Source organism: Burkholderia sp. AU28863 (assembly GCF_002223195.1).
GTDB lineage: Bacteria > Pseudomonadota > Gammaproteobacteria > Burkholderiales > Burkholderiaceae > Burkholderia > Burkholderia sola.
The window spans coordinates 284303-340130 of the sequence record NZ_NKFE01000003.1 but is presented as its reverse complement, the minus strand read 5'-3'; the positions used below and the strand labels follow the sequence as shown (position 1 = coordinate 340130).

At 68.5% G+C, this 55828-nt stretch carries 53 protein-coding genes (2 of these 53 cut by a window edge); 21 read left to right on the top strand and 32 right to left on the bottom strand.

Going from position 1 to position 55828, the window contains the following annotated elements; translation table 11 throughout:
• Window positions 1-53: the 5' end (the start) of a rubredoxin gene (locus CFB81_RS03905; RefSeq protein ID WP_004186709.1), read on the bottom strand. 118 nt of this gene lie to the left of the window's left edge; only the first 53 of its 171 coding nucleotides appear in the window; its start codon is at window positions 51-53; its stop codon lies off the left edge, out of view.
• A gap of 255 nt (window positions 54-308) precedes the next feature.
• On the opposite strand from CFB81_RS03905, the gene CFB81_RS03900 reads away from it, so the two are divergent.
• Window positions 309-1175 (top strand): hydroxymethylpyrimidine/phosphomethylpyrimidine kinase, encoded by an 867-nt coding sequence (locus tag CFB81_RS03900; protein ID WP_050011689.1) that lies wholly within the window; start codon window positions 309-311, stop codon window positions 1173-1175.
• 184 nt (window positions 1176-1359) lie between these two features.
• On the opposite strand, the gene groL is transcribed toward CFB81_RS03900, so the two are convergent.
• From groL to CFB81_RS03850, 10 genes are all read right to left on the bottom strand, one after another.
• Window positions 1360-3000 carry a chaperonin GroEL gene (groL, locus tag CFB81_RS03895; RefSeq protein WP_069621205.1) on the bottom strand — a complete coding sequence of 547 codons (1641 nt, stop codon included), beginning with the start codon at window positions 2998-3000 and terminating at the stop codon, window positions 1360-1362.
• A 46-nt stretch (window positions 3001-3046) separates the two neighbouring features.
• Window positions 3047-3340: a co-chaperone GroES gene (gene groES, locus CFB81_RS03890; protein ID WP_004186661.1), complete on the bottom strand. Its 294-nt coding sequence runs from the start codon at window positions 3338-3340 to the stop codon at window positions 3047-3049.
• A 393-nt stretch (window positions 3341-3733) separates the two neighbouring features.
• On the bottom strand, window positions 3734-4246 hold the full coding sequence (locus tag CFB81_RS03885) for an SRPBCC family protein (RefSeq protein WP_089434618.1): 513 nt from the start codon (window positions 4244-4246) through the stop codon (window positions 3734-3736).
• 43 nt (window positions 4247-4289) lie between these two features.
• Window positions 4290-4922: a DUF1571 domain-containing protein gene (locus CFB81_RS03880; protein WP_089434617.1), complete on the bottom strand. Its 633-nt coding sequence runs from the start codon at window positions 4920-4922 to the stop codon at window positions 4290-4292.
• A complete protein-coding gene (locus CFB81_RS03875; RefSeq protein WP_089435319.1) occupies window positions 4919-5338 on the bottom strand; it encodes a quinol oxidase in 420 nt (139 codons plus the stop codon). Before CFB81_RS03875 ends, CFB81_RS03880 begins: the two co-directional genes overlap by 4 nt.
• Window positions 5339-5364: 26 nt before the next feature.
• Complete coding sequence (locus CFB81_RS03870; RefSeq protein ID WP_069621209.1) at window positions 5365-6147, bottom strand: anti-sigma factor; 783 nt, start codon at window positions 6145-6147, stop codon at window positions 5365-5367.
• Window positions 6144-6659 carry a sigma-70 family RNA polymerase sigma factor gene (locus CFB81_RS03865; protein ID WP_069621210.1) on the bottom strand — a complete coding sequence of 172 codons (516 nt, stop codon included), beginning with the start codon at window positions 6657-6659 and terminating at the stop codon, window positions 6144-6146. Before CFB81_RS03865 ends, CFB81_RS03870 begins: the two co-directional genes overlap by 4 nt.
• 56 nt (window positions 6660-6715) lie before the next feature.
• The gene (locus CFB81_RS03860) at window positions 6716-7075 is read right to left on the bottom strand and encodes a hypothetical protein (protein ID WP_089434616.1); all 360 of its coding nucleotides are present in this window, start codon (window positions 7073-7075) and stop codon (window positions 6716-6718) included.
• 307 nt (window positions 7076-7382) lie between these two features.
• Window positions 7383-8627, bottom strand: coding sequence for an FAD-binding oxidoreductase (locus tag CFB81_RS03855; protein ID WP_089434615.1), 1245 nt, complete (start codon window positions 8625-8627; stop codon window positions 7383-7385).
• A gap of 67 nt (window positions 8628-8694) precedes the next feature.
• Window positions 8695-9474: an ABC transporter substrate-binding protein gene (locus CFB81_RS03850; RefSeq protein WP_069621213.1), complete on the bottom strand. Its 780-nt coding sequence runs from the start codon at window positions 9472-9474 to the stop codon at window positions 8695-8697.
• Between the two features lie 359 nt (window positions 9475-9833).
• On the opposite strand from CFB81_RS03850, the gene CFB81_RS03845 reads away from it, so the two are divergent.
• The 5 genes from CFB81_RS03845 to CFB81_RS03825 all read left to right on the top strand — a co-directional run bounded on the left by CFB81_RS03845 (window position 9834) and on the right by CFB81_RS03825 (window position 15167).
• A complete protein-coding gene (locus CFB81_RS03845) occupies window positions 9834-10796 on the top strand; it encodes an ornithine cyclodeaminase family protein (RefSeq protein ID WP_089434614.1) in 963 nt (320 codons plus the stop codon).
• Entirely contained in the window at window positions 10793-11587 is a 795-nt protein-coding gene (locus tag CFB81_RS03840; RefSeq protein ID WP_069621215.1) for a transcriptional regulator, read from the top strand. Before CFB81_RS03845 ends, CFB81_RS03840 begins: the two co-directional genes overlap by 4 nt.
• 183 nt (window positions 11588-11770) lie before the next feature.
• Entirely contained in the window at window positions 11771-12502 is a 732-nt protein-coding gene (locus tag CFB81_RS03835; protein ID WP_089434613.1) for a DsbA family oxidoreductase, read from the top strand.
• A gap of 133 nt (window positions 12503-12635) precedes the next feature.
• Window positions 12636-14075, top strand: a complete 1440-nt coding sequence (locus CFB81_RS03830) for a DHA2 family efflux MFS transporter permease subunit (protein WP_069621217.1) — start codon at window positions 12636-12638, stop codon at window positions 14073-14075.
• Between the two features lie 303 nt (window positions 14076-14378).
• Window positions 14379-15167: a sulfite exporter TauE/SafE family protein gene (locus CFB81_RS03825; RefSeq protein WP_069621218.1), complete on the top strand. Its 789-nt coding sequence runs from the start codon at window positions 14379-14381 to the stop codon at window positions 15165-15167.
• Between the two features lie 278 nt (window positions 15168-15445).
• Here CFB81_RS03825 and CFB81_RS03820 read toward each other — a convergent pair whose 3' ends face one another.
• From CFB81_RS03820 to CFB81_RS03805, 3 genes are all read right to left on the bottom strand, one after another.
• Complete coding sequence (locus CFB81_RS03820; RefSeq protein WP_089434612.1) at window positions 15446-17281, bottom strand: S10 family peptidase; 1836 nt, start codon at window positions 17279-17281, stop codon at window positions 15446-15448.
• Between the two features lie 615 nt (window positions 17282-17896).
• The gene (locus CFB81_RS03810; RefSeq protein ID WP_089434611.1) at window positions 17897-19987 is read right to left on the bottom strand and encodes a D-(-)-3-hydroxybutyrate oligomer hydrolase; all 2091 of its coding nucleotides are present in this window, start codon (window positions 19985-19987) and stop codon (window positions 17897-17899) included.
• A 137-nt stretch (window positions 19988-20124) separates the two neighbouring features.
• Complete coding sequence (locus CFB81_RS03805) at window positions 20125-20490, bottom strand: BON domain-containing protein (protein ID WP_050011705.1); 366 nt, start codon at window positions 20488-20490, stop codon at window positions 20125-20127.
• A gap of 431 nt (window positions 20491-20921) precedes the next feature.
• Here CFB81_RS03805 and CFB81_RS03800 point away from each other — a divergent pair, with 431 nt between their 5' ends.
• From CFB81_RS03800 to CFB81_RS03790, 3 genes are all read left to right on the top strand, one after another.
• The gene (locus CFB81_RS03800; RefSeq protein ID WP_069616634.1) at window positions 20922-22364 is read left to right on the top strand and encodes a TAXI family TRAP transporter solute-binding subunit; all 1443 of its coding nucleotides are present in this window, start codon (window positions 20922-20924) and stop codon (window positions 22362-22364) included.
• 94 nt (window positions 22365-22458) lie between these two features.
• Window positions 22459-23097: a 2-hydroxychromene-2-carboxylate isomerase gene (locus tag CFB81_RS03795; protein ID WP_069616635.1), complete on the top strand. Its 639-nt coding sequence runs from the start codon at window positions 22459-22461 to the stop codon at window positions 23095-23097.
• 80 nt (window positions 23098-23177) lie between these two features.
• The gene (locus CFB81_RS03790; RefSeq protein WP_089434610.1) at window positions 23178-24122 is read left to right on the top strand and encodes a LysR family transcriptional regulator; all 945 of its coding nucleotides are present in this window, start codon (window positions 23178-23180) and stop codon (window positions 24120-24122) included.
• A 44-nt stretch (window positions 24123-24166) separates the two neighbouring features.
• Here the strand turns inward: CFB81_RS03790 and CFB81_RS03785 are convergent, their stop codons facing one another.
• The 4 genes from CFB81_RS03785 to xdhA all read right to left on the bottom strand — a co-directional run bounded on the left by CFB81_RS03785 (window position 24167) and on the right by xdhA (window position 29378).
• A complete protein-coding gene (locus CFB81_RS03785) occupies window positions 24167-24568 on the bottom strand; it encodes a nuclear transport factor 2 family protein (RefSeq protein ID WP_089434609.1) in 402 nt (133 codons plus the stop codon).
• Window positions 24569-24659: 91 nt separating this feature from the next.
• The gene (gene xdhC, locus CFB81_RS03780) at window positions 24660-25328 is read right to left on the bottom strand and encodes a xanthine dehydrogenase accessory protein XdhC (RefSeq protein WP_089434608.1); all 669 of its coding nucleotides are present in this window, start codon (window positions 25326-25328) and stop codon (window positions 24660-24662) included.
• A 69-nt stretch (window positions 25329-25397) separates the two neighbouring features.
• Window positions 25398-27761 (bottom strand): xanthine dehydrogenase molybdopterin binding subunit, encoded by a 2364-nt coding sequence (xdhB, locus tag CFB81_RS03775; RefSeq protein WP_089434607.1) that lies wholly within the window; start codon window positions 27759-27761, stop codon window positions 25398-25400.
• Between the two features lie 18 nt (window positions 27762-27779).
• Entirely contained in the window at window positions 27780-29378 is a 1599-nt protein-coding gene (gene xdhA, locus CFB81_RS03770; RefSeq protein ID WP_089434606.1) for a xanthine dehydrogenase small subunit, read from the bottom strand.
• A gap of 332 nt (window positions 29379-29710) precedes the next feature.
• Here xdhA and CFB81_RS03765 point away from each other — a divergent pair, with 332 nt between their 5' ends.
• Window positions 29711-30925, top strand: coding sequence for an MFS transporter (locus tag CFB81_RS03765; RefSeq protein WP_089434605.1), 1215 nt, complete (start codon window positions 29711-29713; stop codon window positions 30923-30925).
• Window positions 30926-31171: 246 nt separating this feature from the next.
• On the opposite strand, the gene CFB81_RS03760 is transcribed toward CFB81_RS03765, so the two are convergent.
• A complete protein-coding gene (locus CFB81_RS03760; RefSeq protein WP_089434604.1) occupies window positions 31172-32062 on the bottom strand; it encodes a DMT family transporter in 891 nt (296 codons plus the stop codon).
• Window positions 32063-32195: 133 nt separating this feature from the next.
• Here CFB81_RS03760 and CFB81_RS03755 point away from each other — a divergent pair, with 133 nt between their 5' ends.
• The gene (locus CFB81_RS03755) at window positions 32196-33131 is read left to right on the top strand and encodes an AraC family transcriptional regulator (protein ID WP_069616642.1); all 936 of its coding nucleotides are present in this window, start codon (window positions 32196-32198) and stop codon (window positions 33129-33131) included.
• A 28-nt stretch (window positions 33132-33159) separates the two neighbouring features.
• Here CFB81_RS03755 and CFB81_RS03750 read toward each other — a convergent pair whose 3' ends face one another.
• Complete coding sequence (locus CFB81_RS03750; RefSeq protein WP_069616643.1) at window positions 33160-34371, bottom strand: alanine--glyoxylate aminotransferase family protein; 1212 nt, start codon at window positions 34369-34371, stop codon at window positions 33160-33162.
• Window positions 34372-35133: 762 nt separating this feature from the next.
• On the opposite strand from CFB81_RS03750, the gene CFB81_RS03745 reads away from it, so the two are divergent.
• From CFB81_RS03745 to CFB81_RS03725, 5 genes are all read left to right on the top strand, one after another.
• A complete protein-coding gene (locus tag CFB81_RS03745; protein ID WP_089434603.1) occupies window positions 35134-36117 on the top strand; it encodes a LysR family transcriptional regulator in 984 nt (327 codons plus the stop codon).
• Window positions 36118-36147: 30 nt separating this feature from the next.
• Window positions 36148-37146, top strand: coding sequence for a 2-hydroxyacid dehydrogenase (locus CFB81_RS03740; RefSeq protein ID WP_069616645.1), 999 nt, complete (start codon window positions 36148-36150; stop codon window positions 37144-37146).
• Between the two features lie 172 nt (window positions 37147-37318).
• On the top strand, window positions 37319-38047 hold the full coding sequence (bluB, locus tag CFB81_RS03735) for a 5,6-dimethylbenzimidazole synthase (protein WP_069616646.1): 729 nt from the start codon (window positions 37319-37321) through the stop codon (window positions 38045-38047).
• A gap of 218 nt (window positions 38048-38265) precedes the next feature.
• Window positions 38266-39435: an MFS transporter gene (locus CFB81_RS03730; RefSeq protein ID WP_089434602.1), complete on the top strand. Its 1170-nt coding sequence runs from the start codon at window positions 38266-38268 to the stop codon at window positions 39433-39435.
• A 285-nt stretch (window positions 39436-39720) separates the two neighbouring features.
• Entirely contained in the window at window positions 39721-40881 is a 1161-nt protein-coding gene (locus tag CFB81_RS03725) for an MFS transporter (RefSeq protein ID WP_069616648.1), read from the top strand.
• A 196-nt stretch (window positions 40882-41077) separates the two neighbouring features.
• On the opposite strand, the gene fahA is transcribed toward CFB81_RS03725, so the two are convergent.
• From fahA to CFB81_RS03700, 5 genes are read right to left on the bottom strand one after another with little or no spacing between them, the layout of a single operon-like run.
• Window positions 41078-42382 carry a fumarylacetoacetase gene (fahA, locus tag CFB81_RS03720; RefSeq protein WP_089434601.1) on the bottom strand — a complete coding sequence of 435 codons (1305 nt, stop codon included), beginning with the start codon at window positions 42380-42382 and terminating at the stop codon, window positions 41078-41080.
• Window positions 42379-43713 (bottom strand): homogentisate 1,2-dioxygenase, encoded by a 1335-nt coding sequence (gene hmgA / locus CFB81_RS03715; RefSeq protein WP_089434600.1) that lies wholly within the window; start codon window positions 43711-43713, stop codon window positions 42379-42381. The genes fahA and hmgA overlap by 4 nt, the downstream gene beginning before the upstream one ends.
• Before the next feature lie 16 nt (window positions 43714-43729).
• Complete coding sequence (locus tag CFB81_RS03710) at window positions 43730-45088, bottom strand: aromatic acid/H+ symport family MFS transporter (protein ID WP_089434599.1); 1359 nt, start codon at window positions 45086-45088, stop codon at window positions 43730-43732.
• Complete coding sequence (locus tag CFB81_RS03705) at window positions 45085-45315, bottom strand: DUF2783 domain-containing protein (protein ID WP_069616652.1); 231 nt, start codon at window positions 45313-45315, stop codon at window positions 45085-45087. The genes CFB81_RS03710 and CFB81_RS03705 overlap by 4 nt, the downstream gene beginning before the upstream one ends.
• A gap of 28 nt (window positions 45316-45343) precedes the next feature.
• The gene (locus tag CFB81_RS03700) at window positions 45344-46996 is read right to left on the bottom strand and encodes an FAD-dependent oxidoreductase (protein ID WP_089435318.1); all 1653 of its coding nucleotides are present in this window, start codon (window positions 46994-46996) and stop codon (window positions 45344-45346) included.
• 363 nt (window positions 46997-47359) lie between these two features.
• Between CFB81_RS03700 and CFB81_RS03690 the strand changes: the two genes are divergently transcribed.
• Entirely contained in the window at window positions 47360-48163 is an 804-nt protein-coding gene (locus CFB81_RS03690; protein ID WP_069616654.1) for an EAL domain-containing protein, read from the top strand.
• A 190-nt stretch (window positions 48164-48353) separates the two neighbouring features.
• Here the strand turns inward: CFB81_RS03690 and CFB81_RS03685 are convergent, their stop codons facing one another.
• Entirely contained in the window at window positions 48354-48764 is a 411-nt protein-coding gene (locus tag CFB81_RS03685) for a GFA family protein (protein WP_069616655.1), read from the bottom strand.
• A 145-nt stretch (window positions 48765-48909) separates the two neighbouring features.
• The gene (locus CFB81_RS03680; RefSeq protein ID WP_089434597.1) at window positions 48910-49701 is read right to left on the bottom strand and encodes an IclR family transcriptional regulator; all 792 of its coding nucleotides are present in this window, start codon (window positions 49699-49701) and stop codon (window positions 48910-48912) included.
• A 315-nt stretch (window positions 49702-50016) separates the two neighbouring features.
• Between CFB81_RS03680 and CFB81_RS03675 the strand changes: the two genes are divergently transcribed.
• Window positions 50017-51204 carry an acyl-CoA dehydrogenase gene (locus tag CFB81_RS03675; protein WP_059779344.1) on the top strand — a complete coding sequence of 396 codons (1188 nt, stop codon included), beginning with the start codon at window positions 50017-50019 and terminating at the stop codon, window positions 51202-51204.
• A 119-nt stretch (window positions 51205-51323) separates the two neighbouring features.
• Here the strand turns inward: CFB81_RS03675 and CFB81_RS03670 are convergent, their stop codons facing one another.
• Window positions 51324-51962, bottom strand: a complete 639-nt coding sequence (locus CFB81_RS03670) for a peroxiredoxin (RefSeq protein WP_006476788.1) — start codon at window positions 51960-51962, stop codon at window positions 51324-51326.
• A 317-nt stretch (window positions 51963-52279) separates the two neighbouring features.
• Between CFB81_RS03670 and CFB81_RS03665 the strand changes: the two genes are divergently transcribed.
• From CFB81_RS03665 to CFB81_RS03655, 3 genes are all read left to right on the top strand, one after another.
• Complete coding sequence (locus CFB81_RS03665; RefSeq protein ID WP_006494044.1) at window positions 52280-52582, top strand: YqjD family protein; 303 nt, start codon at window positions 52280-52282, stop codon at window positions 52580-52582.
• Between the two features lie 120 nt (window positions 52583-52702).
• A complete protein-coding gene (locus tag CFB81_RS03660) occupies window positions 52703-53092 on the top strand; it encodes a phage holin family protein (RefSeq protein ID WP_069616657.1) in 390 nt (129 codons plus the stop codon).
• Between the two features lie 43 nt (window positions 53093-53135).
• Window positions 53136-53579 (top strand): DUF3318 domain-containing protein, encoded by a 444-nt coding sequence (locus tag CFB81_RS03655; RefSeq protein ID WP_089434596.1) that lies wholly within the window; start codon window positions 53136-53138, stop codon window positions 53577-53579.
• 54 nt (window positions 53580-53633) lie between these two features.
• Here the strand turns inward: CFB81_RS03655 and CFB81_RS03650 are convergent, their stop codons facing one another.
• From CFB81_RS03650 to CFB81_RS03635, 4 genes are all read right to left on the bottom strand, one after another.
• Window positions 53634-54080: a type IV pilin protein gene (locus CFB81_RS03650; protein WP_069616659.1), complete on the bottom strand. Its 447-nt coding sequence runs from the start codon at window positions 54078-54080 to the stop codon at window positions 53634-53636.
• Window positions 54077-54541 carry a pilus assembly protein gene (locus tag CFB81_RS03645; protein WP_089435317.1) on the bottom strand — a complete coding sequence of 155 codons (465 nt, stop codon included), beginning with the start codon at window positions 54539-54541 and terminating at the stop codon, window positions 54077-54079. Before CFB81_RS03645 ends, CFB81_RS03650 begins: the two co-directional genes overlap by 4 nt.
• A 206-nt stretch (window positions 54542-54747) precedes the next feature.
• Window positions 54748-55581 (bottom strand): PilW family protein, encoded by an 834-nt coding sequence (locus tag CFB81_RS03640; RefSeq protein WP_089434595.1) that lies wholly within the window; start codon window positions 55579-55581, stop codon window positions 54748-54750.
• A protein-coding gene (locus CFB81_RS03635; protein ID WP_089434594.1) for a hypothetical protein crosses the window boundary here: on the bottom strand, window positions 55571-55828 show its 3' portion. Its footprint extends 144 nt past the window's final position; the window shows 258 of its 402 coding nt (coding positions 145-402); its start codon lies off the right edge, out of view; it ends in the stop codon at window positions 55571-55573. Before CFB81_RS03635 ends, CFB81_RS03640 begins: the two co-directional genes overlap by 11 nt.

Genomic DNA, 55828 nt, shown 5'->3' with positions numbered 1-55828 from the left:
TCTTCGTCGTAAATCCAGCCACAAATCAGGCACATCCAGCTCTTGTATTCCATCTTAAGCCGCGTCGGGGAAAAGTCGGTAAATTCGGGAGCCATGATGGTACCGTGTCGGGGCCGGACTGCCTAGCAATCGCGCTGGAGGACGGCAACTACGTTGCGCTGCGCTAAAAAATCCGTCGTACCGGCCGGATTCCACCGCATAATGGTTGAAAAGTGCGGCCTGCCGGGCAACACAGGGCCGAACAAGCCCATTCGCCTCGCCGTCCGCATCTCCGTCGCTTGTCCGTTTTTCTCTTGCCCCATTTTTACATGTCCAGCAACGCCCCTCCGATCGTCCTCACCTTCGGCCTGTCCGATCCCACCGGCGGCTCCGGCCTCCAAGCCGATCTGATGACCCTGGCGAGCATGGGCTGTCACGGCGTGTCCGTCCTGACCGGCTATACCGTGCGCGACTCGGCCGCCTGCGATGAAGTGACCGGCCTCGACCCCGACGTCGTCGCCGCACAGGCGCGCATGCTGCTCGAGGACATGCCGGTTGCCGCGTTCAAGATCGGCGCGGCGACGCGTGCGGAAGTCGTGAGCGCTATCGCCGAAGTCGTTGCCGACTACGACGGCGTGCCGCTCGTGCTCGCGCCGGACTTCACGCTCGACGACGAACACGTGCTCGCCGCCGACGACCTGCGCGAATCGATCGCCGACCTGCTCGCCCCGCAAACCACGTTGCTGGTGGCCGACCACGCGACGCTGATCGCGCTCGCGCAGCCGGACGGCGATGCCGAGGCGCCGAATCTCGACGCGGCCGTGTCGCACCTGCTGTCGCAGGGCTGCGAATACATCCTGTCGTCGGAAACGGGCTCGCACCGGCTCGTCAATACGCTGTACGGCGAGGAAGGCCAGCTTCGCGAGGACATGTGGGATCGCTCGCCGCACCGGCTGATGGGCATCACCGATACGCTCGGCGCGGCCATCGCGGCGCTGCTCGCGAACGGCCAGGAACCGCCGGAAGCCGTGCGCGAGGCGCAGGAATACCTGTATCAGGCCGTGCGCGACGCGTTCCGGCCCGGCATGGGCGCGTACCTGCCCGACCGGTTCTTCTGGGCGCGCAGCAACGACGAGTCGGACACGCCGCCGGCCGTGAAGGCCGACCTGGTGCCGAGGACGTCGCATCGGCATTGAGTCGCGACGCGGCGGGCCGGTCTCGCCGCCGCACGCCGCGCCGCGTTGACGCGTGACGTATCCGGCCGCCCCGCGCCCGCATCAAACCTCGCACGCATAAAAAAAGACCCGCATCGCTGCGGGTCTTTTCTTTTGGCTGGAACGCGCATCGCTGCGCGCTCCGGACACCGTCGACCGAAGTCGATTACATGTCCATGCCCATGCCGCCCATGCCGCCCGGCATGCCGCCCGGCATCGGTGCGTCTTCCTTCGGCAGTTCCGCGACAGCTGCGTCCGTCGTCAGCAGCAGGCCTGCAACCGAAGCTGCGTTCTGCAGTGCGGTGCGCGTGACCTTGGTCGGGTCGACGACGCCGGCTTCAACCATGTCGACGTACTCGCCCGTTGCTGCGTTGTAGCCGTAGTTGCCCTTGCCTGCAGCAACCGCCGCCACCACGACGCTGGCTTCTTCGCCGCCGTTCGTGACGATCTGGCGCAGCGGCTCTTCCATTGCGCGCAGCACGATCTTGATGCCGGCGTTCTGGTCGGCGTTCGCGCCGGTCAGGCCTGCGATCGCGGTGCGTGCGCGGATCAGCGCAACGCCGCCACCTGCGACGATGCCTTCTTCCACAGCTGCGCGCGTCGCGTGCAGTGCGTCTTCGACACGTGCCTTCTTTTCCTTCATTTCGACTTCGGTCGCAGCACCGACCTTGATCACCGCAACGCCGCCAGCCAGCTTGGCCACGCGCTCTTGCAGCTTTTCACGGTCGTAATCCGACGTCGCTTCTTCGATTTGCGCGCGCACTTGCTTCACGCGTGCTTCGATGCTTGCAGCTTCGCCTGCGCCGTCGATGATCGTCGTGTTTTCCTTGCCCACTTCGATGCGCTTCGCCTGGCCCAGTTCTGCCAGCGTTGCCTTCTCGAGCGTCAGGCCGGTTTCTTCCGCGATGACTTGACCGCCGGTCAGGATCGCGATGTCTTCCAGCATCGCCTTGCGACGATCGCCGAAGCCCGGCGCCTTGACCGCAACGGTCTTCAGGATGCCGCGGATGTTGTTGACGACCAGCGTGGCCAGTGCCTCGCCTTCGACGTCTTCAGCGATGATCAGCAGCGGACGGCCGGCCTTCGCGACTTGCTCGAGCACCGGCAGCAGATCACGGATGTTCGACACCTTCTTGTCGTGCAGCAGCACGAACGGGTTGTCGAGGACGGCGACTTGCTTGTCCGGGTTGTTGATGAAGTACGGCGACAGGTAGCCGCGGTCGAATTGCATGCCTTCGACGACGTCGAGCTCGTCGGCCAGCGACTTGCCGTCTTCGACGGTGATCACGCCTTCCTTGCCGACCTTGTCCATCGCTTCAGCGATGCGATCGCCGATCGACGAGTCGCTGTTCGCCGAGATCGAGCCGACCTGTGCGATTTCCTTGTTGGTCGTGCACGGCTTGCTGATCTTCTTCAGCTCGTCGACAGCCGCTGCGACCGCCTTGTCGATGCCGCGCTTCAGGTCCATCGGGTTCATGCCCGATGCGACGTACTTCATGCCTTCGCGAACGATCGATTGCGCGAGGACGGTTGCCGTCGTCGTGCCGTCGCCTGCGTTGTCGCTGGTCTTGGAAGCGACTTCCTTGACCATTTGCGCGCCCATGTTCTGGAGCTTGTCCTTCAGCTCGATTTCCTTCGCGACCGACACACCGTCCTTGGTGACCGTCGGGCCGCCGAAGCTGCGCTCGAGCACGACGTTGCGGCCCTTCGGACCGAGCGTGACCTTGACTGCGTTGGCGAGAATGTTCACGCCTTCGACCATCTTCGAACGGGCGGAATCGCCGAATACGACGTCTTTAGCTGCCATCTTCTAACTCCTTGAATTCTTGGGAATATGTACCGTCGGAGGACGCTTACTTGGCGTTGACCACGGCCATGATGTCTTCTTCGCGCATGACCAGCAGTTCCTGGCCGTCGACCTTCACGGTCTGACCTGCGTACTTGCCGAACAGGACACGATCGCCGACCTTCACGTCGAGCGCGATCGGGGCGCCCTTGTCGTCGCGCTTGCCCGGGCCGATGGCCAGGACTTCGCCCTGATCCGGCTTTTCAGCAGCGGCGTCGGGGATCACGATGCCCGAGGCGGTCTTGGTTTCCTGATCCAGGCGCTTGACGATCACGCGATCGTGCAAAGGACGAAGGTTCATATTCACTCCTCTCTTGACTGAGATTGAAGAACGCTTAGGGAAGCTGCCCGGCTTGGCGCCCGGCAGAGAATTGTTAGCACTCTCGTGCAGCGAGTGCTAATTATATGGACGGGTTTTGACAAATTCAAGAAGGGAAACCGGAGGAATTTTCGGGGCGGCGACGCGGCGGGAAAAACGGACAAAAACAACAAAAACCCCTTTTAAAACAAAGCGATGAAGAATGTAGCCGCCCCGGCAGGCAGGCCCGTGCGGCCCGCTGACCCCATCCAGCCCCGTTTGGACACCGGGTAAGCCCGGAGTTCCTGGAACCGGCGACATCGCATCAAAAAAACCGTGCGGGCGTCGATTTCGTCTGCCGCGACGTGCTCGCTGGCCGGCATCGCCGGGCCGGTTTCACGCGTCGGCGCAGTCCGCGCCGGGCAGCGGCCGGAAGGTCCGGCCGTCGGTCTCGACGATCGCGCCCAGCCGGCGCGCGAGTCCCTTCGCGCCTTCGCGCATCACGACGTCGTGGTTCCATCGGAACAGCGGCCGCGCGAGCGGCTCCAGCCAGTTCATCCAGCCGTGCGTGCGGATGTGCCAGTCGTAGCGCACGACGGTGCGCGCGCCGTCGGCGGCGAACGACCAGCAGCCGTCGCCCTCGATCGCACCGCTCGCATGGCCTTCGAGCGCATGCGGCCGCTCGACGCGCCGCACGCGCATGTCGAAGGTCAACCGGTACGGCAGCGCGCCCTTCCAGGTATACCGGTGCAACGCGCCGACGCCGCGCGCGTCGCCAGGCTCGAGCTCGACGGTGCGCACGGCGCCCTTCCACCAATCGGGCCAGCGATCGACCTGGTAGATCGCGTCCCAGACCGCCGCGAGCGGCGCATCCACCCGCCAGGTCGTCGAAAACCGGTACTCCGCCATGCAGCCTCCGGCATGCGCGTCAGGAACGCGGCTCGGCGCGCCGTCAGGGCGCGAAGAAACGCTCGGGAAACGCGACGTCGATCTCCACGTCGTCGAGCGTCACGGTTTCGAGCGGCACGTCGTCGTCGCCGGCATAGCTGACGACCTTCAGCGGAAAACCGTCCGCGGCGTCGAGCCACAACCGGTAGCGGTGCACGCCGTCGACCGCGTGCGCGGGCGCGCCCGTGACCAGCACGCGCTGCGCGGTCCGGCCGCCGACGGCCTCCTCGCCTTCGGTCACCGTCGCACCGCCCTGCTGCAGCGCATGAACGTTGCGCAGCAATTCGCCGACGTCCGAGCGGTCGACCCGGTGGCCGGTGCGGTCGCGCACGAGCGGATTGGACGGCGACAGCGTCAGCGCGGGCGGCGCATGCGTGCCGAACGGGCGCAGCCTGACCTTGCCGTCGCCGGGATCGTACGCGAGCACCGCGCCGCGATGCGGCGACACGAAATCCATCCGGACGAAGCCCGGCTTCAGGTACGCGTAACGGATTTCGGTGCGCTCGCCGTCGCGCGCCGACGAGCGGATCGTCGCGCGGTACGAGCGGACGTGGTCGAAATGCGCCTGCGCGACGGTCACGGGATCGGCTGTCATGCTCGCTCCTATCAGGCTCGCGGCCAGCAACGCGGCGATCACGGCGCCGCCTCGACTTCGAGCACGCCTTCCATCCCGCGCTCGCGATGGCTGCTGAAAAACAGCAGCCGGTGCGTGCAATAGTAGGCGAATCGCCCCGGCTGCACCGGCGTGAAACGAAACGTCCTCGGCGTCGTGCCGAGCTCGGTGCGTACCGCGATGCCGGCCTGCGGCGCGTCGATTTCGAAACTGTGCGGCACCACGCCGGGCTCGGCCGACACGGTCAGTTCGACCGGCGCGTGCGCGCGGACGATCACGCGATTCGGCCGGAAGAAATAACTGCCGCCGACGATCGTCACGCGCTGCACACCGTCCGCGTCGACCGGCACGCGCACGGGCGTGTCGCCATCCGCCTGCGCAAGCACCGTGCCCGCGGCGAACACCGCGAGCACGAGCGCCTTCATCATCGTCATCTTCATCGCCTGCTCCCCGCGGGCGCCGTGCGTCATCCTTTCCACGCGTCGGTCGGCCCGCCCAGCGCACCGCATGCGTCGATCGCGAGTTCGCGCAGACGCCGTTCGTCGCCACGGCCGGACAGCGCATAACCCATGCCGCGATCCGACCAGAAATACGTGTAGCGGCCGTCGGCCGACAGCGCCTGCGGCGCGAGACGCCGCGCGTCGTATGCGGTCATGTACAGCGTCACGCGTGCGCCGTCCGCGCGCTGGTACATGAGCTGCGCGGCCGGCCCCGCGTCGCCTGGCAGCAGCCGGCCGCCGAGCAGCGCGTAACCGTATTCGTCCAGCGACGGTGCGCGCACCGGCCGGCCGACGCGCGCCGACAACCACGCGGCGAGACGCTCGGGATCGGTCGCACCGACTTCCACCGGATGCTCGCGGTCGGCCGCGTACACGGCGTAGGCGACATCGGCGCGCGCGACGAACGCCGGTTCGCGGCCGAACGCCGCCCAGCCCGCATGCAGCGCGACACCGATCAGCAGCCCGGCCGCCAGCCCCGCGAACGCGTGCGCGACGGCGCGCCAGCGCGGCGCGCGGCGCTGCACGAACAACGCGGGCGCCGCGCCCGGCAGCGGAAACAGCGCCTTCAGCGCATCGCGCTGTGCGCGGTAATGCGCGAATCGCTCGGCTTCCTGCGGATCGGCCTGCAGGCGCGCGAGCATCTCGCGCCGCTCGTGCCCGGACAGTTCGCCGTCCAGCAGCGCGGACAGCAGTTGCGCCGACGCATCGTCTTCCTGCTCGTTCGAAGGCTTGCGCGGATCGTCCATCATGGCTTCCCGATCACCCGTAACGTGGCCGCGCCGTGCGTCGACGGCGCGTCCGACAGCAACGCGCGCATCTGCGCGCGCGCCCGCGCGAGCCGCGACATCACCGTGCCCACCGGCACGCCGAGCACCTGCGCGGCATCGCGATAGCTCAACTCCTCCAGCGCGACCAGCAGCAGCACCTCGCGCTGTTCGACCGGCAGCCGGTACAGCGCGCGCTGCACGTCGCGCAACTCCAGCCCGCCGACCTCGCCGGCCGGCGCGGCCATCGTCTGCCACGGCGCCGTCGCGTCGTCGACCGCGATCTCGTGCCGCGCGCGCAACTGATCGATGAAGCGGTGCCGCAACAGCGTCAGCAACCATGCGCGCAGGTTGCCGCCGTCGCGCGGCGGCCGGTTCAGCGCACGCTCGAGCGTGTCCTGCACGAGATCGTCGGCCCACGCACGCTCGCCCGTCAGCGCACGCGCATAGCGCGTGAGATGCGGAAGCCATACCAGCAGGTCCGATTCATAGCTCATCGGGACGCCTCGCGCGTCGCCGCGCGGTCACGGTCACGGTCACGCCACGGCCACGGTCACGGCCGCGCGACGTGCCACATGCCGCCGATTCCGTCGCCGCCCGCGTCGCCGGCCTTGTGGTCCATCTTCCAGCGATACAGCGGGCGGCCGCGGTATGCCCATTGCTTTTTGCCGTCGTCGCGGGCGACGAGGCTCAGTTCGCCCGACGCCTTGCCGTACGCGTCGGCGAGCGCGGGCGGCCAATTGGCCGCGCAGGTGCCGTCGCACATGCTCTTGCCCGGCGCATCGCGATCGAACACGTACAGCGTCATGTGCGCTTCGTCGACCAGTTTCCCGTCGCCGACCCGGGGCGGTTCCGCAGCCGCCGGCCGCACGATCGCCGCCGTCAGCGCGGCAGCGAAGAGCATCCGTTTCATTCCCGTTCTCCTTGGCGTCGTGTCGCGACACGGCGCCGCCGAACGGGACGATCGGCTTCGTCGCGATCATTATCCCGCCGGCCGGCTGTGCCGGAACTCGGTATGTAAACGGACGGCGGCGGCCGGTTATTCCATGCGGCGGCGCGACGACGAGCGGTGGCGGCCATTCATGCGACGAAAGAACGCCGGACGCGTGAAGGTCTTTCTTGTCGACTACGCAGATCGTTTTCGACAACGCGCATTTCGAAACACGCGCGTTGCCACCGGCGCGTGCCGGCGGCCGACGCCGCATCGGCGTGCGGCCGGTTCAGCCGAAACGTGCGGGCCGATACGGACGGGGATCGATATAAGTCGGCGCACCGGTCATCATTTCGGCGAGCAGGCGGCCGGTCGCGGGCCCAAGCGTGAGCCCGTGATGGCAGTGGCCGAACGCGAACCACAAATGGCGATGGCGCGGCGCGGGCCCGATCACCGGACGCATGTCGGGCGTGCACGGCCGCATCCCGAGCCACGGTTCCGGATCGAGCCGCTCGCCGATGCCGAACGCGTCGCGCGCCAGCGGTTCGGCGCGCGCGAGTTGCACGCCGGTCGGCGGCGCGTCGCGCGGCGCGATCTCGACGCCCGTCGTGAGCCGCAAGCGACCGCCCTCCATCGGCGCGACGACGAAACCGGCCTCGGTATCGCACACGGGCACGTTCAGCGGCGTGCGCGTCGGCCGGTAATGCATGTGATAGCCGCGCTTCGCGCGCAGCGGAATCCGGTAGCCGAGCGGCGCGAATACCTGATCGGACCACGGCCCGAGCGCGACCACGGCCGAACGCGCCGAGATCGGCCCGTGTTCGGATCGAACCTGCCAGCCGCCATCCACTTGCACGAGCGTCGTTGCGTCGCCGTGCACGAACGTGCCGCCGTCGCGCTCGAACAGCCGCGCATAGGCCTTGGTCAGCCCGCCCGGGCTCGACACGGTCTTCGGGTCCTGCCAGTGGAAGGCGCCGCAGAACGCGTCGCCGATACCGGGCTCGCGCGCGCGCAGCGCATGCGCGTCGAGCACGGTCATCCGCAGCCCGTGCGCGGCGGCGACCTGCTGCTGCGCGCGCGCTTGCGCGTCGAACAGCGCGGGCGAACGGAACGCCTCGATCCATCCGCCGTCGTGCACGAGCGGCTGCGCGTCGGTGCGCGCGAGCAGCGCATCGTGCTCGACGACGCTCGCCGCGACGAGCGGCAGCAGGTCGCGCGCGGCGGCCGCGAGCCGCCGCGGCGACGATTCGCGCCAGAAGCGCGCGAGCCAGCCCGCATACGCCGGCAGCGCGCGGGCGTCCCAATAGAGGTCGACCGAACGGTTGCGCGCGTAGCGCAGCAGCGTGCCGAGCCGGCGCGGAAACGCATACGGCACGACCGACGAGCGCTCGATCAGCCCCGCATTGCCGTGGCTGGTTTCCTCGCCGGGCGCGCGCCGGTCGACGAGCGCGACGCGCAGCCCGCGATCCTGCAGATGCAGCGCCGACGACACGCCGACGATGCCGGCCCCCAGAACAATGACGTCGAAATCCATGGTTCCCCGCACTGCGTCGAGATGGGATGCGCCGTGCGCCGGCCCCGCGGCCGGCACGCGGCAGCGCTCACTTCGCGATGATGTCGCGCTTGAAGTACTTCTGCGACAGCGCGCTCAGCGTGCCGTCCTGCTTCAGCGCATCGAGCGCGCCGACGATCTTCGCCTGCAGCGCCTTGTCGTTCTTGCGCATCCCGAAGCCGGTGCCTTCGCCGAGCGTCGCCGGATCCTTCAGCGGCTCGCCGACGATCCGGTAGTCGCGGCCGGCGGGCTTGTCGAGAAACCCGTCCTGCGCGGTCTGCGCTTCCTGCACGGCCGCGTCGAGACGCCCCGCGACGAGATCGGCGTAGATCTGGTCCTGATCCTGATACGACACGACGGCCACGCCCGCATTGGCCCAGTGCGCCTTCAGGAAATCCTCCTGCGACGAGCCCTGCAGCACACCGACGTGCTTGCCGCGCAGGCTCGCGACGTCGGGCTTCAACGGCGAGCCGCGCTTCGCGACCATCACGATCGGCACCACGTAGATCGCCGGCGTGAAGTCGATGCTTTGCTTGCGCTTCGCGGTGATGTTCATCGCCGAGTTGATCGCGTCGAACTTGCGCGCCTGCAGCGCCGGGATCAGCCCGTCGAACGCATTCTCGACCCACACGCACTTCATGTTCAGCTTCGCGCATACCGCGTTGCCGACGTCGACGTCGAAACCCTGCAGCTGACCGGCCGGCGTCTTGCTCTCGAACGGCGGATAGGCGGCTTCGATCCCGAAGCGCAACGTGGTCTGTTCCGCATGAGCGGTGACGACCGCGCACGCGAGCGCCGCAGCGGCGCAGAGGGAAAGTTTCCAGTTCATGACGGTCCTTCCGTTCTGGAGTGAGGCGATGAAGATTGGTCGCGCGCCGGGTCGGCATTCGACGCAGGCGGCTGCATGCCAAGGTGTCGGGTCCTGCACGCGAAATATAGACTAAAAGTCTACTGTAGACTATAGGGGATACGAGAAGATCACCGTGTCGCTCGATATCCAAATTTCGTCGATCACGCAAAATACCGTTGAGTCCATGACGTTTTTCATGAGTCCGGCCCCACCACGACGTCTCGAAAAGAAAAATCATCCCGGTTTCGTTTGTCTATATTAGACTTTTAATCCACAACAAACCCCGCCGGACACCGTCTTTCGAGACTTTCTGTCCAGCCCGCACCGGAGATGTCCCGATGACGCAAACCGTCCCCACCCTGCCGCTGACCGTCGACGAAGCCGCAGTGCGCGCGGCGCTGCCGTCGCTCGACGTGCTCGGCACGCTGCGCCGCATGTTCGCGTCGCTCGCCGCGGCGCGCGCGGTGCAGCCGCCGCAGACGCTCACGCTGTTTCCCGACCAGGCCGGCGACTTCATCACGTATCTCGGCGCGCTCGCCGATGCGCAGGTATTCGGCGCGAAGCTGTCGCCGTACATCGTGACGGGCGGCAAACCCGTCGTCACCGCATGGACCGCATTGATGTCGATGCAAACCGGCCAGCCGCTGATGTGGTGCGACGCGGGGCTGCTGACCGTCGAACGCACGGCCGGCACGACGGCGCTCGCGGTCGACTGCCTCGCGCCGCGCGACGCGCGTCGTCTGGCGATCGTCGGCGCGGGCGCGGTCGGCCTCGCACACCTGCGGCACACGGCGGCGCTGCGCGACTGGGACTCGATCCGCGTGTACTCGCCCGCGCTGGCCGGCGATGCGGCGCTGCAGGCGAGCCTCGCCGCGCTCGACCCGCGCGCCCGCGCGGCGGCGAGCGTCGAGACGTGCGTGCGCGACGCGGACGTGGTGATGCTGTGCACGTCGTCGGGCACGCCCGTGCTCGGCGACGGGATGCTCACGCGCCCCGCGCTCGTCACGTCGATCAGCACGAACGTCGCGCGCGCACACGAAATCCCGCCCGCGTGGCTGCCGGACATGGACGTCTACTGCGACTACCGGCACACGACGCCCGCGAGCGCCGGCGAAATGCAGATCGCGACGGCCGAGTACGGCTGGGATGCCGGCCGGATCGTCGGCGACCTGCCCGCGCTCGTCGCCGGCACCTGCGCGGCGCCGTCGCGCACGCGTCACGCGTTGTTCCGCTCGATCGGCCTCGGACTCGAGGACATCGCGATCGCGCACGCGCTGTACACGCATCTGACGCGCGGATGAGCGCCCCGCGCGCGCGGGGCCGATACAATGGCGCAACCGCCGCGGCGGCCGCGCGCGGGCGCACGGGCATGCCGGCCGACGGTGCGCCGGCCCGCCGGCCCGACACGCTGCCCGGCTCCCGCCCACCCGAGATCGCGATACCGATGCGCAAGAAGAAATCTCCCGTCAAAGACCTGCTGCTCACCCGCTATGCGCCGATCGCCGACGGTATCGCCGCGCTGTTCTTTCCGTACGCGGAAGTCGTGATCCACGACCTGCACGACCAGACCGTGCTGTATCTGGCGAACAACCTGTCGAAGCGCGAAGTCGGCGACGATTCCGCGCTCGAGGAAATCGATCATTCGGCGCGCGAGCGCGTGATCGGCCCGTACGAGAAGCTGAACTGGGACGGCCGACGGATGCGCTGCGTGAGCAACGTGCTGTTCGACGACGAAGGCCGCCCGGCCGGGATGATGTGCATCAACTTCAACATCGCGGTGTTCGACGAGGTGCGCGCGACGCTCGACCTGTTCATCAAGGGCGCGGGCGTCGTCGCACAGCCCGACGAACTGTTCCGCGACGACTGGCAGGAGCGCATCAACACGTTCCTGCACGGCTGGCTACGCGAGCGGCAGGTCGGGCTGAACGGGCTCACGCGCGAGCATCGACGCGAACTCGTCGAGGCGCTGTACGCGGAAGGCGCGTTTCGGGGCAAGAGCGCGGCGAACTACGTCGCGAACGTGCTCGGGATGGGGCGCGCGACGGTCTACAAGCATCTGAAGCATCTGAAGGAAACGCAGGGCGACGCCTGAGCGCGCAGCGGCGGCCGCAAGGACGGTCGGGCCCGGCCATCGGCACCGGGCGACCGTTTCCGCGTCGACGCTTCGCGATACGCGGGCGCGGCTGCATGCCGCACGGGCTGCGGACGACGGAGCCCGGAAGCATAAAATGATATAGTCTCGGTTACACTTTTTTTTGCCGTCCCCGGACCGCCCATGACGACCGCTCCCGCCCCGACCGACCGCCCGACCCTGACCGTCGAAATCTGGTCCGACCTGATCTGCCCGTGGTGCTGGATCGGCAAGCGCCGCTTCGACGAGGCGCTGGCCGCGTTCGCGCACGCCGATCGCGTCGACGTCGTGCTGCGCGCGTACCGGCTGATGCCCGGCCAGCCCGTCGAGCCGGTCGAAGCGATGCTCGCGAGCAAGTACAGGATGGCGCCCGCGCAGGTCGACCAGATGCTGCGCCAGGTGACCGACGCGGCCGCGAGCGTCGGGCTGCGCTACGACCTGCCCGGCACGCTGGTCGGCGACACGCTCGACGGCCACCGGCTCGTGAAGCTCGCGCAAGCGACGGGCCGCGCGCATGCGCTGACCGAGCGCCTGTATCGCGCGTATTTCTGCGAGCACGGCTCGCTGTTCGATCATGCCGAACTGACCGAATTCGCGGTCGAAGCCGGGCTCGAGCGCTCGGCCGTCGAAGCCGTACTGCGCAGCGACGCGTACCGCGACGAAGTCGACGCCGACATCGCGCGCGCCGCGCGGATCGGCGGGCGCGGCGTGCCGCTGTTCGTGTTCGGCGGCCGCTACGCGGTATCGGGCGCGCAGCCGGCCGACGCGTTCGCGCAAGCACTCGATCAGGCGTGGCGCGACGGCATCGTCGAACTCGGCGACGGCGATGCAGCCGCCTGCGGCCCCGACGGCTGCGAACTGCCGGCGCGCGCGTAACGCGCATCCCGCTTCACGCGCGCCGGGCCACGCGCGCCACTACGCGACGCTCCTGCCACAAACCGGCAGGAGGCCCGTGCCGGTGGCGTCTACAATGCATCCTTCCCTATAACGACTAGAAGGCTGCGAGCCCATGACCCACGGGATACACGGCGAGAAGCGCTGGTATGCGCTGATCGTGCTCTGCCTCGGCGTGCTGATGATCGTGCTCGACAGCACGATCGTGAACGTGGCGCTGCCGTCGATCAGCACCGACCTCCACTTCACCGAAACGGCCCTCGTGTGGGTCGTCAATGCATACCTGCTGACGTTCGGCGGCTGCCTGCTGCTCGGCGGCCGGCTCGGCGACCTGTACGGACAGCGGCGCATGTTTCTCGCGGGCCTCGTCGTGTTCACGCTCGCGTCGCTCGCCTGCGGGCTCGCGCAATCGCAGGCGATGCTGATCGCCGCGCGCGCGGTGCAGGGGCTCGGCGGCGCGGTCGTGTCGGCCGTCTCGCTGTCGCTGATCATGAACCTGTTCACCGAGCCCGGCGAACGCGCTCGCGCGATGGGCGTCTACGGCTTCGTGTGCGCGGGCGGCGGCAGCATCGGCGTGCTGCTCGGCGGACTGCTGACGAGCTCGCTGTCGTGGCACTGGATCTTCCTCGTCAACCTGCCGATCGGCGTCGCGGTCTACGCGATGTGCGCCGCGCTGCTGCCGCGCATGCGCGCGCCGGCCGGCGCCGCGCGGCTCGACTTCGCGGGCGCGATCACGGTGACGGCATCGCTGATGCTGGCCGTCTACGGGATCGTCGGCGGCAACGAGGCCGGCTGGCTGTCGACGCAAACCGTCGCGTTGATCGGCGCGGCCGGCGTGCTGCTGGCGCTGTTCATCGCGATCGAGTCGCGTGCCGCGCACCCGCTGATGCCGCTCACGCTGTTCGCCGCGCGCAACGTCGCGCTCGCGAACGCGATCGCCGTGCTGTGGGCGGCCGCGATGTTCGCGTGGTTCTTCCTGTCCGCGCTGTACATGCAGCGCGTGCTCGGCTACGGGCCGCTGCAGGTCGGCCTCGCGTTCCTGCCGGCGAACCTGATCATGGCCGCGTTCTCGCTCGGGCTGTCGGCGCGGATCGTGATGCGCTTCGGGATCCGCGGCCCGATCGCCGCCGGCCTGCTGATCGCCGCGTGCGGCCTTGCGCTGTTCTCGCGCGCGCCGGTCGACGGCGGTTTCGTATGGCACGTGCTGCCCGGCATGACGCTGCTGGGCATCGGTGCCGGCGTCGCGTTCAATCCGGTGCTGCTCGCCGCGATGAGCGACGTCGACCCGGCCGATTCCGGGCTCGCGTCGGGCATCGTCAACACCGCGTTCATGATGGGTGGCGCGCTCGGGCTCGCGGTCCTCGCGAGTCTCGCCGGCGCCCGCACCGATGCGCTCGCGGCAGCGCAAGCGACGCCGCTCGACGCGCTGAACGGCGGCTACCACGCGGCCTTCGCGTTCGGCGCGGTGTTTGCGGCCGTGGCCGCGCTGACCGGTTTGGCGCTGCGCATCCGGCCGCCACGCGCGGTCGAAGGCGCCGGGCCCGCGATGCACTGACCGTCGACGGGGGGCCGGAACCGGCATCGCGTCGGGGCGCGCATTGTCGCGCCCTTTCTTATGCAGGCCGGATACACGGCGTCCGCCCCCGATTCGTCATCGCTTTCAGGCCGGTCGCCATTCTCGGCCCCGCTTCCATTCAAACGCCCGTTTTACGTCCCGCCGGTCGCCTACCGGGCCGACCTTCCCGGCCGATTTTTAACGCGGTCGTACATTGACGCGCCACTTTTGCGACAATGGCGGACTTTGATGCGCGCTACGGCCGCGCGCCGCCGCCGAACGCCACATAACCGCCTGCCTCCGATGTCGCTTCCCCATATCGATCTGCTGTACTCGCTGTCCGGCCTGTTCGTCGGCATTCTCGTCGGCCTGACGGGCGTCGGCGGCGGTTCGTTGATGACGCCGATCCTCGTGCTGCTGTTCGGCGTCCACCCGGCGACGGCCGTGGGCACGGACCTGCTGTACGCGGCCGCGACCAAGGCCACCGGCACGCTCGTCCACGGCCTGAAAGGCTCGGTCGACTGGCGCATCACGGGCCGGCTCGCGGTGGGCAGCGTACCGGCCGCGGCGCTCACGCTGTGGTGGCTGCACACGCACGGGATGAACACGCCGGGCACCGCGCGGATGATCCAGCTCGTGCTCGGTGTCGCGCTGCTGCTCACGTCGCTCGCGCTGATCTTCCGCCCTCAGCTCACGGCATTCGCCGCGCGCAACCCGCTCACGCCGAACCCCGCGCGCACGCTGTGGTCGACCGTGCTGACGGGCGCCGTGCTCGGCGTGCTCGTGTCGATGACGTCGGTCGGCGCCGGCGCGATCGGCGTGACCGTGCTCCTGCTGCTGTATCCGCTGCTGGCGACCACCCGCATCGTCGGTTCCGACATCGCGCATGCGGTGCCGCTCACGCTGGTCGCGGGCATGGGCCACTGGCTGCTCGGCTCGGTCGACTGGTCGATGCTGCTGTCGCTGCTGCTCGGTTCGCTGCCGGGCATCGTGATCGGCAGCCTGCTGTCGGCGCGCGCGCCCGAGCGGCTGCTGCGCAACCTGCTCGCGTCGACCCTGGTCGCGGTCGGCGTGCGGCTCGTGCTGGCGTAAGCGGGCGCCTCGCGTCCGGTGACAAACGCCGCCGTCGGCGCATGCATCCACTCATCCTCAATAGAGGGCCTTTCGTCCCTGTTTTGAGGATTAAGGAAGCCATCCCCTGCGACTTCCGGGCGACGCCCCCTCCGACACAAAAATGCCCCCGGAGTCCACGACTCTCGGGGGCATCCTGAGGAACGACAGCCACACCCTCCACGCACACGCCCCGCAACGTCGGGACGCATGCGCGAGTGCATGTCGTTGCGGCGGGCGGCGCCCGCCGCCCGCCCCGCTTACTGCCCCTGCTGTTGCAGTTTCTGCTGCTTCATCTGCTGCGTGCGCGCCTGCAGCTTCAGCACGCGTTGCAGCGCGGTGCGGTTCGCGAGGATGCCGTCGTAGAAGTTGGCGAGATCGCCCTTCAGCGCGGTCCGCGACGCGTCGTTCAGATAGATCATGTGACCCGACGGGTAATTCTTGATCGTCAGGTTCCGCGCCTTGAGCACCGGATCGAGCGGCATCTGCGCGAGCGTCAGCTCCGTCTGGTGGAACGGCGTGACGGCGTCGAAATAGCCGTTCGCCGACAGCACCTTCAGGTCCGGGTTCACGCTCATCGTCGACGCCAGGTCGCCGGCCGTGTACAGCGTGTTGCCGCCGCCCTTGTTCGCGCCGGTCGGGTCCGTGTGGCTGAAGTCCCAGTTGTTGAAGACCTGGTCGTTCAGGTCCACGAACGACGACGTCGACGTGTACTTGAGGTCGGTGTTGATGTAGCTGTTCCACAGCACCGTGTACGCGCCGCCGACGTTCGTGATCGACGGATCGTTGCTGCCCGAGTTCGGCAGGATGTACGGCGCGATGCCCTTGCCCGTGAAGTTCGCGCGACCGTCGTACTGGCCGATCTGCGTGCCCGGCACAAGCGTCAGGAAGAACGTGTACGGCGGATTGTCGTCCGACGACGGCACGTTGCCGAGCGCGGCCGGGTTGCCGAAGGTCTGGATCAGCGACGTCGGATCCGTGCCGATGTACGCGCCCATCTGCTGCGCGGTCTGCAGCTTCAGGTTCAGCCGCACGTTCACGAAGCCGCCGTCCTGCGGGTTCGGCTTCTGCGCGAGCGGCGCGAGCGTGTTGTCCGCGTAGTCGCGGGCCTGGACCATGTACGCGTCGAGATCGGTCGGCGTCGGATTGAGCGTCGTCTTCTTCCAGTAGAACGCGTCGGCCGCGAGCGTCGGGAACGTGCCCGGCGCGGACAGCGCGTTCGCATAGTCGAGAATCGACGACTGCAGCGTGATCCCGTTCAGGTCGATGCCGTCCTCGTGCAGCACCCACGACACGACCGCGCTGCGCGCGGTGCCGTACGACTCGCCGTACAGGAACTTCGGCGAATTCCAGCGCGAGTACTTGGTCAGGTAGCGCTGGATGAAGCGGTCGATCGAGCGCGCATCCTGGTCGGTGCCCCAGAAGTCCTTGTTCTTCGCCGGCGCGATCGCGGTCGAGTAACCGGTGCCGACCGGATTGATGAACACGAGGTCGGTGCGGTCGAGCAGGCTGTCCGGGTTGTCGAGCAGCTTGTACGGCGCGGGCGGCGTGAAGTTCGGGAACGACGACTGCAGGCGCTTCGGCCCGTACGAACCGAGCAGCAGGTAGACCGACGACGAGCCCGGGCCGCCGTTGTAGAAGAACGTGACCGGGCGCGGCTTCGACGGGTCGGGATTGTCCTGCGTGTATGCGACGTAGAACATCTTCGCGTTCGGCGCCGACGTGACCGGATCGATCGTCGTCAGGTGGCCCGTGGTGGCCGTGTACGCGATCGTCTTGCCGCCGATCGTGACCTGGCGGTGCACGACCGCCGCGCCTTCCGTCGAATCCGTGACGGCATCGTTCGGCCCGGTGCCGTACACGTCGGTGTCGACGTACGGCTGGTCGGCCGCGGCGGCGGCCGTTGCGTCGGTGGCGGCCGACGTGCCGTCGCTGGACGTCGCGGCCGCGGTGGCCGCCGACGCGCTCGGGCTCGGCCCGTCGTCGCCGCCACACCCCGTGACGAGCAGCGCCGCGGCCGCCGCGGCGGCGAGCGGTACGCTCAAGGTCGTTCCGAATAGCGCGAAACCGTCTTTCAAGGACTTCCGTGTCGTCATTATTGCCTCTCGAACAGAACGATAAATACCGCCGATCGCAACGGATCATTTGCGCCGGCGCTCCGCACCGGGAATGCATTCGTTATGCGACGCATTCCGAGTTTTTTACCGGATCGGCAAATACCGACCGGCACGATTTACCCCACCCATGTTTTTTTGCAACCGCACAATGGCGTCAATTCCATTGACAACGACAATTCAACGATCCGCGGCAATACGGATTGATTCCGTGGATTTACTGGCACAACAAAAGCGATGGACCAAAGAATGCCGCGCAAAGCCCGCCCGGCAACGCGTCTTCACTTCGAACAGACGAACGATCCCCGTCGGCGAGATACCGATTAATCGCGAAACGGCGATCAATCGCGACTCGATCCGATTGAATAAAATCGAAAGGATCTATTAACTAAATGGAAAGGAATATTCTCGCAACCGGATTTATTAAATTAAGTGAAAATACCGGCGCATAATAGGTTCCGGATTTATCGCCGTAAAGTAAGAATTTGTTACAGCGCTCGCCATTCGGATAAAAGACAGTCCGGGACCGATTCCAGAGACGCACATTAAAAAAGCCGGACGGCTGTCCGGCTTGTGGGTGGGACGTGACGGGCGCCGTCAGAGCGGCACGTCGATCGTGCCGACGCCGACGGAAATCGCGTTCGCGCCCGGCGCGGCCGAGATCGGCGGCAGGTTCGCGCTCGTCAGCGCGGGCGCGGCGCCCGGCGTGCCGCCGCGCGGCACCGTGCGGATCACCTGCGACGGCGGCAGCGGCGCGCCGTTCTTCAGGCGCTTCCACATCAGGTTCAACGCCTGCACGTTGTAGTAGTGAACCGGCACGAAGCGCGTGTCGAAGCCCGGAACCGACAGGAACGCGTCGAAGTGCTGGCCGTTCGTCACTTCGTAGAACACCAGCTGGCTGCGCCCGGCTTCGCTGATGCCGTTCTGCGCGACGTACGCGCGCGACGCGTGGTTCACAGGCACGAGCGCGTCGCTGCGGCCCTGCACGATGATCGCCGGCTTGCCGTGCAGGTTCGCGTTCACGCGCACCGCGTCGACGTTCGCGGGCATCCCGAGCATCCCGTTCGTCCACAGCTGGCGCAGGCACAGCGCGCCCGCGAAACTTGCATCGGGCGTCGCGAGCCGGTGGTCGACGCCCGCGCCGTTGTTGAACACGAGATTGATGCCGGCCGTCGGCGGCACGCCGTTGCCGGCGCCGAACACGGCCGGCATCGGCGATGCGGCGGGCGCCGCGACCGCGCCCGTCGCCGCGTTCGTCGTCGCGAAGCTGAAGTTGCACAGGTTGTCGGTGACGCGCGAGCGCGTGTACGCGTTCGCATAGGTGACCGCGATCGCGGGAATCGCCTGCGAATCCCACATCGACGCCTGCAGCAGGTCGGAATCGGCCAGATAGCCGGCCGCATGGAGCTGCGCGAGCGCGTCGGCCGCCTGGCTCTGCGTGTCGGCGCCCGCCACCAGCCCGGCCGCGGCGAGCGTCGCACAGCGCTGCGTGCGGATCGACTGCGTGGTCGCGGACGGCAGCGCGCTCAGGTACGGCGCGCCGGCGAGCGACGCCGACGCGGCCGCGCACGGTTCCAGCAGGTTCGCGAGCGTCGCGTAATCGGCCAGCGGCCGGCCGAACGACGGCGCCGGCTGGCCGCCCGTGCGGACGACCGCATTCGGCGCCATCCGCACGTTGATCTGCGGCTCGCCGACCACGACCGCGGTAATCCAGCCGCGGTTGTCCTGCTCGGCCGCCGCGAGCGACGCGCCGCCGCCGTTGCTGACCGACGCGGCGATCGTCGTGATGTCGCCCGCGCGATAGCGCACGCCGTGATGCGCGCCGTCGATCAGCGGGCCGAACTGCTCGTTGAGCGCCCAGTACGCGAACTCGACCGCCTGCAGCGTCGCGCGTCCCCAGTCCTGCTCGGGATTCTGTTGCGAATGCGCGTGCTTGAACGCATAGCGGTTCGGGAAGCGGCTGTTGAACGCGGCGAGATCGCCGCTCGTCACGTTCGCGGTGAACAGGCTCGCGGTGCCGGCCAGCACCGCGTCGGCGAGCGTGCCGTCGATCAGCGTGACGGTGTCGGAGCCGAGCTCGTGCGCGCCGTTGCCGCCGCCCTTGTCGTTGTAGGCCACCGCGCAGCCGCGCTTGAGCGCCCATTCGCCGGCCGCGGAAATCGCGCCGTACACGCCGCGCGAGCCGGACGACGTCGCGGTGACGATGCACGGCTGCGCGGGATTGAAGCTGGCGGGCACCTGCACGAGCAGCGTCACGTTCTTGGTGCCGCTGCCGTCGTCGGCATACGCGAGATATTCGGTGCCGGGGATCTTGCCTTCGCCGAGCGTGTCGTTGCCGTCGAGGTCGACGTTCGGCCCCCAGAAACGGCCGTAGCCGCCGTTCGCGCTCATGTCGACGAGCGCGCGGTAGTTCGACCAGATCGCGAGGCGGCGCAATTCGGCGCTCGTCGGCCGCGACGGGTTCGCGAAGCCCGGCGCGGCCGCCGCCGCGAGGCCCGTCTTGCCGAGGCCGGCCGTCAGCAGGTCGTCGCTCGCGCCGTCGTAGGCTGTCGTGCGCACGCTGCCGGACACGAAGCCGGGCAACCGGTTGCGCTCGGCCGACTCGTCGCCGTTGCAGGCGCCGAGCATCGCGATCGCGGCCAGCGCCGCCCCCCACACCACCCGCCTGCCCCACCCGAACTTCGTCATCGCCGCCCCCTCGATATCGTTATCGGTCCGCCGCCGCGCCGCGCGCGGCTGCCGGCCTCTGAAGCGCAAACGGGCCCCGGCATGCCGGGACCCGCCTGAAACGGGCGCGCGCGGCGCTCGCGCGCCGCCGCCCGGCGTTACTGCTGCTGGACCGTCAGCTTGTTCGTGACCGACGTCACGCCGCTCACGCCCTTCGCCGCCTCTTCCGCCTTGTCGATCTGAGCCTGGTCGGGCACCGTGCCCTCCAGCGTGATCGCGCCGCCCTTCGAGCGCACGACGAGGTTCGCCACGTCGATGCCGCCTGCCTTCGTAATGGCCTTGCGCACCGCGTAGCCGAGCTTGCGGTTCGCCTTCTTCGCGGTTTTCGCGGCGGCCTTCGGCGCGCTCGTCGCGGCCGCCGGCGCTTCCGTTGCCGCTGCGTCGCTCGACTGCGCATATACGCTGCCCGACAGACAGGCCGCCACGGCGGCGACGCCCAACGCTCTCAACACGATCGACTTCATGCTATCTCCTTATCACTCCGGAACGGCCGTGCACAGTACGGCCGGATACCCCCAAAAACAGCCGGCCCGCGCGCGAACGGGCGGGACAGCCGGTGTTTTCCACGGCGATACGAGAGAGGCGTCACGGGCCGGCGGCCGGCGCACGCGAAAGCGGGCCGGCCGGGCCGGGCAGCCGCCGGCCGGACGCGCCCGGTCTCATGACGTGCCGGGTCGCGCGCGAATCGGGCGCGGCTGCGTCGCACAATGTAATCCAGCGCCCGCCGAAGCGCAAAGCTTTTGACGCGACGGCGCCCGCAGCCGTCGCCGCGCAGCCGCGCGAGCCCAGCCGATTCGCGCATGCGCGGCGAAACCGGGTACCATCGCCGCGAGCATCCGCGTCGTCCCGCGACGACCGTCATCGATGCGTCACGCCAGCGTCATCCGCCGATCCCATGAAGCCTGCCCGCCCCCGCCCGCCGCGCCGCATCCTCGCCCGCTTCGTCGCCGTCTCGTGGCGCGACCTCGCGCTGTCGATCGGCCCGACCGTGCTGCTCGCCGGCGCGGCCGTCTGGCTCGCGGTCAAGCTGATCCAGCCGGCGCCGCCGTCCTCGCTCGTGATCTCGGCCGGGCCGCCCGGCAGCACGTACTGGAACGCCGCGCAGAAATACAAGACGATCCTCGCGAAAAACGGCGTCACGCTCGACGTTCAATCGTCCGAAGGTTCCGCGCAGAACCTCGCGCGGTTGTCGAACCCGAACGCGCCGGTCGACGTCGGCTTCGTGCAGAGCGGCATCGGCCCGAAGGAGCGCGACGAGCATCTGGTGTCGCTCGGCAGCATCGGCTACGTGCCGCTCGCGATCATGTACCGCGGCCCGGTCGTCGCGCGCCTGTCCGACTTCAAGGGCAAGCGGCTCGCGCTCGGCGCCGAAGGCAGCGGCGCGCGCGAACTGAGCCTCGCGCTGCTGAAGATGAACGGCATCGTGCCGGGCGGCCCGACCGAGCTCCTGCCGACCGCCGGCGAGGACGCCGCGACCGCGCTGCTCGACGGCAAGATCGACGCCGCGTTCCTGTCCGGCGACTCGACGCAGATCCCGGTGATGGCGAAGCTGTTCCGCGCGCCCGGCGTGCACGTGTATTCGTTCACGCAGGCCGAGGCGTACGCGCGGCGCTTTCCGTACCTCACCGCGATCACGCTGCCGATGGGCGTCTACGATCTCGGCCGCAACCTGCCGCCCGCCGACATCCACACGGTCGCGCCGACGATCGAACTCGTCGCGCGCGACTCGCTGCATCCGGCGCTGTCCGACCTGCTGATCGAGGCCGCGCGCGAAGTGCACGGCCACGCGACGATCCTCCAGCACGCGGGCGAATTCCCGTCGTCGGTCACGCGCGGCTTCCCGCTGTCCGACGACGCCGCCCGCTACTACAAGTCGGGCAAGAGCTTCCTGTACCGGCGGCTGCCGTTCTGGGTCGCGAGCCTCGTCGACCGGCTGCTGGTCGTGGTCGTGCCGCTGATCGTCGTGCTGATCCCCGGGCTGCGGCTCGTGCCGTCGCTGTACGGCTGGCGCGTGCGCTCGCGCATCTACCGCTGGTACGGCGCGCTGATCGCGCTCGAGCGCCGCGCGCTCGGCGAACATACGGCCGAGGAGCGCGTGCAGCTGCTCGACGAGCTCGACGACATCGAGGAAGCCGTGAACCGGATGAAGATGCCGCTCGCGTATGCCGGGCAGTTCTACGTGCTGCGCGAGCACATCGGCTTCGTGCGCGAACGGCTCACCGCGCACGACCAGGATGCGCCGGCGGGGCCGCCCGGCGCCGGCAACCCGCCGGCGCGCGCGGAAACCGGCCCGCCGCCGGCCGGCGATGGCCCCCGGGCGACTCCCGGTTCCGCGTGAGCGAACGATCCGCGATCATTGCTGCATGCGCGCGCTGCCGCGTAACATGGAGGCCGCCGCCAGGCGCCGCACGCCCCACCTTCTGGAGAACGACATGACAACCGGCCTCGATACCGCCCAACCCGCCTGGTTCTTCGACTTCGTGTCGCCGTTCTCGTATCTGCTGCTCGAGCAGCACGACAAATGGCCGGACGTGCCGTTCGACCCCGTCGCCGTGTCGTTGACCGACCTCCAGCGCCACTGGGGCCAGCGCCCGACCGCCGACGTGCCGGCCAAGCGCGTGTTCACGTACCGTCACGCGCTGTTTCGCGCGGAACAGCTCGGCATCCGCTTCAAGATGCCGCCCGCGCACCCGTTCGATTCGGACAAGGTGCTGCGCCTCGCGATCGCGCTGCGCGCCGATATCGCGACGGTGCTGGAAATGTTCCGCTTCATCTGGCGCGAAGGCAACGATCCGTCGACGCCGGAAGGCTTCGCGGCACTGTGCGAACGCGTCGGAGTGAGCCACGGCGACGAGCTGATCGAGTTCGAGGAAACCGCTGCGCAGCTGGCGCGCAACACGGCCGACGCGATCGCGCTCGGCGTGTTCGGCGTGCCCACCTTCTGGATGAACCAGCAGCTGTTCTGGGGCGAGGACGCGCTGCCGATGGTGCTGTACTGCGCGCGCACGCCGAACTGGCTCGAATCGCGCGAGGTCAAGCGGATCAGCACGTTGCCGAAGGGCCGCGCGTGATGACGTGCGTGATGGCCGGTATCACGCACGGCAACGCGCGGCTGCGGTAAGGTTACGCGTCCCCCGAATCACCCCCACCAATGGACGACGACCGTACCGCCTCGCTCGACATCTGGCTCGTGCGCGTGTTGCGCACGCTGCTGCTCGAGCGCAGCGTCACGCAGGCCGCGCTGCGGCTGAACCAGACCCAGCCCGCGATCAGCACCGCGCTGCGCAAGCTGCGCGAGACGCTGAACGACCCGATCCTCGTGCGCGGCAAATCCGGCATGGTGCCGACCGAATATGGCGCGTCGCTGCTCGAAGCCGCGTCGCGCGCGCTGCGCGAGGTCGACTTCATCGCGACGCCGCACGGCGACTTCGATCCGTCGTCCGCGCGGCGCACGTTCCGCGTCGCCGCGCCCGACTACCTGAACGATTTCTTCATGCCGACGCTGATCGAGCGCTTTCGCGACGCGGCGCCGCATGCGCATCTGGAAATCGATTCGCTGAATCCCGCGCTCGACCACGCGGGCGCGCTCGAATCGGGCGCGCTCGATCTCGTGATCGGCAACTGGCCCAAGCCCGACCCGCAGTTCGCGCGCCAGGACCTGTTCTCCGACACGATCGTGTGCCTGATGCGCGACGCGCATCCGCTCGCCCGCGAGCCGCTCACGCGCGACGCGTATGCGGCGGCCGCGCACGTCGCGCCGACGCCGTACACCGGCGACAAGCGCAACGCGATCGAGATCGGCCTGGCGCGCGCGCGCCTCACGCGCCGCATCGTGACGACGCTGCCGTACTTCGGGATCGTGCCGCAGGTGCTGCTGCAGTCGGACCTGATCTTCACGACGACGCGCCGCTTCGCGACGCACTATGCGCAACTGCTGCCGCTCGTCGTCGTCACGCCGCCCGTGCCGTTCCCGCGCATCAAGAGCTACCTGCTCACGCACCCGCAACCCGATCGGCCGACCGACATCGCGTGGCTGTGCGCGCTGATGCAGAGCGTGTCCGACGAGCTGACGGTCTCTCGCACGCGCAAGCGCTGACGCGCGGCCAAGGCGCGGCGCGGCTGGTCAGGCAACACGGCCGCTCAGGCCGTGCAGAAGGTTTCCTGCAGATGGGTCCAGCGCACGACGCCTGCCGCATCGCGCGCGAACACGGCGGTCGCGCGGCGCGCCGGCAGTTCGCCCGCCGCCGCGTGCTGCGCTTCGAGATAGGTGATCACCGCATGCGCTGCATCGGCCGCGAGCACGCGCATCTCCGACAGCGTGATGCGCAGCCCCGGCTTCGCGCCGGCCAGCTTCGCGAACAGCGCGCGCATGCCGTCACGGTCGACCATGCGGCCGTCGGTCAGGATCATCGTGAAGTCGGCGGAAAACGCGGCGAGCAGCGCATCGAGCGCCGCGGGCGCGGTATCGACGCCGGACAGCCAGCGCTCGATGGCGACGAGGCTCGCATCGAGCGCGTCGAGATAGACGGAGTGATCGGACATGGGTGCGTGCACGGTGACGTGAAGCGCGGCCCGCTGCCGCGCGTTGTCGTGCAGTGTATGCAAAAACGCGCGGCCGTGCGGCGTCGGCGTTTCAGCGCGCGCAGGACACGTCGTCGCGTGCGCGACCGGCCGCGGCCGCCTTCGCCTCGGCCACCGGCATGCCCGAGCGGGCCTGCAGCAGCTCCGCGCAGACGGCCACCGCGATCGCGCCCGGCGCCTTGTCGACGATGCCCGCGACGCCGATCGGACACACCATGTCGACGAGCCGCGCCGGGTCGACGCCGCGCGCGGCGAGCCGGCGCTCGAACTTCACGCGCTTGGTGCGCGAGCCGATCATCCCGAAGTACGCGTAGTCGCGCCGCCGCATGATCTGCGCGGCGAGCGCGAAGTCGAGCGCGTGGTTGTGCGTCATCACGAGGAAGTACGCGCCGGGCGGCGCCGCGTCGACGACGGCCTCCGGCGTGTCGGTCGGCTCGGGCTGCACGTTCGGCGGACATTCGTCCGGGAACAGCTCGTCGCGCGTGTCGACCCACTGCACGACGCACGGCAGCGCGCCGAGCAGCGCGACGAGCGCGTGGCCGACGTGCCCCGCGCCGAACAGCACGACGTGCATCGGCGGCGGCGCCGCGGTCGCGCGGTTGCGCTGGCCGGTGCCCGGCGCGAACGGCTGCGGTTGCGACGGCGCGTTGCCGCACGCGCCGTCGCATCCGGCGGCGGGCGCGGGCGACGCGGCACGCGGCGAACGAGCGAGGCCGTTCATGCGCGCCTCCGCCGGGCCGGGCCGCCGTGAGCGAGCAACGAACGAAGCAGGCACGAAGCGCGTTTCATCTCACCCTGCCTCGCTCGCGCTCGCCGCGCGTACCGCGCCGATCGCGCGCAGGATCGACTCGCCGGTGGCCGGCGCGTCGAGCGGCGGGTTCACCCGGTAGTCGCCGACCGCGGCCACGGCGTCGCGCACCGCGAAGAACACCGAGAACGGCAGCAGCAGCGGCGGCTCGCCGACGGCCTTCGAGCGGTGGATGCTGTCCTCGACGTTGCGGTTCCGGAACAGCCGCACGTTGAATTCGGGCGGCGTGTCGTTCACCGTCGGGATCTTGTACGTGGACGGCGCATGCGTCATCAGTTTGCCGCCTGCGTTCCACCAAAGCTCCTCGGTCGTGAGCCAGCCCATTCCCTGGATGAACGCGCCTTCGACCTGGCCGATGTCGAGCGCCGGGTTCAGCGACGCGCCCACGTCGTGCAGCGCATCGACGCGCAGCGTGCGCATCTCGCCCGTCAGCGTGTCGATCACGACTTCCGACACGGCCGCGCCGTACGAGTAGTAGTAGAACGGCCGACCCTGCAGCTTCGATTGATCCCAGTGCAGCTTCGGCGTCGCATAGAAGCCGTCGGACCACAGCTGCACGCGCGCGAGATACGCCTTCGCGACCACTTCGCCGAACGGCACGCGATGGCCGCCGACCCACACGACGTCGTTACCGAACTTCACGTCGGCCGCATCGACCTTGCCGTCGCCGAACTGCTTCGCCGCGAACGCCGCGAGCCGCTCGCGCAACTGGCGCGCCGCATCCTGCGCGGCCTTGCCGTTCAGGTCGGAGCCCGTCGACGCGGCGGTCGCGGACGTGTTCGCGACCTTGCTCGTGTCGGTCGCGGTCACGCGGATCCGGCCGAAACGGATGCCGAGTTCGTGCGCGACGACCTGCGCGACCTTCGTGTTGAGCCCCTGGCCCATCTCCGTGCCGCCGTGGTTCACGAGCACCGAGCCGTCGGTGTAGATGTGCACCAGCGCGCCGGCCTGGTTGAAGTGCGTGACGTTGAACGCGATGCCGAACTTCACCGGCGTGAGCGCGATGCCCTTCTTCAGCACCGTGTTGCGTGCGTTGAATGCGCGCACGCCCGCACGCCGCGCGCGGTAGTCGCTCGTCGTCTCGAGTTCGCCGAGCAGCTCCTGCAGCACGTTGTCCTCGACCGTCTGCCCGTACGGCGTCACGTTGCGTTCGGTCTTGCCGTACAGGTTCGCGTAGCGGACGTCGAGCGGATCGCGGCCGAGCGATCGCGCGATGTCGTCGAGGATGTATTCGATCGCGAACGCGCCCTGCGGGCCGCCGAAGCCGCGAAACGCGGTGTTCGACTGCGTGTTGGTCTTGCCGCAGTAGCCGGCGATGTCGACGTCGCCGAGCCAGTACGCGTTGTCGAAGTGGCACACCGCGCGCGTCATCACCGGGCCCGACAGGTCGGCCGAGAAGCCGCAGCGCGACGTCATGTCGAGCGCGACGCCGTCGATGCGGCCGTCGTCGTCGTAGCCGACGTCGAAGCGGTAATGGAAGTCGTGCCGCTTGCCGGTGATCATCATGTCGTCGTCGCGGTCCGGACGCAGCTTCACCGGGCACAGCAGCTTCCATGCGGCGAGCGCCGCGCAGCACGCGAACAGGCCCGACTGCGATTCCTTGCCGCCGAAGCCGCCGCCCATCCGGCGGCATTCGACCAGCACGTTGTGCGATGCGACGCCGAGCACGTGCGCGACGAGGTGCTGCATCTCGCTCGGGTGCTGCGTCGAGCAGTACACGTGCATCCCGTCGTCGTCCTTCGGCACCGCGTACGCGATCTGCCCTTCCAGGTAGAATTGCTCCTGCCCGCCGAGCAGCATCTCGCCCGACTCGCGGTGCGGCGCGACGGCGAGCCGCGCCGCCGCGTCGCCGCGCGCGAGCTTCAGCGGCGGGATCACGTAGGTTTCGGCCTTGCGCGCTTCCTGCGCGGTCAGGATCGCGGGCAACTCCTCGTAGTCGACCTGCGCGCGGCGCGCGGCGAGCCGCGCGGTTTCATGCGACGTCGCGACGACGATGAACATCGGCTGGCCGACGAACTGCACGACGCCTTTGGCGAGCACCGGATCGTCGTGGACGATCGGGCCGCAATCGTTGACGCCCGGGATGTCGTCGGCCGTGAACACGGCGACCACGCCCGGCGTCGCGCGCACCGCGTCGAAGTTCATCGACACGATCTTCGCGTGCGGCTTCGCGGACAACCCGAGCGCCGCGTGCAGCGTGCCGGCGACGAGCGGGATGTCGTCGGTGTAGGTTGCGCGCCCGCTCACGTGCAGGTGAGCGGATTCGTGCGCGCGCGACACGTGCACTTGCGCGGCGTCGGCCTGCGGATCGAGGGTGCTGAGGAACGGTTCTGCTTGCTGGTTCATGTTCGGTGTTCTCCGTCGTCAGACGCGTGCCGCGTCGTCGGCAACTTCAGCGCCTGCTTCGGCGGCCACTTCACGCACGTTCAGCGCCTGCGGCGGCAGCGGGTCGTGCGCACGCGTCTCCAGCCAGAAGCGATACATCAGGTTCTTCGCGGTCTCGAGGCGATACGCGCTCGTCGCGCGCATGTCGGACAGCGGCTGGTAATCGCGCTCGAGCGCCTGCATCGCGGCCTGCGCGGTGGCTTCGTGCCACTGCGCGCCGTCGAGCACGGCTTCCGTACTGGAAGCGCGCTTCGGCGTCGCGGCCATCCCGCCGAACGCGATGCGCGGCTCGCGGATCGTGTCGCCGTCCGCGATGAACGCGAATGCGGCGCACACCGCGGAAATGTCGGAGTCGAAGCGCTTCGACAGCTTGTAGGTGCGGAACCGCAGCTTTTCGCGCGCACCGCTGCGGGTCGGCACCTTCAGGCCAGCGACGAATTCGTGCGGCGCCATGTCCTTCTGCTGATAGCCGGTGTACAGCGCCTCGAGGGGCAGCTCGCGCACGGTGTCGCCGCCGCGCAGCACGACGCGCGCGCCGAGCGCGATGAGGCCCGGCATCGAATCGCCGATCGGCGAGCCGTTCGCGACGTTGCCGCCGAGCGTGCCCGCGTTGCGGATCGGCAGCGACGCGAAGCGCTTCCACATCTCGGTCAGCTCCGGATAGGTGCCGGCCAGCGCCGCATAGGCCTTCTCGACCGTCACGCCCGCGCCGATCCCGATCCAGTCGTCGCCGTGCACGATCTGCTGCAGTTCGGCGATCTGGCCGACGTAGATCAGGTCGTCGAGGCGGCGCATCTGCTTGGTGACCCACAGGCCGATGTCGGTGCTGCCCGCGAGAATGCGCGCGTCGGGACGCTTGGCCTTCAGCGCGGCCAGCGCGTCGAGCGTGCGCGGCGCCGCGAAACGCGCGCCGTTGACCGCCGTGTAGTCGAACGTATCGTCGCGCTTCAGCGATGCGAGCGTGCGGGCGAGCGCGGCCGTGTCGACCGGCGCCGACGGTGCCGACGCGGCTTCGCCTGTCGCGCCGTCGGTCGCACCTTCGCCGGTCGCGTCGAACATCCGCACCGCCGCATCGACGATCGGGCGATAGCCGGTACAGCGGCACAGGTTGCCCGTCAGCGCATCGGCGATCTCGGTGCGCGTCGGCACGTCCTTCGCCTTCGCGCACGCACTGCCGCAGCCTTCGTGGCCATGCTTCTCGTACAGCGCCCACATCGACATCACGAAGCCGGGCGTGCAGAACCCGCACTGCGAACCGTGGCAATCGACCATCGCCTGCTGCACCGGGTGCAGCGAACCGTCCGGCCGGCGCAGGTCCTCGACCGTGAGCAGCGCCTTGCCGTCGAGCGTCGGCAGGAACTGGATGCACGCGTTGACGGCCTTGAACTCGACCGCGCCGGCGTCGGTCAGCTCGCCGACGACGACCGTGCACGCGCCGCAGTCGCCTTCCGCGCAGCCTTCCTTGGTGCCGGTGCAATGCGCGTCCTCGCGCAGGTATTGCAGCACGGTGCGGGTCACGTCCGCGCCGCTGACTTCGCGGATCGCGTGACGGTGGTAGAAGCGGATCGGCTCACTCATGTCTCGGTGTTTCTTCAAATGGGGGCAAGGCGGCCTGCGCGGAGCGCTCGACCGACGTTTTTCTGACAGTTTGCACGCTATCACCGTCAAATTCCGCAACCCATAGCCCATCACGCATGCGGCTCATATAACTGCCGCGATATGCGCGCCCGACCGGCCGACGCCCTTGCCGCACGGGGCGCGCCGTCCGTTCCCGGCCCGCGCGATCGTCGGCCCCTTCACGAACGGCGCGCGGTTAACTAAGCGGTACCTGCGTGAAAACCGGTTCCATGGGAAAATCCCGATTCCCTTTTCCGCCGTTTTCCGTTCGTTTCGCCATTCGTTCCGACCCCATGTCATCCGATTCCGCCACACCGCCGCGCAGCGGGTTCGCGGTCACGCTGCAAATCGTGTCCGTCGTCTGCTTCACGTTCATCTGCTACCTGACCATCGGCCTGCCGCTCGCGGTGCTGCCGGGCTTCGTCCACGACGACCTCGGCTTTTCCGCGATCGTCGCGGGCGGCGCGATCAGCGTCCAGTATTTCGCGACGCTCGCGTCGCGCCCGCTCGCCGGCCGCCTCGCCGATACGCTCGGGCCGAAGCAGACGGTGCTGCGCGGGCTGGTCGGCTGCGGCGTGTCGGGCGTGCTGCTGCTCGTCGCGCTGCTGCTCGCGCACTGGCCGGTCGCGAGCCTCGCGCTGCTCGTCGCGAGCCGGCTCGTGCTCGGCGTCGGCGAAAGCCTGTGCGGCACCGGTGCGATCCTGTGGGGCATCGGCCGGGTCGGCGTCGCGCACAACGCGAAGGTGATCTCGTGGAACGGCATCGCGACCTACGGCGCGCTCGCGCTCGGCGCGCCGGTCGGCGTCGCGATCGCGCACACGCTGAATCCGGCGCTGATCGGCGTGATCGTGATCGCGCTCGCCGCGCTCGGCTTCTACCTTGCCCGCCTGATCGCACCGGTGCCGCTCGTGCACGGCGAACGGATGTCGTATGCGAGCGTGTTCACGCGCGTGCTGCCGCACGGCCTCGGCCTCGCGCTCGGTTCGGCCGGCTTCGGCTCGATCGCCACGTTCGTCACGCTGTACTACGCGGCGCGCCACTGGCCGAACGCCGCGCTGTTGCTGACCGTGTTCGGCACGCTGTTCATCGGCGCGCGCCTGCTGTTCGCGAACACGATCAAGACCTACGGCGGGTTCCGCGTCGCGATCGTGTCGTTCGCGTTCGAATCCGCGGGCCTGCTGCTGCTGTGGCTCGCGCCGGTGCCGCACGTCGCGCTGGTCGGCGCCGCGCTGACGGGCTTCGGCTTCGCGCTGATCTTCCCGGCGCTCGGCGTCGAGGCCGTCGCGCTCGTGCCGCCCGCGAGCCGCGGCGCCGCGCTGTCCGCGTATTCGGTGTTCCTCGACCTGTCGCTCGGCATCACGGGCCCGCTCGCCGGCTATGTCGCGGGCGCGTTCGGCTATCCGCAGGTGTTCCTGTTCGCGGCGGTGGCCGCGGCCGCGGGTGTCGCGCTGTCGATGGTGCTGTACCAGCGGCAGGCGCGCGTGGCGGGGAGCGGCGCGGCGGCGTGAGCGGGGTGACGCGCGTTGCGCACCGGTCACGCGAAACGTGCGTCAACGCAGCAGTACGTTGAAATCCCGCAATACGCGGGCCGCATCGGGATGACTCCAGCGTAGGCGCTCGCGCAATCATCATCCCCTCCCGTTACGACCGGAATGATCGAGCGCAGCGCCGAATCGAAACCAAGTCAACCGCATCAACTTAATCGACCGATCACCGGGTTCCTCGATCGCGGCTTCGCGCAACCGCGAACTTCATCAGGCCGTGCGCAGAAACAACCGTCGCGTGAGGTCGAACGCGACGAGATTGCCGGCCACCACCAGCAGCAGGCCGATCACCGCGAGCGGCGACCACTGGTAGCCCTCGAACACCGTCGACACGGCCAGCGCGACGATCGGGAACAGCACCGTGCAGTACGCGGCGCGCTCCGGCCCGATCCGGCCGACGAGCGTCAGGTACGCGGTGAAGCCGATCACCGAGCCCGGCACGGCGAGGTACGCGAGCGCGCCGAGATAGCGGGGGCTCATGTCGAGCGTGAACGGCATCCCGGCCACCGCGCCGCCGACGGTCAGGATCGCCGCGCCGATCAGCATCGCCCAGCCGTTGGTCGCGAGCGGGTGCAGCCCCATCGACTGCATCCGGCTCGACAGCAGGTTGCCCGCCGAGAAGCACATCGTGCCGGCGAACGCGATCGCGAGCCCCGTCCACGTCGCGTGGTCGTCGAGATGGCCGGCCATCTGCTGCCAGAACAGGCATGCGATGCCGGTCAGGCCGAGCAGCGCGCCGGCGATCGCCGACGGCCGCAGCGGGCGGCCCATGAACAGCCGGCCGTTGATCGAGTTCAGCAGCGGCGCGGTCGAGAAGACCACCGCGACGAGCCCGCTGGGCACGACCTGCTCCGCATAGTAAAAACACAGGAAATTCAGGCAGAACAGCGCGAAGCCCTGCGCGACGAGAAAGCGCCACGCTTCGCGCGGCGGGCGCACCGGGCGGCGCATCGCGCGCAGCAGCGCGAACAGCACGGCGGCCGCGAGCCAGAAGCGCCACGCGATCGACACGGGCGGCGGCACCGAGCCGAGCTGCCACTTGATCGCGATCCAGGTGGTGCCCCAGATCAGCACGGTGACGAAATAAAGCGACAGGTTCATGGCGGCGTTCCGGAAAATCGATGAATCGGGATCCCGACTATGCCGTCGCGCCGCGCGCGCCGATTGTCCGGAATTGCGGTCTTTTTCGGGACGCCGCACGCGGCGCCGCGCGCCCGCTTATACTCGGCGCATCATGAGTCTCTCCCTCTGCGCCCCGCCCGTCGACCGCGCCGCCGCCCTGGCCGGCGGCGATCTGCCGTTCGGCCTGCAGTCGGTCTGCCGCACGCTCGCCGACGCGAACGCGACGCTCGAGCGCTTCGCGTGGCTCGGCGACCACCTCGCGATCGCCGAATGGACACGGATCACCGACGAAAGCGAGACGGTCTACGAGCAGCCCGGCCACCACACGCTGTCGTGCTACCTCGACGGCGGCTACCGGACCGAGCGCCAGCGCGTGCCGCGCTACGGCGCGCCGAGCCTGCTGTGCGCGTTGCCGGGCGACCATGAATCGCGCTGGTGGGTGCGCGGCGAAATGCATTTCATCCACCTGTATTTCCTGCCCGAGCACTTCACGCAGCGCGCGATCCGCGAGCTCGACCGCGAGCCGCGCGAGCTGAAGCTCGCCGACCGCACCTATTTCGAGGATGCGCGCGTCGCCGCGCTGCTGCGCTCGCTCGCGCTCGACGGCTGGGACAATGCCGACGATCGGCTGCGCGTGAACGAAACCGCGCACGACGTGCTGAGCCTGCTGCTGCGCGGGCAGAGCGCGACGCGCACCGACACGTCGTTTCGCGGCGGGCTCGCGCCGGCCGTGCGCCGCCGCGTGCGCGACTACATCGACACGTATCTCACGCAGCCGCTGACGCTCGGCGAACTCGCCGAGGTGGCCGCGCTGTCCGAATACCATTTCTCGCGGATGTTCCGGCTGTCGTTCGGCCGCGCGCCGCACGCGTGGGTGGCCGAGCAACGGCTCGCCCGGGCCCGAGAGCTGCTGCGCACGACGGCGTTGCCGCTCGCGCAGATCGCGGCCGACTGCGGCTACGCGAACGCCGGCCACTTCAGCCATCGCTTTCGCGACGCGCACGGCACGACGCCGAATACATACCGGCGCGCGATGCAGGGCCGCTGAGCGCGGCCCGTTTCCTCGCTGCTCCCGCTTACGCGCCGCGCCGCGACAGTTCCTGTTCGAGCGCCGCGACGCCGGCCGGCAGGTCGACCGGCACTTTCAGGTCGACCATCGTGCGGCCGAACGCATGCAGTGTGCGGAACAGGTTGTGTTCGCGGCACTGCTCGCCCATCTGCCCGATCCGCACGATCGGCAAGCCGAACGAGCCCGAGATCTCGACCTGGTACTGCTTCGAGATATGGCCGCAGACCATCCCGGGCGTGAGCCCCTCCGGCGTCTCGATCCCGACCACCGAATTGAGCCGGCAGTCCTTCGGCGCATAGAGCTTGAGCCCCATCGATTCGACGCCAGCCTGCAGCGCCAGCGAGCAGCGCAGGTGGCGCGCGAAGCGGCTTTCGAGCGTCTCCGCGCAGACGAGCCGCAGCGCCTCGTGCAGTGCGAGCACGCCCGACACGGGCGCCGTGTAGTGATAGCCGGCGTTGTGCCAGAAGTTCTCCGCGAGCGCCATGTCGAGGCACCAGTGCGCGTTCGGCTCGGGGCGATGCTTCATGCGGTCCCACGCGGCATCGGAGAACGCGATCAGCGACACGCCCGGGATCGACGACAGCCCCTTCTGGCCGCCGGTGATCACCGCGTCGATGCCCCACGCATCCATCTCGAGCGGCATCGTCGACAGCGTGCACACCGCGTCGACGACCACCAGCGCGCCGGCCGCCTTCGCGAGCGCGGCGATGTCGCGCAGGTCGCGGTTCCACACGGTATTCGACGTCTCGCCCTGCACGATCGTGACGATCTCGGGCCGCTCGCGCGCGATCGCGTCGGCGATCTCGTCGAGGCTCGCGACCGCGCGGTCGGCCACTTCGAGCGTCGCGACGTCGGCGCCGACGCGCGTGGCCATCTCGGCCATCCGCGCGCTGAAGAAGCCGTTGCGGATCGACAGCACGCGCGTGCCGCGCCATGCGAGGTTCGAGATCGCCATTTCCATCGCGGCCGAGCCCGGACCCGCGACGCCGAGCACCCACTTCGTGCGGGTCTGGAACACGTAGCGCGCCATCTCCTTCACCTGCTCGATGATCTTCGCCATCGTCGCGCCGAGGTGGTTGATCACGATCGTGTTCGCCTTGGCCACCGCGGCCGGGATCGGAACCGGCCCGGCTCCCATCATCAGCAGCGGTTCTTCGGGCAGGATCGCGTCGAGCGGCACGACGACGGGACAGGGAATCGGCGAATAATCGATGGACATGGCTGGAAAAGGATCAGGAAAGGAAGGGCCCGGCCGCCCGCGGCACGGCGCCCGTGGCACGGCGCGGCCAACTGATCGATCATTCCGTGTTCCGCCGCCTCGCGCAAGAGGCACGCACGTCCGGACAGCACGACGGTGGCCCGGTCGCCGGACCGGGCCAGCCGGCCGCGCACTGCGCGCACGATGGCCGGCCGGATTGAAAAGGGATTGCCCGCCGGCCGCGAAACGGTTCCACTCGGGTTCCGAACGCCCGATTTTCTCCTCCAATATCGAGATGATTCGGTCGAAAACGGCGGTTCAGCCTCATTCGCGGGCCGAACGAAATGGACCGGCCACCTGATACAAATCGCGGAACGAATGCGATACACAAAATCCGAACGTGGAAAAAACATCCACTATTGCAGCATGTATTGGGGAACGACGCCGAAACCGCCCCGCCTCCATCTGCTCGAATTTTTCACAACACTTTGATTTAAATAGAAAATTTTCGCATCGTCGTTGTGCACTTCAATACCACGCCGGTTTTTCCGGCGCGCCCTTGCTGCATCGCATCATTAAACCGGTACTCGCGATTTCGATTTTACGCAAGCCGCCCGTTTTCTCAGGTTGACGGATATCTGCTCTGTATTGAACAATCGTCTGCGGAATCGAAAATTCTATTTTCGAGACGAGGGAGAGCTGGGGCCGCGCAATGCGCTTTCGACGTTGTGCGGCGATAAATCACAACCAAAATCAATCAACCGGGCCAGAAATACGCAAGCCATGAACCAGATTCAGACCATGCGTGTATTCGTCTGCGTCGCCGAGCAGCAAAGCTTCCGGCGCGCGGCGCACCATCTCGGCGTGTCCAATGCGCTCGTCACGCGTTCGATCGCGATGCTCGAGGGCCACCTGAACACACGGCTGATCCATCGCACCACGCGCAACCTGTCGCTTACCGAGGCCGGCGTGCGCTACCTCGACGGTTGCCGTGCGTTGCTCGAGGAATTCGACCACCTCGAATCGTCCGTCGCGCATGCCGTGCGCGAACCGGCCGGCACGCTGCGCGTCGTCGCGTCGGGGCTGCTGTCGCCGCTCGCGCTGACGCCGCTCGTCAGCAGCTTCCGGCACCGCTACCCGGAGCTGCGCGTGCAGCTGACCGTCGCCGAAGGGCCGCTCGACGTGCTCGATTCGGGCTACGACGTCGGCATCGTCACGGGCACCCGGCTCGACGGCAACCCGTCGCTGATCGGCCATGCGCTCGCGCCGAACCCGTTCGTCGCGTGCGCGGCGCCGGCCTATCTCGACCGCCGCGGCGAGCCGCGCGTGCCCGACGATCTGCCGGGCCACGACTGGGTCACGCTCGCACCGCACCAGCACGCGCCGACGTGGCAACTCGTCGGTCACGACGGCGTCGCCCATACGGTCACGGTGCGCCCGGCCTGCACGGTCAATCAGCTCGCGCTCGTGCAGGCGGCGGCCGTGGCCGGCGCCGGCATCGCGGTGCTGCCCGAGCCGTGCGTGGCCGACGCGCTCAACCACGGCACGCTCGTGCGGCTGATGGCCGGCTACCGGATCGACGATCCCGACGCGCAGTTGTCGCTCGTCTATCCGAACCGCCAGTACGTGCCGGCCCGTACGCGCAGCTTCGTCGAGCACGCGCTCGAGCACTTCGGCGCGCCGTCCGCCCGCGGGCAGACGGACTACGACTTCCTGCGGCCGGTGCGCGGCCCCGAACGCTCCGACATCGTCACGGGCCTGCAGTAAACTGCGCGCGTCAGCCATCGGAGGTGCAGCGTGCGCGTGATCCTGTTCAGCAGCCGGCAGTACGACGACGATTCGTTCACAGCCGCCAACCGGCAGTTCGGCTATCGGCTGCACTTCCAGCCGTCGCACCTCGACGCGGAAACGGCGATCCTCGCGCACGGCTATGACGTCGTCTGCCCGTTCGTCAACGACACCGTCGACGCAGCCGTGCTCGAACGGCTCGCCGACGGCGGCACGCGGCTGATCGCGCTGCGCTCGGCGGGCTTCAACCACGTCGACCTCGCCGCCGCCGAACGGCTCGGCATCACGGTCGTGCGCGTGCCCGCGTATTCGCCGCACGCGGTGGCCGAGCACGCGGTCGCGCTGATTCTCGCGCTCAACCGCCGCCTGCCGCGCGCGGTCGCCCGTACGCGAGAAGGCGATTTCTCGCTGAACGGCCTGCTCGGCTTCGACCTGCACGGCAAGACCGTCGGCGTGATCGGCACCGGCATCATCGGCAGCGTGTTCGCGAAGATCATGATGGGCTTCGGGATGCACGTGCTCGCGCACTCGGTACCGCCGTACGACGACGAGCTGATCGCGTTCGGCGCGCGCTACGTCGAGCTCGACGAATTGCTGCATCACGCCGACATCGTGAGCCTGCATTGCCCGCTGCTGCCGTCGACGCACCACCTGATCAACGAGCGGACGCTCGCGCGGATGAAGCACGGCGCGATGCTGATCAACACGGGGCGCGGCGGGCTCGTCGATGCGCAGGCGCTGGTCGACGCGCTCAAGAGCGGCCAGCTCGGCCATCTCGGGCTGGACGTGTACGAGGAGGAAAGCGGGCTGTTCTTCGAGGATCACTCCGACCTGCCGCTGCAGGACGACGTGCTCGCACGCCTGCTGACGTTCCCGAACGTGATCGTCACGTCGCACCAGGCGTTCTTCACGCGCGAGGCGCTGGCCGAGATCGCGCACACGACGCTGCTGAACATCGAGGCGTGGCATGCGCGGGCGCCGCAGAACGTCGTGGTGGCAAATCGCTGAAAAACCGCGCATTTGAGGGGTCGCGGCGCATCCGCAATCGTTTGCTCGCGCATCCCGCCGCGCACTGCACCCATCATCGTCAACAATTCAGCGCATTGTTTCGGTTGAGGTAACGTTTCGAGCGCGTCGTCTGCTATCGTTGCGCCGACGTCCTTCCCTGCCTTTGCCGCTCATGCGTTTCGACGACTCCGACATCGCTGCTGTCTACCGCGCCATCTTCGAACGGCGCGACATGCGTCACTTCACGCCGGCGCCCGTCGATCCGGCCGTGCTCGCGCGGCTGCTGCGCGCGGCGCACCACGCGCCGAGCGTGGGCTTCATGCAGCCGTGGCGCTTCATCCGCATCACCGATCCCGCATTGCGCACCGCCATTCACGCGCTGGTCGAGGCCGAGCGCCGCGCGACCGCCGACGCGCTCGGCGAGCGCCAGGACGAATTCATGCGGTTGAAGGTCGAGGGCGTACGCGAATGCGGCGAGTTGCTGGTCGTCGCGCTCGCCGACGGCCGCGAGCGCCACGTGTTCGGCCGCCGCACGCTGCCGGAGATGGATCTGGCATCCGCCGCGTGCGCGATCCAGAACATGTGGCTCGCGGCGCGCGCCGAAGGGCTCGGGATGGGCTGGGTGTCGTTGTTCGACGTCGATGCGCTGCGCACGCTGCTGCGGATGCCCGACGGTGCGAAGCCGATCGCCGTGCTCTGCATCGGGCACGTCGATGCGTTCTATGCGAAGCCGATGCTCGAAGCAGAACGCTGGGCCGCGCGGATGCCGATCGAAGCGTGCCTGTTCGAGAACGGCTGGGATGATCCGGCGGCGATCGACGGGGCCGGATCCGCGGCGTCGCGAGACGATACCGAAACGTCGGACGCGCTGCTCGACGGGGCTGCGGAGCCCACCGTCTGACCCGGTTCGGCCGGCTCCTCGCCTACAGTCGAGCCACCGCCAATCTCACAGTGTGAGCACACCGCCGGCCGCCCGTCGCACGCCGGCAACACGTATTTTGGCGCCCAGCATCAGGGTTTTCACTGAAGTAGAATCGCGGCTGACTCTCGCCTCACCGACCGCCCGTCCCGCGCATCCCGCGCCCGGCTCGAGCGGCCTTCTTTCCCGAGCCTACCGCGATGCCCCTGCCTCTTTTCGCCCTTGCCGTCGCCGCATTTGGAATCGGTACCACCGAATTCGTGATCATGGGGCTGCTGCCCAATGTCGCGCGCGACCTCGGCGTGTCGATCCCGGCCGCCGGGATGCTCGTGTCGGGCTACGCGCTCGGCGTGACGATCGGCGCGCCGATCCTCGCGGTCGTCACCGCGAAGATGCCGCGCAAGCGTGCGCTGATGGGGCTGATCGGGCTGTTCATCGCCGGCAACCTGTTCTGCGCGATTGCGCCCGGCTACGCGGTGCTGATGGCCGCGCGCGTCGTCACCGCGTTCTGCCACGGCGCGTTCTTCGGCATCGGTTCGGTGGTCGCGAGCAACCTCGTCGCGCCGAACCGCCGCGCACAGGCGATCGCGCTGATGTTCACCGGCCTCACGCTCGCGAACGTGCTCGGCGTGCCGCTCGGCACCGCGCTCGGCCAGGCGTTCGGCTGGCGCGCGACGTTCTGGGCCGTCACCGGCATCGGCATCGCCGCGGCCGCCGCGCTTGCGGTGTGTCTGCCGAAAAACCTCGCGATGCCGGACACCAGCATCACGCGCGAGTTCAGCGTGCTGAAGCACCCGCAGGTGCTGATGGTGCTCGGCATCAGCGTGCTCGCGTCCGCGAGCCTGTTCAGCGTGTTCACGTACATCACGCCGATCCTCGAGGACGTGACGGGCTTCTCGCCGCATCAGGTCACCTACGTGCTGCTGCTGTTCGGCCTCGGCCTGACGGTCGGCGGCACGCTCGGCGGCAGGCTCGCCGACTGGCGCCGGATGCCGTCGCTGATCGCGACGCTCGCGCTGATCGGCATCGTCCTCGCGCTGTTCGCCGGCACGATGCACCTGCCGTTCGCCGCGCTCGCGACGGTTTTCGTGTGGGGCATGCTCGCGTTCGCGATCGTGCCGCCGCTGCAGATCATGATCGTCGATCGCGCGAGCGACGCGCCGAACCTCGCGTCGACGCTGAACCAGGGCGCGTTCAACCTCGGCAACGCGACCGGCGCATGGCTCGGCGGGATGGCGATCGGCTCCGGCGTGTCGCTCGTGAGCCTGCCGTGGGTCGGCGTCGCGATGGCCGTCGCGGCGCTCGCGCTCACGCTGTGGTCGGCGTCGCTCGAACGCCGGCCGATGGCCGTACCGACCGAATACGTGTAACGCAACCCTGCGGCAATCGTTGCGTCCGCAACTCCTATAGGGCCTGTTCACGCCAATAACGGGCTTGCGAACGTGCGTTGCCGGCTGCAGTGCAAGAAGCAAGGAGCGCCGTTTGGCCGAGCCAAACAAGCGACGCGCGACGCCGCAATGCGGCCGGCAACGCACGTTCCCCTGATTGAAAAAATCCTTTGTCGGGCCAGCGCAAGCCCGTTATTAGCGTGAACAGGCCCCAGACGTGACGGCGTTCATGGACCTTTCAAGGGCCGCGGTGTAGCATCGCGGCCGATGAAAGCCATTCTCAATCGCGATTTCCTCGCGCTGATCCTGAGTGTCGCGGTCGTCGGCCTCGGCACCGGCGCCACGCTGCCCCTCACCGCACTTGCCCTGACCGAAGCCGGGCACGGCACCAACGTCGTCGGCATGCTGACCGCCGCGCAGGCCCTCGGCGGCCTCGCGATCGTCCCGTTCGTCACCGCGCTCGCGCGGCATATCGGCGCGCGCCGCGCGATCGTCGTGTCGGTCGTGCTGCTCGCGGCCGCCACCGCGCTGATGCAGTTCACGTCGAACCTGATCCTGTGGGGCGTGCTGCGCGTGCTGTGCGGCGCCGCGCTGATGCTGCTGTTCACGATCGGCGAGGCATGGGTCAACCAGCTCGCCGACGATTCGACGCGCGGCCGCGTCGTCGCGATCTACGCGACCAATTTCACGCTGTTCCAGATGGCCGGCCCCGTGCTCGTCAGCCAGATCGCCGGCGCGACAGGCATCCGCTTCGCGCTGTGCGGCGCGCTGTTCCTGCTCGCGCTGCCGACGCTCGCGACGATACGCCGTGCACCGCTCGCCGGCGACGACGCGCATCACGAAGCGCACGGCCGCTGGCTCGACGTGCTGCCGCGCATGCCCGCGTTGATCATCGGCACCGGCTTCTTCGCGCTGTTCGACACGCTCGCGCTGTCGCTGCTGCCGCTCTATGCGATGGATCACGGCGTCGCGAGCGCGACCGCCGTGCTGCTCGCGTCGATCATGCTGTTCGGCGACACCGCGATGCAGTTCCCGATCGGCTGGCTCGCGGACAAGCTCGGCCGCGAACGCGTGCACCTCGGCGCGGGCTGGATCGTGCTGGCCGGCCTGCCGCTGCTGCCGTTCGTGATCGCGAATCCGTGGCTGTGCTGGCCGCTGCTGTTCGTGCTCGGCGCGGCGGCCGGCAGCATTTATACGCTGTCGCTCGTCGCCTGCGGCGAGCGTTTCCGCGGTGCGGCGCTCGTCACCGCGAGCTCGCTCGTGTCGGCGTCGTGGAGCGCGGCGAGCTTCGGCGGCCCGCTGGTGGCCGGCGCGTTGATGGAGCAACTGGGCAGCAATGCGCTGGTCGGCGTGCTGGCGGCCTGCGTCGCCGCGTTCGTCGCGGCCGCGTTGTGGGAACGACGCGCGGCGGTGCAGCGCGCGGTCTGATGACGATTGGCGTTGGCGTTGGCGTTGGCGTTGGCGTTGGCGTTGGCGTTGGCGTTGGCGCGCAGCATCATGCACCGGTACGCATCGGCCCGCTCGTGCCCGTCCCGCGGTCAACGAAAACGGCCCGCGCAAGGCGGGCCGCCCTGTCCTTCCGGACGACGCTTGACCTACACGTAACGTCGGGCGCTGCGATCCGTCACGCGCCGCGCGCCGGCAAAACCTTGCCCGCACAGGTGCCGAAGCCGACGCGATAGCCGTCGCCCTGGCACCAGCCGGCGAGCGTGAGCTCGTCGCCGTCCTCGATGAACGTGCGGCTGCCGCCGCCGTTCAGCGCGACCGGCTCCTTGCCGTTCCACGTCAGTTCGAGCAGGCTGCCGAACGAATCCTTCGTCGGCCCGCTGATCGTGCCCGAACCCATCAGGTCGCCCACGCGCGTGTTGCAGCCGGCCACCGTGTGATGCGCGAGCTGCTGCGCCATCGTCCAGTACATGTGCCTGAAGTTCGTGCGGCAGATCGACGTCGCGTCGGCGGCGCCCTCCGCCCGCAGCGTCACTTCGAGCGCGATGTCGAACGCATGCTTGCCCGCATGCCGCAGATATGCGAGCGGCTGCGGCGACTGCTCGGGCTGCGCGACACGGAACGGTTCGAGCGCGTCGAGCGTGACGATCCATGGCGAAATCGTCGTCGCGAACCCCTTCGAGTTGAACGGGCCAAGCGGCACGTATTCCCACTGCTGGATGTCGCGCGCGCTCCAGTCGTTCAGCAGCACCATCCCGAAGATATGCGCTTCCGCGTCCTCGCACGCGATCGGCTCGCCGAGCGCGTTGCCCTTCCCGACGATGAAGCCCGTTTCCAGTTCGATGTCGAGCTTGCGGCACGCGCCGAACACCGGACGCTCCTGGTCGGGCAGCTTCAGTTGCCCGTTCGGGCGCCGCACCGGCGTGCCGCTCACGACCACCGACGACGCACGGCCGTTGTAGCCGATCGGCATCTCCGACCAGTTCGGCAGCAGCGCATGCTTCGGATCGCGGAACATCGAGCCGACGTTGGTCGCATGCTCCTTCGACGAATAGAAATCGGTGTAGCCGGGAATCTCGACCGGCAGATGCAGCGTCGCGTCGCGCTGCGCGACGAGCACCTGCGCGCGCAGCGCCGCGTCGTCACGCAGCGTCGCGTTGTCGCGCGAGAACAGCGCCGACAGCTGCACGCGCACGCTGCGCCACGTGTCGCGACCGAGCGCGATGAACGCGTTGAGCGTCGGCGCGGCGAACGCATCGGCATCGGCCGGCAACGTCACGAGGCCCGCACGCGCGAGCGCCGCGAGATCGACGATCTGGTCGCCGAGCGCGACGCCCGCACGGCGCGCGCCCTGCTTCGCATCGCTGAAGATTCCGAACGGCAGGTTCTGGATCGGGAAATCGCAGGCGGGATCGTTCGCCGTGTCGACCCAGCTCTTGCGAGCCGGGTCGAGCGTCGCGCGCCAGTCTTGGGTATCGCTCACTTTTGCTCCGGATTGAAGTGTTTCTTGATGCCTTGCCAGCATTCGAAGTAGTCGGCCTGCAGCTGCGCGGTGTCGAGCGCGTAGCGCGTCGGCCGGATCAGCGTGCGGGTTTCGAACATGAACGCCATCGTCGCGTCGACCTTGTGCGGCTTCGTCGTGTCGCTCGCCGACGCCTTCTCGAACGTGTCCGCATCGGGCCCGTGGCCCGACATGCAGTTGTGCAGGCTCGCGCCGCCCGGCACGAAGCCCTCGGCCTTCGCGTCGTACGCGCCGTGCACGAGCCCCATGAACTCGCTCGCGACGTTGCGGTGGAACCAGGGCGGGCGGAACGTATCTTCGGCCGCGAGCCAGCGCGGCGGGAAGATCACGAAGTCGATCGTGTCGACGCCCGGCGTGTCGCTCTGCGATTGCAGCACGAGGAAGATCGACGGATCGGGATGGTCGAAGCTGATCGAGCCGATCGTGTTGAACAGGCGCAGGTCGTATTTATACGGCGCGTAGTTGCCGTGCCACGCGACGACATCGAGCGGCGAATGACCGATGTCCGCGCGCCACAACCGGCCGTTCAGCTTCGCGATCAGCTCGAACGCGCCTTCGCGATCCTCGTACGCGGCCTGCGGCGTGAGGAAGTCGCGCGGGTTCGCGAGCCCGTTCGAGCCGATCGGGCCGAGATCCGGCAGGCGCAGCAGCGCGCCGAAGTTCTCGCAGATGTAGCCGCGCGCGTCGCCATCCGGCAGCGCGACGGCAAAACGCACGCCACGCGGAATCACCGCGATCTCGAACGGCTCGACGTCGAGCCGGCCGAATTCCGTCGCGATGAACAGGCGCCCCTGCTGCGGCACGATCAGCAGCTCGCCGTCCGCGCTGTAGAAGAAGCGGTCCTGCATCGACCGGTTCGCCGCGTACAGGTGGATCGCGCAGCCGTTCATCGCCGCGGCCGACCCGTTGCCGGCCATCGTCACGAGGCCATCGATGAAATCGGTCGGCTCGACCGGCATCGGCAGCGGATCCCAGCGCAACTGGTTCGGCGGCGTCGGCGGCACGTCGGTCGAATCGCCGAATTCCGACACGAGCCGCTGCGCGCCCGCATACGGCTCGAACGGCCGGTGCACGGCGGCCGGACGGATCCTATACAGCCACGAGCGGCGGTTGTGGCCGCGCGGCGCGGTGAACGCGGTGCCCGACAGTTGCTCCGCGTACAGCCCGTACGGCGCGCGCTGCGGCGAGTTGCGGCCGTGCGGCAGCGCGCCGGGCAACGCCTCGGTCGCGAATTCGTTCGCGAAACCGCTCAGGTAACCGGCTTCCGCCGGTTTCGACAGGTCAAGCGTCATCGTTTTCCTTTCTCCTTCAATTCAGGGCGGCGTGCGGCGCCTGCGCGCCGCTGCGCCGCGTGACGCCGGCCAGGCCCAGCACGAACAGCGCCGAGCACAGCACCGGCACCGCGGCCGCGTGGAACAGCGCGCCGTTCGACCAGTTGAGCGCAATCAGTTGCCCGCCGACGAGCGGCCCGAGCACCGAACCGATCCGGCCGATGCCGAGACTCCAGCCGATGCCCGTCGAGCGCAGCGACGTCGGGTAATACTGGCCCGCGAGCGCGTTCACGGCCGGCTGCCCGCCGACCACGCAGAAGCCGCCCGCGAACACCACCACCAGCAGCCACGGCAGCGCATGCGCGACCGAGCCGATCAATCCCACCGACACGGCCGCGCACGCGAAGCATGCGAACAGCACGCGCACGAAGCCGTAACGTTCGATGAACCAGCCGAGCGACAGCGTGCCGATCACGCCGCCCGTCTGCAGCACCGTGCCGACGATCACCGCCGTGCCCGGCGAATAGCCGGCTTCGCGCATCACGGTCGGCAGCCAGTTCGACAGGAAGTACAGGTCGATCAGGTTCATGAAGCTGATCGACCACAGCAGCAGCGTGACCGGCAGGCGGCCATGGCGGAACAGCTCGGCGACCGGCGCGCCGCTCGCCGCGCGCTCGCGCACGACGAGCCGCGTGTTCGCATCGATGCCGGCGTGCGGCGCGAAGCGCGCGAGCCAGTCGCGCGCCTGCGCGACACGCCCCTTCAGCACCAGGAACTGCAGCGATTCAGGCAGCCGCGCGAGCATCGCGATCGTCAGCACGAGCGGCACCGCGCCGCCGACGAAGAACACCGAGCGCCAGCCGAGCGCCGGAATCAGCGCCGCGCTGATGAAGCCGCCGATCGCCGCGCCGAGCGTGAAGCCGCACGACACGATCATCATCCGCTTCACGCGATGCGCGGCCGGGCTGAATTCGCCGACGAGCGCCATCGCGTTCGGCATGATGCAGCCGAGGCCGAGGCCCGTGACGAAGCGCAGCGCCATCAGCATGGGGATCGAGCTCGCGAACGGCGTCGCGAGCATCGTCACCGCGAAGAACAGCGTCGAGCCGATCAGCACCGGGCGCCGCCCGATCCGGTCGGCCAGCACCGACAGCCCGAGCGCGCCGAGCAGCATCCCGAACAGGCTCGCGCTGAACACGGGCCCCAGCGCCTGCTTCGGCACGCCCCATTCGGCGATCACGCTCGGCGCGACGTAGCCCATCGCCTGCGCATCGAAACCGTCGATCACGAGGCACAGCCCGCACAGCGCGAGCAGCATCGCGTGAAAACCCGGGCGATGGGTCTCGTCGATCACGCGCTCGACTTCGAGCACGCGCGTATCGGCCGCCGCGCTCATTGCGCGACCTCGGCGGACGGATGCACGGGCGGCGTCACGCCCTGGCGCGCGAGCGCCATCGCTTCGCGCAGCACGTCGGCGTCGCCGATCTGGTTCGCGAGCAACAGGATCAGCTTCGCGTTGACGAGCTGGCTGTCGGCGTCCGACAGGTCGCGATGCATGTCGATCAGCGCTTCGTAGAACGCATCGGGGTCGGCCAGACGCGGGCGGGTATCGAGTGGGGGCATGACGGTGTCTCCGGTGTCTTTATCGTATTCAGCGTGCGCAGGTCGCGCGCGCCAGTGCGTCGGCGATCGCCTGACGGTCGAGCGTGCGCGTGCGTGCGCACACGTGCTGGTCGGGACGCAGCAGGTAGAACGTGCCGGGCTGCGCGTCGTAGCGCCGCGCGGCGAGCCCGTCGACGTCCTCCACGACGTCGACGCCGGTCGCCGGCTGCGCATGCCCGGCCGGCACGACGAGCACCGGCCGCACCGGCAGCGCGAGGCCGTCGACGGCCTGCGCGAGCGCGGCCGCGTCGCCCGGCAAGCCGAACAGCACGCCGGTGAAGCCGCCGCGCAGACGCTGCAGCAGCCAGCCCGGCGCACCCTGCACGCGCACCGGCGCATCGGCCGCCGCCGCGCCCGGCCGCATCGCGCACGCAAACGTGTCGCCGTTGCGGTCCGGCGTGTTCAGCGGCGAATCGGCCAGCACGGCCGGCACCGACAGGCGCCCGCTGTTCACCAGCTTGCGCGCGAACTCGCAGTCGCGCGCGAGCTTCAGCGTCGCGTCGCGGAACACGCGCGACACCGCGCTCTTCGGCGTGATGAAGTCGGTCGAGCGCGTCGAGTTGCGGATGTTCTCGTCGGCCGCGAACTCGCGCTCGCTTGCATACGTGTCGAGCAGGCGGTCGTGCGCGCGCCCGTCGAGCACCAGCTTCAGCTTCCATGCGAGGTTGTCCGCGTCCTGCACGCCGCTGTTCGCGCCGCGCGCGCCGAACGGCGACACCCCGTGCGCGGAATCGCCCGCGAACAGCACGCGGCCGTGGCGGAACGTATCCATCCGCTGGCAGCGGAACGTATAGACGCTCACCCACTCGAGCTCGAACTCGACGTCCGGCCCGAGCAGCGCGCGCACGCGCGGGATCACGCGCTCCGGCTGCTTCTCCGCGACGGGATCGGCATCCCAGCCGAGCTGGAAGTCGATGCGCCACACGTTGTCCGGCTGGCGGTGCAGCAGCACCGACTGGTTGCGGTGAAACGGCGGATCGAACCAGAACCAGCGCTCGGTCGGAAATTCCGCCTTCATCTTCACGTCGGCGATCAGGAAGCGGTCCTTGAACGTGCGGCCACGGCTTTCCAGGCCCATCATCGTGCGCATCGGGCTGCGCGAGCCGTCGGCCGCGATCACGTACTGCGCGCGCAGCGTCGCGACGCCGTCCGGCGTCTCGATCGTCAGCACCGCGTGTTCGGCCGACTGGTCGACGCCCGTCACCTTGTGCTTCCAGCGAATGTCGATGTTCGGCAGCTCGAACGCGCGATCGGCCAGATAGCCTTCGACGTAGTACTGCTGCAGGTTGATGAACGCCGGGCGCGCATGCCCTTCCTCGGGCAGCAGGTCGAACGCGTAAAGCTGCTCGTCCTGCAGGAACACCTTGCCGACATGCCAGCTCACGCCCTTGTCGACGAAGCGCTCGCCGCAGCCGAGCCGGTCGAAGATCTCGAGCGTGCGCTTCGCGAAGCAGATCGCGCGCGAGCCGGTCGACAGCGTGTCGTCGTCGTCGAGCAGCACGACCGGCACGCCCTGCTGCGCGAGGTCGATCGCGGCCGCGAGGCCCACCGGCCCCGCGCCGACGACGATCACCGGGTGGACGGCCGCGTCGTGCGCGCGGGCGCGGTACTCGAATTTCAGCGTCTGGTAATCGATGCTCATGGTCGCCATCCGCGCCTCACCCCCGCCGTGCGCGCACCGCTGCGCCCGTCGTTCCGTCCGTCTGCCGCCGGCGCGCGCGCCCGCCTGTCCTGTCAACCGCCACGTCTCGCTCCTTGCTTCCTGTTGATTCGCGAACGGCGCCGTTGCTCGGCGCCTGCCTGCCGCATTTCTTGATCGGCGACAAATCCTTGGATTTACGAATAGTAAAACCAATTACGGATAGTGAAATCAACGTAAACCCTGATCGCTCGCTCGGGAACGGGATAACCATATGAGTGAAACGGCAAGCCGAGCGCGGCGCGCACTGCTAATATCAAGTCAACGAGGCGGCCCTTTCGGCCGCCATTTTTCCTTTTCACGCCGATGATTCCGCCTACCATCCCCGAGCTGGTCACCCGTGCCGGGCAACTGCCGTATCTGCGGGAGCACCTCGCGCTTGCCGAAGGCGGGACCGCGTGCGCGAATCTGCCCGAGCGCACGCTCGCCAGCGCGTACGAGCCGATCTACGACGTGACGATGCCCGGCTCGCCGCAATCGACGTCGTTCGCCGACGCGATCGAGCGCTACGGCGACGAGCTCGGCTTTCAGGCCGTCACGCTCGTCACCGGCGCGCAGCACGATCCGGTCGACGCGGCCGTCGACGACCAGACGCTGGTCGCGATCGACCGCCTGTCGCGCGCGCTGCACGCGATCAATTTCTTCGGTGCGCAACGCCACGGGCTGCTGTTCCTGCGCGTGCACGAGCGGCTGCTCAAGAGCGTGAAGTACGACCACGGCAAGCATTTCTCGTCGGTGCTGCAGCGCTTCGGGCTGCCGACCGAGCGGATCGTGATCGAGCTGCCGGCGGTCGCGGTCGCCCACAAGACGTTCCTCGGCTACCTGACCCGCAGCTACCAGCATCACGGTTTCAAGGTCGCGGACAAGCTGCCGGACCCGGGCCGCATCCTCGCGGTCGAATCGGACATGGCGCGACCCGACTACATCAAGATGGATGCGGGCATCGCATTGCGCGACGGGATGGTCAAGGCGCTCGTCGCCTATGCGCAGCGCGTGCGGATTCCGCTGATCTTCGACGGCGTCGTCGACGAGACGCAGTGCGAGTTGCTTCGCCAGCACGACGTGCGGTTCATGCAGGGGCCGGTGTTCGCGAAGGTCGTGACGGTCTGAGCGGCGAGGCGGAAGCTGCGCGCGCGGCGTGGCCCGCCAGATAGCGGACTCCGGTATCGCATTGTTCCGGGAATCGGGTTTCAGCACGCGGCGTCGTTCGACGCCGGCCGGTTTCCCGTTCGTTCATGCAGGAAGGTCGGCCCCGCTTGCGCGCGAGCCCGACACCGGTGCATCGACGCCGATGTGCGGCCTATTCTCTGCCACCATCGTCGTACTTCGGTAGATCGTCGTCGATCTCGATGCCCGGGAAACGGTCGCCGTACCAGACGTGCCACGCCGGACGCAGCCGCGACGGTTCGTCGAGCGTCGCGTAATTGATCTCGACCGTCTGCGGCGCGTCGGAACGCCGGTATTCGAGCTGCGCGCCGCAACGGCCGCAGAAGCGCCGCTCACCCCACGCGCTCGACGCGTAGACGGTCGGTTCGCCCTGCAGGTATGCGAATGCGTCGATCGGCACCGATGCCGATGCGACGACCGCCGCCCCGGTCGTGCGCTGGCAGAGCCGGCAGTGGCAGAAGCCGGCATCGGTCGGGACGTCGGCGATACGGTAGCGGATCGCGCCGCACGCGCATCCGCCTTCCATCGGTTCGGGGTGCGCCATGGCAGACCTCGTCGTCGGGAAGCAGGCGAACGATGATGAGCGCGGTTCGCCCGTCGCGCAATACGCGAGGCGACGCCTCTGTTCCCCGCGCCGCCGCGAACGAACCGGTTGGCGCGCGACGGCAACGCCCGCGCGCGCGGGTTGCTCAGACCGTCGGCCCGAGCCGCTGCGCGAGTGCCTTCAGTCGCGGTCCGACCTGCGTGCGAAACACGTCCTCGTCCATCGACGACGCGGGGCCGCTGCAGCTCAGGATCAGCCAGCGCCCCTCGCGCGGCTCGCGAAACGGCACGGCCGCCGCATTCACGTCCATGTGCCACGCGCGGAACGAATAGCAGCACCCGCCTTCGGAAAACTCGGCCACCGCGTGCTGCGCGGCCGCGACGAGCGCATCGGCGTCGGCCGCGCCGCCGGCCGCGCGGTGCAGTTCGGCATAGAGCGCGCGGCGCACGTCCTCCGGCTGCACGGCCAGGTACGCGCGCCCCATCGAGCTCGTCAGCATCGACAGCCGCGAACCGGGTGCGAGCCCGAGCGTCAGCGCGGTCTCGCTGCGGATCGTCTCCAGATAGATCATGTCGAGCCCGTCGCGGCAGCCGAGCGACACGGCCGCGCCGATCTCGCGCGCGAGCGCCTGCATGTGCGGCCGCGCGAGATCGATCGTCCCCGAGCCCGACAGCAGCGCGTAGCCGAGCGACAGCACGCCGGCGTCCAGCGCATACTTTCCGAGCGTCTCGTCGTAGCGCAGATAGCCGAGCACGGTCAGCGTATAGGCGAGCCGGTTCACCGTCGCCTTCGGCAGGCCCGTGCGTTCCGCGAAATCACGATTGCCCAGCATCGTCTCGCCGGGCCGGAAGGCGCGCAGCAGGTCGAGTCCGCGCGCGAGCGCGACGACGAACTTGCGCTCGTCGATGGCGGTGTCGTCGATGGTTGAAAGTGTCATCCGGTGCTACACTGAGATCGATTTGCAAAACATTGTTCCGCACAGCGAAACGCAAGTCAAGCGAACTTCAGGTATCAGCCCGGAGCAAGCGCCGAAGCGCGACCTCTGCCGGACCGGCATGCACGGGCTGGCAGGCTGCGTCGAGGCGCCCGCCCCGACCGACCGCAAAGCATGGAGCCGAGTGAGCGCTGACCCGGGTCGACCGCAATGCATGGAGCCCGAGTAAGCGCTGAAGCGCTAACTCGGCGCCGACCGCGATGCATGGGGCCCGAGTAAGCGCTGAAGCGCTAACTCGGGCCGACAGGAGATGAGACGATGAGTGCTGCAACTTTTCATTGGGACGATCCGCTGCTGCTCGACCAGCAACTGACCGAAGAAGAGCGGATGGTCCGCGATGCCGCGCAGGCGTACGCACAGGACAAGCTCGCGCCGCGCGTTACCGAAGCGTTCCGCCACGAACGCACCGACGCGGCCATCTTTCGCGAAATGGGCGAAGTCGGCCTGCTCGGCCCGACGATCCCGGAGGAATACGGCGGCCCCGGCCTCAACTACGTGAGCTACGGGCTGATCGCGCGCGAAGTCGAACGGGTCGATTCGGGCTACCGGTCGATGATGTCCGTGCAGTCGTCGCTCGTGATGGTGCCGATCCACGAATTCGGCTCCGATGCGCAGAAGCAGAAATACCTGCCGAAGCTCGCGACCGGCGAATGGATCGGCTGCTTCGGCCTGACCGAGCCGAATCACGGCTCCGATCCGGGCAGCATGGTCACGCGCGCGAAGAAGGTGCCGGGCGGCTACTCGCTGTCCGGCGCGAAGATGTGGATCACCAACTCGCCGATCGCCGACGTGTTCGTCGTGTGGGCGAAGCTGGAAGAGAACGGCAAGGACGCGATCCGCGGCTTCATCCTCGAGAAGGGCTGGAAGGGTTTGTCTGCGCCGGCGATCCACGGCAAGGTCGGGCTGCGCGCGTCGATCACCGGCGAGATCGTCCTCGACGAGGTGTTCGTGCCCGAAGAGAACCTGATGCCGAACGTGAGCGGCCTGCGCGGCCCGTTCACCTGCCTGAACTCGGCGCGCTACGGGATCGCGTGGGGTGCGCTCGGCGCGGCCGAGTCCTGCTGGCATACGGCGCGCCAGTACGTGCTCGACCGCCAGCAGTTCGGCCGGCCGCTCGCCGCGAACCAGTTGATCCAGAAGAAGCTCGCCGACATGCAGACCGAAATCACGCTCGGCCTGCAAGGCGTGCTGCGCCTCGGCCGGATGAAGGACGAAGGCACGGCCGCCGTCGAGATCACGTCGATCATGAAGCGCAATTCATGTGGCAAGGCGCTCGACATCGCCCGTCTCGCCCGCGACATGCTCGGCGGCAACGGCATCTCCGACGAATTCGGCGTCGCGCGCCATCTCGTGAATCTCGAAGTGGTCAACACGTACGAAGGCACGCATGACATCCACGCACTGATCCTCGGCCGCGCGCAGACGGGCATCCAAGCATTCTTCTGACGATCCGGCCATGACGCGGCCGGCGACGACGCCGCGCACGCCACCATGCAAAAGCCCGCCCGGCATCGCTGCCGGGCGGGCTTTTCTGCATCGGAGCCGCTGCGCCGGGCCGCCGATGCTTACTTGTTCGGCTGCGGCGTCAGGCGCAGATACGGGCGCACCGCGTTGAAGCCCTTCGGGAAGCGTTTCTTCAGCTCTTCCGGATCCTGCAGCGACGGCACGATCACGACGTCGTCGCCGTCCTTCCAGTTACCGGGTGTCGCGACCTTGTAATTGTCGGTCAGTTGCAGCGAATCGATCACGCGCAGCACTTCGTCGAAGTTGCGCCCCGTGCTGGCCGGATAGGTGATCGTGAGCCGCACCTTCTTGTTCGGGTCGATCACGAACAGCGAACGCACCGTCAGCGTTTCGTTCGCATTCGGGTGAATCATGTCGTACAGCTGCGACACCTTGCGGTCCGCGTCGGCGATGATCGGGAAGCCCACGACCGTCGACTGCGTTTCGTTGATGTCGTTGATCCAGCCTTTGTGCGATTCGACGCCGTCGACCGACAGCGCGATCACCTTCACGTTGCGTTTCTCGAATTCACCCTTCAGCTTCGAGGTCAGCCCGAGTTCGGTCGTGCACACCGGCGTGTAGTCGGCCGGATGGGAGAACAGCACGCCCCAACTGTTGCCGAGCCACTCGTGAAACTTGATGGTGCCCAGGCTCGATTCCTGCTCGAAATCCGGTGCGATGTCACCAAGACGCAGACTCATGATGTTCCCTCCTCGAACGATGCTGGTTGAAACCGCGCGCCGGACAGCGCGGGGCAGTCCATCAGCTTACGGGAAGCAATGGGCCGTGCGAACGAATATTCAGTTTGATATTCATACTTTTTTGTCATTTTTACCCGGCGTCGTGGCAGGACGGTGGGCGGCAAGGGAAACTTTTCAATCCTTTGTCGCTCTGTTCATGATTACAAGTCGTTTACCATGCAGTCTTGCGCTGCCGCCGTGTGTCTTCCCGGCTCGCCAGCAGGCAGGGGTTTCGCTACGATGTGAACCTGCAGCATGACAGCACGAAGGGAGTTGCAATGTCGGAAATCAACAAGGAGAAACTGATGTCGGATATCAAAACCGTTCTCTCGGACGCCGAAGACCTGCTCAAGCAAGCAGCGAGCAGCACGGGCGACCGTGCGGCCGAGCTGCGCGAGAAGGCCATGTCTCGCCTGAAGCAGGCCAAGGAAAAGGCGGCCGACGTCCAGGTCGTGGTGGTCGAGAAAGGCAAGAAGGCCGCGCGGGCAACCGACGACTACGTGCACGAGCATCCGTGGACGTCGATCGGCGTGGCTGCCGGCGTCGGCGTGCTGATCGGCTTGCTGATCAACCGCAAGTAACGCGCTCTGCGCCGTTTCGCCCCGCGGGCCGCGTCGCGCGACCCGCGGGCGTCGAAGTCAGCCGGCTTGCGCCGGCCGGCTTGGTCCTAGCTGCTTACTGCACGCGCAAGCACCTCATCCATGACGACAGACACCCCCTCGCAGCCGTCCGGTCAAGGACCGCTGCGCCGCCTCGTCGGCTCCGCCATCGGCCTTCTGCAGACGCGCCTCGAACTGGTGGGCATTGAGCTTGCCGAGGAGAAGGAGCGCCTGATGGGCGTGCTGTTCCTCGGCCTCGCCGCGATGATGCTCGCGACGATGGCGCTCATCAGCCTGACCGTGCTGATCGCGATCGCGTTCTGGGATACCTACCGCTGGCAGGCGCTTGCCGCGATCACCGCGCTGTATGCCATTGGCGGCATCGCGTGCGCGCTGAAGGCGCGCTCGGGCCTGCGCGACGCGCCGACCGTGTTCGAGGCGACGCTGGCCGAGCTCGAGAAAGACCGCGACCTGTTCCGCGGCAAGCCGTGAGCGCGCTCGCGCTCGTCCCTCCCACCTACTTCGCCGACGCGCCATGAGCCAGAACATCACGGGCAATCCCTCCCGCTCCCATTCGTCGCGATCGAACTGGAGCGCGTCGCAGCACCGTGCGCTTCGCAAGGAATTACTGATCCTGCGATCCGAAGTCGAGCGGCTCGAATTTGCGGAGGCCGCCGCCGAAATGCGCCAGGCCGTCACGCGCTTCAGCTGGCTCAAGGTGTTCATCCCCGGGCTGTCGACCAGCAGGTTCGGCCAGTCGGCCAGGAACCTGAACGCAAGCCTCGGCCAGCTCGTCAACCAGTATCCGATGCTGAGCTCGCTCGCATCGCTCGTGCTGGCGAAACCCGTTCGCTCGCTGCTGCGCGCAAGCACGGGCCCCGCGTTGAAGTGGGGCACGCTCGGCTTCGCCGCATGGGAGGTCTACCGGATCTGGAAGCAGTCCCGCGACGAGCGCGGGCTGGACCCACGCGACGACTGACCGTCGGCACCCCGCGCGCGCGGCCACGCGCCGCTGCGCGCGCTCCCGGCGAACTCAGCGCACGCCCCAGCAGACAGCGCCCGGTTCGTCGACACCCTCGCTTCCCGCATTGCCTTTCGTCCCGTCCGAGCGCAGCGTGAACGTGCCGCACGCATCGTCGCGCATCGGACCGGTGTCGAGCGGCGTCGCCGCCAGTTCGTAGCTCACCGGCGAATCGTCGCCGTCCGGCCGCCCCAGCGCCAATCGATACACGGCATGCCCATCCGGCGGCGCCTGCGCGAGCGCGTCCGGCAACGCCGCAGGTGGCGCACCGTCCAGCGTTTCGAGATATTGGGCCGCACGGTACAGCGCGGATACCGCCGACGCGCGGTGAACCCGTGCGACATGCTCGCGATACGACGGGATACCCCACCCGGCCAGCACCGCGACGATCGCGAGCACGATCATCAGCTCGATCAGCGTGAATCCGGCCGCTCGGCACAGGGACAGGCGACCGTTCATCGAAGCACCGCGGCGACACGACGCCAGCGCAACACGACGATGTGGCCGTCGCGCATCACGACCTGGTGTTGCAGCCACACGGCGCTCGACGCGTGCGCGCCGACGCCACGCGCGGTGACGAGGTAAGCGCGGTCGCCGGCCTGCGCTGACGGGCGCCGCCACGCCTCGATCAGACATCGCGGCGATTGCGCGGCCATCGGCCATTCGGCGAAAGGCGCGAACGCTTCGGCAGCCGCCAGCGGCGGCATGCGACGCCAGGCGTCGGGCTCCGCGTGCCAGTCCCTTTCGTTCACATACGGTGCCGAGCCGTGCAGCAATCGCGCAGTGCACGCGGCAAGCGCGGCATCGGCCGCGTGGAATGCGATCAGCCGATCCGATAACGCACGGGTGCGGCGCGACTCCGTCAATGCGGCATCGAACCATGTGCCGGTCAGTGCCGCGACTGCTGCGCCGACCGCGATCACCGCGGGCAACGCAAGGCCTGCGTCGCGGCGCCACGCGCGGCGGGCGAGCCGGAAACGCATGTGCGGCTCGCGCGGGCTCGCAGGCGAAACGCCCGCGCCTGCAGCCGGCTGCTGGTTGTCATCACGTGCGACGGTGCGCGCTTGGGCGTGGCTCGCCTTCACGCGTGTGGAGATGTCGTCCCGCGCGCACTGCGTTGCGCCGCTCATCGCGCCACCTCGCTTGCTCGAGTTGCATCATGCAACGCAGCGTCGGATGCGGGCGCGACGTTCCGCAACGCGACGATGCGATCGAGCGTCAAACGTGCGCGGCCGTCCGGTGCAACGACGACGCGGCCGTCGCAGTCGACATGCCGCGTCGGTTCGGGCATCGGCTCGCCGCGCGCGCGCACGCAGACATGCACGGCCACGACCTCGCGCCAGTCGTCGGCACGCATCGCATCGGCGTCGACGAACTGCGTGGCGCCGCGACGCAAATAACGCAGGCGCAATTGATCGATTCCCGCCGCGACAGGCTGCGGCGTGCCCGGACGGCCGCTTCCTTCGCAATACAGTTCGGGCTCGCCCGTCGACGGGCTGACATGTACGTCGAAGCGATTCTCCACCGGCGCAGGTTCGCCCGGCTCGCCGACACCCTGCCCGAGGCAATCCGACGCGTGGCCGCTCACCGTCGTCCACGTCGATACGGCATCGCCGACATACCGGACCAGCACCGCGTCGGACGACAGACGCGCAAGCTCGCAGCGCACCTCTGCGCCGCTACCCCGCACGCGCGCCGTCGAACACCCGAACACCGGCGGCAACGACGATGGCGCTTGTGCATCGAGCGGCAGGAATCCTGCCATCTGGATCTGCTGACCGATCAGCGTCAGCGCGGTCGCGGCGGCGTCGCGCATCCTGAACCCGTCTTCCACGTACCGCTGCGCAATGTGCTGCGCATGGTACAGCGCACCGGCCGCCGCGAGCACGAGGAGCCCGACGGTCATCGCGATCAGCACTTCGAGCAGCGTATGGCCACGCATACGGCGATCAACGTTCATCGCCCGCCCGCTCGTGAAATGGAATACGGACACACGACGGCAGCTGCGCCGACATTCCCGCGGCATCGCAGCGCACCGACGCGAGTCCATCGCCGCCACGCCAGCGGACAACCACGTAGCGCACGCCGCCCGGCCCGCCATCGAGCGTCATCGCGCCGCCCGGCAACGATGCGGCCGCCAGCGCCGCGAGGCCGTCGTCGGCCGCCGCGGCAGCATGCAGACGTTCGATGCGCGCATCGGCCAGCCA

What these genes read in the sequence shown, in the direction of transcription:
- bluB (WP_069616646.1), top strand. Translation starts at nt 37,319, where the DNA reads ATGCGTTTCGACGACTCCGACATCGCTGCTGTCTACCGCGCCATCTTC.
- CFB81_RS03875 (WP_089435319.1), bottom strand. Translation starts at nt 5,338, where the DNA reads ATGAAGATGACGATGATGAAGGCGCTCGTGCTCGCGGTGTTCGCCGCG.
- CFB81_RS03840 (WP_069621215.1), top strand. Translation starts at nt 10,793, where the DNA reads ATGAGCGCCCCGCGCGCGCGGGGCCGATACAATGGCGCAACCGCCGCG.
- CFB81_RS03785 (WP_089434609.1), bottom strand. Translation starts at nt 24,568, where the DNA reads ATGTCCGATCACTCCGTCTATCTCGACGCGCTCGATGCGAGCCTCGTC.
- CFB81_RS03870 (WP_069621209.1), bottom strand. Translation starts at nt 6,147, where the DNA reads ATGATGGACGATCCGCGCAAGCCTTCGAACGAGCAGGAAGACGATGCG.
- CFB81_RS03805 (WP_050011705.1), bottom strand. Translation starts at nt 20,490, where the DNA reads ATGAAGTCGATCGTGTTGAGAGCGTTGGGCGTCGCCGCCGTGGCGGCC.
- CFB81_RS03835 (WP_089434613.1), top strand. Translation starts at nt 11,771, where the DNA reads ATGACGACCGCTCCCGCCCCGACCGACCGCCCGACCCTGACCGTCGAA.
- xdhB (WP_089434607.1), bottom strand. Translation starts at nt 27,761, where the DNA reads ATGAACCAGCAAGCAGAACCGTTCCTCAGCACCCTCGATCCGCAGGCC.
- CFB81_RS03825 (WP_069621218.1), top strand. Translation starts at nt 14,379, where the DNA reads ATGTCGCTTCCCCATATCGATCTGCTGTACTCGCTGTCCGGCCTGTTC.
- CFB81_RS03665 (WP_006494044.1), top strand. Translation starts at nt 52,280, where the DNA reads ATGTCGGAAATCAACAAGGAGAAACTGATGTCGGATATCAAAACCGTT.
- CFB81_RS03710 (WP_089434599.1), bottom strand. Translation starts at nt 45,088, where the DNA reads ATGAGCGCGGCGGCCGATACGCGCGTGCTCGAAGTCGAGCGCGTGATC.
- hmgA (WP_089434600.1), bottom strand. Translation starts at nt 43,713, where the DNA reads ATGACGCTTGACCTGTCGAAACCGGCGGAAGCCGGTTACCTGAGCGGT.
- CFB81_RS03725 (WP_069616648.1), top strand. Translation starts at nt 39,721, where the DNA reads ATGAAAGCCATTCTCAATCGCGATTTCCTCGCGCTGATCCTGAGTGTC.
- CFB81_RS03700 (WP_089435318.1), bottom strand. Translation starts at nt 46,996, where the DNA reads ATGAGCATCGATTACCAGACGCTGAAATTCGAGTACCGCGCCCGCGCG.
- CFB81_RS03830 (WP_069621217.1), top strand. Translation starts at nt 12,636, where the DNA reads ATGACCCACGGGATACACGGCGAGAAGCGCTGGTATGCGCTGATCGTG.
- CFB81_RS03795 (WP_069616635.1), top strand. Translation starts at nt 22,459, where the DNA reads ATGACAACCGGCCTCGATACCGCCCAACCCGCCTGGTTCTTCGACTTC.
- CFB81_RS03790 (WP_089434610.1), top strand. Translation starts at nt 23,178, where the DNA reads ATGGACGACGACCGTACCGCCTCGCTCGACATCTGGCTCGTGCGCGTG.
- CFB81_RS03660 (WP_069616657.1), top strand. Translation starts at nt 52,703, where the DNA reads ATGACGACAGACACCCCCTCGCAGCCGTCCGGTCAAGGACCGCTGCGC.
- CFB81_RS03650 (WP_069616659.1), bottom strand. Translation starts at nt 54,080, where the DNA reads ATGAACGGTCGCCTGTCCCTGTGCCGAGCGGCCGGATTCACGCTGATC.
- CFB81_RS03800 (WP_069616634.1), top strand. Translation starts at nt 20,922, where the DNA reads ATGAAGCCTGCCCGCCCCCGCCCGCCGCGCCGCATCCTCGCCCGCTTC.
- CFB81_RS03765 (WP_089434605.1), top strand. Translation starts at nt 29,711, where the DNA reads ATGTCATCCGATTCCGCCACACCGCCGCGCAGCGGGTTCGCGGTCACG.
- CFB81_RS03730 (WP_089434602.1), top strand. Translation starts at nt 38,266, where the DNA reads ATGCCCCTGCCTCTTTTCGCCCTTGCCGTCGCCGCATTTGGAATCGGT.
- CFB81_RS03865 (WP_069621210.1), bottom strand. Translation starts at nt 6,659, where the DNA reads ATGAGCTATGAATCGGACCTGCTGGTATGGCTTCCGCATCTCACGCGC.
- CFB81_RS03655 (WP_089434596.1), top strand. Translation starts at nt 53,136, where the DNA reads ATGAGCCAGAACATCACGGGCAATCCCTCCCGCTCCCATTCGTCGCGA.
- CFB81_RS03640 (WP_089434595.1), bottom strand. Translation starts at nt 55,581, where the DNA reads ATGAACGTTGATCGCCGTATGCGTGGCCATACGCTGCTCGAAGTGCTG.
- CFB81_RS03810 (WP_089434611.1), bottom strand. Translation starts at nt 19,987, where the DNA reads ATGACGAAGTTCGGGTGGGGCAGGCGGGTGGTGTGGGGGGCGGCGCTG.
- CFB81_RS03755 (WP_069616642.1), top strand. Translation starts at nt 32,196, where the DNA reads ATGAGTCTCTCCCTCTGCGCCCCGCCCGTCGACCGCGCCGCCGCCCTG.
- CFB81_RS03885 (WP_089434618.1), bottom strand. Translation starts at nt 4,246, where the DNA reads ATGGCGGAGTACCGGTTTTCGACGACCTGGCGGGTGGATGCGCCGCTC.
- CFB81_RS03900 (WP_050011689.1), top strand. Translation starts at nt 309, where the DNA reads ATGTCCAGCAACGCCCCTCCGATCGTCCTCACCTTCGGCCTGTCCGAT.
- CFB81_RS03820 (WP_089434612.1), bottom strand. Translation starts at nt 17,281, where the DNA reads ATGACGACACGGAAGTCCTTGAAAGACGGTTTCGCGCTATTCGGAACG.
- CFB81_RS03855 (WP_089434615.1), bottom strand. Translation starts at nt 8,627, where the DNA reads ATGGATTTCGACGTCATTGTTCTGGGGGCCGGCATCGTCGGCGTGTCG.
- groL (WP_069621205.1), bottom strand. Translation starts at nt 3,000, where the DNA reads ATGGCAGCTAAAGACGTCGTATTCGGCGATTCCGCCCGTTCGAAGATG.
- CFB81_RS03845 (WP_089434614.1), top strand. Translation starts at nt 9,834, where the DNA reads ATGACGCAAACCGTCCCCACCCTGCCGCTGACCGTCGACGAAGCCGCA.
- CFB81_RS03760 (WP_089434604.1), bottom strand. Translation starts at nt 32,062, where the DNA reads ATGAACCTGTCGCTTTATTTCGTCACCGTGCTGATCTGGGGCACCACC.
- CFB81_RS03745 (WP_089434603.1), top strand. Translation starts at nt 35,134, where the DNA reads ATGAACCAGATTCAGACCATGCGTGTATTCGTCTGCGTCGCCGAGCAG.
- CFB81_RS03705 (WP_069616652.1), bottom strand. Translation starts at nt 45,315, where the DNA reads ATGCCCCCACTCGATACCCGCCCGCGTCTGGCCGACCCCGATGCGTTC.
- CFB81_RS03685 (WP_069616655.1), bottom strand. Translation starts at nt 48,764, where the DNA reads ATGGCGCACCCCGAACCGATGGAAGGCGGATGCGCGTGCGGCGCGATC.
- groES (WP_004186661.1), bottom strand. Translation starts at nt 3,340, where the DNA reads ATGAACCTTCGTCCTTTGCACGATCGCGTGATCGTCAAGCGCCTGGAT.
- CFB81_RS03670 (WP_006476788.1), bottom strand. Translation starts at nt 51,962, where the DNA reads ATGAGTCTGCGTCTTGGTGACATCGCACCGGATTTCGAGCAGGAATCG.
- CFB81_RS03675 (WP_059779344.1), top strand. Translation starts at nt 50,017, where the DNA reads ATGAGTGCTGCAACTTTTCATTGGGACGATCCGCTGCTGCTCGACCAG.
- CFB81_RS03750 (WP_069616643.1), bottom strand. Translation starts at nt 34,371, where the DNA reads ATGTCCATCGATTATTCGCCGATTCCCTGTCCCGTCGTCGTGCCGCTC.
- xdhA (WP_089434606.1), bottom strand. Translation starts at nt 29,378, where the DNA reads ATGAGTGAGCCGATCCGCTTCTACCACCGTCACGCGATCCGCGAAGTC.
- CFB81_RS03680 (WP_089434597.1), bottom strand. Translation starts at nt 49,701, where the DNA reads ATGACACTTTCAACCATCGACGACACCGCCATCGACGAGCGCAAGTTC.
- CFB81_RS03850 (WP_069621213.1), bottom strand. Translation starts at nt 9,474, where the DNA reads ATGAACTGGAAACTTTCCCTCTGCGCCGCTGCGGCGCTCGCGTGCGCG.
- xdhC (WP_089434608.1), bottom strand. Translation starts at nt 25,328, where the DNA reads ATGAACGGCCTCGCTCGTTCGCCGCGTGCCGCGTCGCCCGCGCCCGCC.
- CFB81_RS03690 (WP_069616654.1), top strand. Translation starts at nt 47,360, where the DNA reads ATGATTCCGCCTACCATCCCCGAGCTGGTCACCCGTGCCGGGCAACTG.
- CFB81_RS03860 (WP_089434616.1), bottom strand. Translation starts at nt 7,075, where the DNA reads ATGAAACGGATGCTCTTCGCTGCCGCGCTGACGGCGGCGATCGTGCGG.